The following is a 44935-nucleotide window of genomic DNA, read 5'->3' as shown; positions in this document are numbered from 1 at the left end:
CCCCCCCCCCCCCCCCCCCCCCCCCCCCCCCCTCTCCCCCCCCCCCCCCCCCCCCCCCCCCCCCCCCCCCCCCCCCCCCCCCCCCCCCCCCCTTTTCTTATGCCCAGATCCGGTCGTAGCGCGGGCCGAGCCCGGTCAGCAGCTCATATTGCGAGAGCCCGCTCAGCGCCGCCGTCTCGGGCAGCGCATAGGACATCGTCACCCAGTCGCCTTCCCTGAGCGAAGGCAGCGCGCTCACGTCCAGCGCCGTCAGGTCCATCGAGACGCGCCCGATCAGCGGCAGCGTCACTCCGCCCGCTGATGCCAGGCCCTTGCTCGAGAAGCAGCGCAGATAGCCATCGGCATAGCCCAGGTTGAGCGTCGCCACCTCGGTGTCGCGCTCGGCGATCCAGGTGGCGTTGTAGCCCACGCTCTGGCCCGCCCGCACCAGCCGCCGCTGGAGGATCTGCGCCTCGGGCGTCGCGACCTGACGGATCGCGTCATGCCCGCTGCGCTGCCGGCCGCCATACAGCGCGATGCCCGGCCGGGTCAGGTCGAAGGCATAGTCGCTGCCCAGCGCGATGCCCGCCGAATTGGCTAGGCTCATCCGCTTTGCCGGGGTCCGCCCCCTGAGCGCACCGAACGCCGCGAGCTGCTTTGCGTTGAGCGGTACATCCTCGTCGGCCGAGACGAGATGGCTGAGCAGAGTCTCGATCACCAGCCCGTCGAGCAGGCCCGCACCAACCTCTTCTGGCGAGACACCGAGCCGGTTCATGCCGGTATCGACCATCACGTCGCACGGCCGCCCGGTCGGCCTCCAGCGCCGGACCTGCTCGGGTGTGGCCAGCACCGGCCGGGCATAGGTCGCATCGAGCGGATCCTCGGCGCGCAGCCCATGCAGCACCGACACGCTCAGCCCCAGATCGGCGAGCGCCTCCGCCTCGGCCCAGGTGGCGACGAAGAAGTCGCGGCATCCCGCCGCCGCCAGCCGCTCGGCCACCGCGCGCGATCCCAGCCCATAGCCATTGGCCTTGATCGCGGCGCCGCAAGCGGCATTGCCGCTCAGCTTCGCCATGTGCCGCCAGTTGGAAACGAGCGCGGCGCTGTCCAGCCGCAGGCGCAGGGGTGCAGTCATGTTTCCAGCGGTTAGGCCCTGCGCCCCACCCCCGCAATGGCCGTTGCGGAGGGAGGCTATGCCCTCAGTGCCTTGCGTGCCCGTGCTTCCGCGGCTGCACCGTCTCGGTCAGCCCCAGGGCGGTGACCAGCAGCGCCATCGCCACCACCGCCATCGTGTACCAGAGCCCGGCATAGGGATCGCCGGTGCGCGCAACGATATACTGGCTGATGAAAGGCAGGAAGCCACCGAAATAGCCGGTGCCGAGATGATAGGGGATCGACATCGACGAATAGCGGATGCGGCTCGGGAACATCTCGCTGAGCAGCGCCGCCACCGGGCCATAGGTCGCGCCGGCCAGCGCCATCAGCCCCAGCATCGCCAGCACGATCACCGCGATGTTGCCGATCGAAGGCCTGACCCGCTCGAGCCGGTAGCCCGCCTCGGCCAGCGCCGCGTCGAGCCCCGCCGGGTTGGCATCCGCCACCGGCACGCTGTCCACCGTCACCACCACCGCATCGGCGCGCTGGGTCTTGTAGGGCACCCCCTTCTTCGAAAGATGATCGAGCACCTGCGCGCACGGATCGATCTGCTTCGCGGCGAAGGGATCATATTTGCAATTGGGCCCGCGCACGATCACCGGCGCGTGCCGGGCCGATTCCGCCAATCCCGGATTGGCCGCATTGCCGATCACCCAGAACAGCGGGAAGAGCAGCACCAAAGTCAGCGCATAGCCGATCACGATCGGCTTCTTGCGCCCGATCCGGTCGGAGAGATGCCCGAACAGGATGAAGAACCCGCAGCCGACCAGTGCCGATCCGCCGCAGATCAGCTGCGCCGTGGTCGGGTCCATCCGCATCGGCCCGGTGAGGAACGACAGCACCGAGAACATCGAAGTGTACCAGATCACCGTCAGCCCGGCCGCGATGCCGAACAGCGCGACGAACAGGCGCGGCAGGTTTCCCGGATAGGTGAAGCTCTCGAGGAACGGGTTGCTCGCCGTCTCGCCGGCCTCCTTCATCGCCTTGAACACCGGGCTCTCGGAAAGCTTGAGGCGCATGTAGAGCGACACCGCGAGCAGCAGGATCGAGAAGAGGAAGGGCAGTCGCCAGCCCCAGGCCTCCCAGGTCGCGGCGGGCATCGGCGTCTTGAACGCGAGCACCACCGCCAGGCTCAGGATGAAGCCGCCGACCACGCTTGCCTGGATGAAGCTGGTATGGAAGCCGGCCCGCCCGCCCGGCGAATGCTCGGCGACATAGATCGCCGCGCCGCCATATTCGCCGCCCAGCGCCAGCCCCTGCGCCACCCGCATGATCAGGATCAGCACCGGCGCCGCCACGCCGATCTCGGCATAGCCCGGCACCAGCCCGATGCCGGCGGTCGCCAGGCCCATCACGGTGATGGTGACGAGGAAGGTGTATTTCCGCCCCATCCTGTCGCCGAGATAGCCGAACAGCACCGCGCCCAGCGGCCGGAAACCGAAGCCGACAGCGAATGCCGCCCAGGCGAGCAGGCTCGCCAGCACGTCGTTGCCCGCGGGAAAGAAGGTATGCTGCAGGATGCCGGTGGCGGTCAGCGTGCCCCAGATGAAGAAGTCATACCATTCGAAGATGGTGCCCAGCGACGATGCGCCGATCACCAGCCGGATGTCCTTGCCGCTCGGCTCCGCTGCGCCCTCTGCCATATGCCCCTCACCTGCCTTTCGGCGAAGCTTAGCGGCTCGGGGACTTATTGCCAGACCAGCATCGCCACCGCCGCCGCACCCATCACGATCGTCGCCGCCCAGCCGAAGACGAGCAGCGGGCCATGGATGCGGAACTCGCCCATAACGCTGCGCCGGGTGGCGATCACCATCATCACCGCCATGATCGGAACGGCCGCGAAGCCGTTGACCACCGCGCTCCAGAACAGCGCCTGCATTGGTGGGATGCCGGACCAGTCGAGGAAGACGCCGAGCAGGATCGACAGCGCGATTACGCCGTAGAAGCCGGGCGCGTCCTTGACCTTGTGCTCCAGCCCGCAGCGCCAGCCGCGCGCATTGCTCACCGCGAAGCCGGCCGATCCGGCGAGCACCGGCACCGCGAGCAGCCCGGTGCCGATGATTCCCACCGCGAACAACGCGAAGGCGAAATTGCCGGCGACCGGCTTCAATGCCTGGGCGGCGTCGGTCGCCGTGTTGATCTGGGAGATTCCCTGCACATGCAGCGTCGCGGCGGTCGCTGTGATGATCGCCAGCGCGATCAGGTTGGAAAAGGCCATGCCGACGAATGTATCGACCCGCATCCGCCTGATCTCGTCCGGCGCCTGCTCCGGCGCATCGACCAGTGGGCGGGCGCCGTCATGGTCCTCGACTTCCTCCACTTCCTGCGCCGCCTGCCAGAAGAAGAGATAGGGGCTGATCGTCGTGCCGAAGAGCGCCACGATCGTCGCGATGGCATCGGGTCCGTCGATGCGCGGCACCACCAGGCCGCGTGCCGCCGCGGTCCAGTCGACCTGCACCGCGAGCACCACCGCGACATAGGCGAACAGCGACAGGGTCAGCCATTTCAGCACCCGCGCATAGCGGTGATAGGGCACGAACGCCTGCAGGAGCAGGCTGGCCAGCGCGAAGAAGACCGTGAACCAATGGTTGCCCCAGCCGGCCACCATCTGCGCGGCATCGCCCATCGCGGCGATATCGGCGCCGATGTTGATCGTGTTGGCGATGAACAGGATGGTGACGAGCAGGCTCAGCAGCCAGTTCGGCAGGAATCCGCGCATGTTCGCGGCCAGCCCCTGCCCCGTCACCCGCCCGATATGCGCGCTCACCAGCTGCACCGCCGACATCAGCGGATAGGTGAGCACCATCGTCCACATCAGCCCATAGCCGAACTGCGCGCCGGCCTGGGAATAGGTGGCGATGCCGCTGGGATCGTCGTCCGCCGCGCCGGTGATCAGGCCGGGCCCAAGCTGTTTTGCGACCGAGGTTTTCGCTTGTCGGCTGTCGGTCATGCAGGCTCCGGCACGGGATTGGACGCTCAACGCTAGCAGATGCCTGACGATCCCGAACTTATCCAGATCGATCCGCCACCGCACCGATCCGGACCCAATGCCGGTTGCGCCGGCCCAGGCGAGAAGGAAGCTTCCCGCCGCGCGTCATCGGGACGCGTTGCAAAGAGGGGGAACTCCGATGGCCGATAATCCAAGCTTTCCGGTCAGCACCTGCGCGATCAGCTGGTTCGACGGCAACCACGCGCTGCACATCCGCGTCTATTCGAGCGACAACTACACGATCACCGAGCGCTGCAACGACGGCAATGGCTGGGTCACCGGCGCCAGCTTCCCGGGCCAGCAGGCATCGGCCATCACCTGGGCGGACTCGGCCGGGCAGCACATCCGCCTCTATGTGACGGGCAACGACACCACGACCGAATATTGCGCCGACCCCGGCACCTCGGGCTGGACCAAGGGCAGCTATACCCAGCCCTGATCCGCGTGCCCGCGGCCGGGCCTCAATCGAGGTTCGGCCGCAGGTAGCGCGTCGCCAGGTCGAGATCGATGCCGCGCCGCACAGCATAGTCCTGCACCTGGTCCTGGCCGATCCGCGCCACGCCGAAATATTCGGCCTGGGGATGCCCGAAATAGAAGCCGGAAACCGCCGCGGTCGGCAGCATCGCGAAGCTCTCGGTCAGCGAGATGCCGGTGCGGTGATGCGCATCGAGCATCTTGAACAGGATCGGCTTGAGGCTGTGCTCGGGGCAGGCCGGATAGCCCGGCGCCGGGCGGATGCCGCGATATTCTTCCTTGATCAGCGCGGCATTGTCGAGCTGCTCGCCCTCGGCATAGCCCCATAGCGACGTGCGGGTGAACTGGTGCAGTCGCTCCGCGAACGCCTCGGCCAGGCGGTCGGCCAGCGCCTTGAGCAGGATGTCCGAATAATCGTCGATCGCGTTCTTGAAGCGCGCGAGATGCGGCTCGATGCCGTGGATCGAGACCGCGAAGCCGCCGATCCAGTCGCCCTGGGTGTCGATGAAGTCGGCCAGGCACATGTTCGCCCGGCCCTCGCGCTTGGCGATCTGCTGGCGCAGCATCGGCAGGGTAACATGCTCCTCGTCGCCGATATGGACGATGATGTCGTCGCCCTTGCGGCGGCACGGCCACAGCCCGGCGACGCCGCGCGCGGTCAGCCACTTCTCGGCGATGATCGTGTCGAGCATCTTCTGGGCGTCGGCGAACAGGCTGGACGCGCTCTCGCCGACAATCTCGTCGGTCAGGATCGCCGGATAATTGCCCGCCAGCTCCCAGGCGCGGAAGAACGGCGTCCAGTCGATATACTCGCGCAGATCCTTCAGGTCCCAGTCGTCGAACGTGTGAACGCCCGGCATGCGCGGTTTGCCCGGCTTGAGGGTCATGTCCGCCTCGAAGGCGTTGTCGCGCGCCTTCTCCAGCGGCAGCAGCTCGCTCTGCCCGCGCCCGGCGCGTGCTGCACGCACCTGCTCATATTCGGCCGCGACCTTGGCGACATAGTCGTCGCGCTGCGTCTCCGAGACGAGCGCCGTCGCCACGCCGACCGCACGCGACGCGTCGAGCACATGCACCACCGGGCCCGTATACGCCGGCTCGATGCGCAGCGCGGTATGGACGCGGCTGGTGGTCGCGCCGCCGATCAGCAGCGGCATCGTCATCTGCGCGCGCTGCATCTCCTCGGCGACGGTCACCATCTCGTCCAGCGAAGGCGTGATCAGGCCGCTGAGGCCGATCATGTCCGCGTCATTCTCGTTCGCGGCCTTGAGGATGTCCGACCAGGGCACCATCACGCCCATGTCGATCACTTCGAAGCCGTTGCACTGCAGGACGACGCCGACGATGTTCTTGCCGATATCATGCACGTCGCCCTTAACGGTCGCCATGATCACCCGGCCCTTGGCCTTGGAGCCGGCTTCCTTCTCCGCCTCGATGAACGGCATCAGGTGCGCGACCGCCTTCTTCATCACGCGGGCGGACTTCACCACCTGCGGCAGGAACATCTTGCCCGATCCGAACAGGTCGCCGACCACGTTCATGCCGTCCATCAGCGGGCCTTCGATCACCTGGATCGGGCGGCCGCCGCTGCCCATCAGCGCGGCGCGGCATTCCTCGGTATCCTCGACGACATGCGCGTCGATGCCCTTGACCAGCGCATGCTCGAGCCGCTTCTCGACCGGCCAGCCGCGCCATTCCGCCGCCTGCTTCTCGGCCGTCGCATCGGTGCCGCGGAACTTCTCGGCGAGCGCGACGAGGCGGTCGCCCGCCTCGGGGTCGCGGTTGAGGATCACGTCCTCGCAGGCGGTGCGCAGTTCCGGCTCGATCTGGTCATAGACGTCGAGCTGGCCGGCATTGACGATCGCCATGTCCATGCCCGCGGGGATCGCGTGGTAGAGGAACACCGAGTGCATCGCCTTGCGCACCGGCTCGTTGCCGCGGAACGAGAAGCTCAGGTTCGAGAGGCCGCCCGAGATATGGCAATGCGGGCAGCGCGCCTTGATCTCGCGGCACGCCTCGATGAAATCGACGCCGTAGTTGTTATGCTCCTCGATGCCCGTCGCCACCGCGAACACATTGGGATCGAAGATGATGTCCTCGGGCGGGAAGCCGATGCCGACCAGCAGCTTGTAGGCGCGCTCGCAGATCTCGACCTTGCGCGCCTGGGTGTCGGCCTGGCCGGTCTCGTCGAACGCCATGACGACCACGGCCGCGCCATATTGCATGCACTTGCGGGCATGCTCGAGGAACTGCGCCTCGCCTTCCTTCATGCTGATCGAGTTGACGATCGGCTTGCCCGACACGCACTTGAGGCCCGCCTCGATCACGTCCCACTTGGAGCTGTCGACCATCACCGGGATGCGCGCGATGTCGGGCTCGGCGGCGATCAGCTTGAGGAAGGTGGTCATCGCCTCGAACGCGTCGAGCAGGCCCTCGTCCATGTTGACGTCGAGCACCTGCGCGCCGGCTTCCACCTGCTGCAGCGCGACTTCCACGGCGGCGGCATAGTCGCCGGCCATGATCAGCTTCTTGAACCGCGCCGATCCGGTGACGTTGGTGCGCTCGCCGATATTGACGAAGTTGGTGGAGGAGGCGGTGGTCATTCTGTTCTTCCAATCGTCATCCCGGCGAAAGCCGGGATCTCGTGCCGCATGCGCACGCTATAAAACTGCGAGGCCCCGGCAATCGGGCCCCCATCAAAGTAGTACTTTGATGGGACCCTTCACCGGGGTGACGGCTAGGCCGCCGCCATCGTGAACGGCTCGAGCCCGGCCAGCCGGGTGCGCACCGCGACCTGGGGGATCGGCCGCGCCGGCAGCCCGGCCACGGCATCGGCGATCGCCTTGATATGTGCCGGCGTCGAGCCGCAGCAGCCGCCCAGCACATTGACCTGCCCCGCATCGGCCCATTCCTTGACCAGCCCGGCGGTGGTCACCGGCGCCTCGTCATAGGCGCCGAGCTCGTTGGGCAGGCCGGCATTGGGATAGACCATGATCAGCGTGTCGCAGATGCCCGACAGCGTCTTCACATGCGGGCGCAGCTGCTCGGCGCCGAACGAGCAGTTGAGCCCGATCGTCAGCGGCTTCGCATGCCGCACCGCATGCCAGAACGCCTCGACGGTGTGGCCCGACAGGTTGCGCCCCGAAAGATCGGTCAGCGTCATCGACAGCATGATCGGCAGGTCGCGGCCCAGGTCATTGCCCGCTTCGATCGCCGCCATCACCCCGGCCTTGGCGTTGAGCGTGTCGAACACCGTCTCGATCAGGATGAAGTCGACGCCGCCTTCGACCAGCGCGTCGATCTGCTCGCGGTACACGTCCTTGAGGTAATCGAAGTCGATCTCGCGATAGCCGGGATCGTTGACGTCCGGGCTCAGCGACAGCGTCTTGTTGGTCGGCCCCAGCGCGCCGGCGACGAAGCGCGGACGGCCATCCTTCGCCTCGAATTCGTCGGCGATGCTGCGCGCGAGCTTGGCGCTCTCGACATTGATCTCGCGCACCAGATGCTCGGCACCGTAATCGGCCTGGCTGATCCGGTTGGCCGAGAAGGTGTTGGTCTCGGCAATGTCCGCCCCCGCCTCGAAATAGGCGCGGTGGATGCTCGCCGGCACCTCGGGCTTGGTCAGCGCGAGAATGTCGTTGTTGCCCTTCTGGTCATGGCTCAGCCCGAGATCGCCGGCATAGGCGGCCTCGTCGAGCTTCCAGTTCTGGATCTCGGTGCCGAACGCCCCGTCGGTGATCAGGATGCGCTTGGCGGCCTCGGCCAGCAGTTTCTCGCGTGCAGTCATCGTCCAAATTCCTCGTCACCCTGAACTTGTTTCAGGGTCCAACTCTCCACCCGCGAATCCATCGCCCGTTGCGCGTTGGATGCTGAAACAAGTTCAGCATGACGGGTGGTTATATGCGGCTCAGGCCGCCACAATCTCGGCGCCGACCTTCGGCCGCACGCCCAGCAGATGGCAGATCGCGTAGCTCAGCTCCGCACGGTTCAGCGTGTAGAAGTGGAACTGGCGCACCCCGCCGGCATAGAGCTTGCGGCACAGCTCCGCCGCCAGCGTCGCCGAGACGAGCTGGCGCGCCGCCGGATGCTCGTCGAGCCCCTCGAACAGCCGCTCCATCCAGCCGGGCACTTCGGTGCCGCACATCGCCGCCATGCGCACCACGCTGGCGAAGCTCATCACCGGCATGATCCCCGGCACGATCTCCGCGTCGATGCCGGCCTTGGCCGCATCGTCGCGGAAGCGGAAGAAGGTGTCGGGCTCGAAGAAGAACTGGGTGATCGCGCGGTTGGCGCCGGCGTCGATCTTGCGCTTCAAATTCTCGATGTCCGCGGTCGGATTGGGCGAATCCGGATGGCATTCGGGATAGGCCGCGACCGAGATCTCGAACGGATGCAGCTTGCGCAGCCCCGCCACCAGGTCCGCCGCATTCTCATAGCCGCCCGGATGGGTCTGGTACTTCTCGCCCGCCCGCGGCGGATCGCCGCGCAGCGCCACGATGTGGCGCACGCCCGCCGCCCAATATTCCTGGGCGACCTGGTCGATCTCTTCCTTCGTCGCTTCCACGCAGGTGAGGTGCGCCGCTGCCGGGATGCCGGTCTCGCGCGCGATCCGCGCCACCGTGTTGTGGGTGCGCTCGCGGGTCGTGCCGCCGGCGCCATAGGTCACGCTGACGAAACGCGGCCCAAGCGGGCTCAGCGTCTCGATCGACTCCCACAAAGTCTCCTCCATCTTCTCCGTCTTGGGCGGGAAGAATTCGAAGCTCACGTCGATATCGCCCGCCACATCCGCGAAGAGCGGCGCCGCCAGCGGGTCCAGGATAGTCATGCGGCCCTCACCTTTTCATTCACCTGCCCGGTCTTGCGACCGAGCCACAATTTCACCGTCAGCTCGCCGCCCACCAGCGTTTCCACCTGGATCGGAGCGAGCCCATGCGCCTCGAACCAGCCGAGCACCTGCTCGTCCGAGAAGCCGAGGCGCGTATGCGCGTCCTTGCTGCGCAGTTCCTCGCGCTCATGCGGCGCGAAATCGGCGATCAGCAGCCGGCCGCCGGGGGCCAGCACGCGCGCCGCCTCGCCGATCGCCGCACCGGGCTGCTGCGCGAAGTGGAGCACATGATGCAATATAGCGAGATCGGCGCCGCCATCCTGGATCGGCAGCGCATAGAGATCGGCCTGGCGCAGCTCGGCATTGGCCAGTCCCTGCTCGGAAAGCTTGGCGCGGGCAAGCCGCAGCATCTCGGAGGAACGGTCGATACCCAGCGCCCGCTCGGCACGCGGCGCGAACAACTCGAGCATCCGCCCGGTCCCGGTGCCGATATCGACCAGATAGCCGATCTCGCCGTCCCCCAGCGCCCGGGCCATCGCGGCCTCGACTTCGCTCTCCGCGACATGGAGCGAGCGGATCGCGTCCCATTCGCCGGCATTGCTCTCGAACCATTCGGCCGCCGCGCTCGCCCGGTCGGCGCGCACCGCCGCGAGGCGCGCCTCGTCGGCGACCATCCAGTGATCGGCTTCGCTCCACTGGTCGAGCGCCGCGAGCACCGGCGCCACCTTGGCATCGGCGCCCAGGCCGACGAACACCCAGCTGCCTTCCTTGCGCCGCTCGAGCAGCCCGGCGTCGCACAGGATCTTCACGTGCCGGCTGACGCGCGGCTGGCTCTGCCCGAGTACCTGCGCCAGCTCGCCCACGCTCAGCTCCATCGAGCGGACGAGCGCAAGGATGCGCAGCCGCGTCGAATCGGCAAGGGCACGGAAGATGGCGAGGGCCTGCTGCATGGCAGTTAGACATATAAAGATATCTTTATATGGGGTCAACGCATCGCATGCGCCTTGCACGCGAGTCCAGCCCCCGTTAGCCCTTGGCGCGAGCAATTTTCCGGCAAAAGGGTCCCCGTCATGCGCAAGATCTTCCTCCCGCTCGCGGCGGTCGCGCTGCTCGGCCTCTCGGCATGCGGCAAGAGCGCGAAGAACGAGGCCGCCGAGGCCAATGAATCGGTCGCCGGCGACAGCAATACGATGGGCGAAGCCGTGGGCGACGTGAACGCCGCCGAAAACGCTGCCTTCGGCGCTGCCGAGAGCAACTACGACCAGGCCGTCCCGGTCGGCAATGCCGCGGGCGCTGCCGGTTCGGGCGACGAAGGCTCGGGCGACGAATAAGCCATGCGTCTCGCCCCGCTCCTCCTGCTCCTCGCACTTGCGGCCTGCGGCGGCGACGGCTCCGATGACGGCCATGGCGGGTTGAGCGCCAGCCAGTCGCGCGACCTCGATGCGGCGGCGGCCGCGACCGACATCAACGCCAGCACCGGAAACCAGCAATGACAACCCTTCGCGACCTCGGCGCCAGCGGGATCCAGACGCCTTCGCTGATCCTCGGCGGCAACGTCTTCGGCTGGACTGCGGACAAGGCGACGAGCTTCGCGATCCTCGACTGCTTCGCCGAGGCCGGCGGCACGCTGGTCGACACCGCCGATGTCTATTCCGCCTGGGTCCCCGGCCATCAGGGCGGCGAGTCCGAGGCGATCATCGGCGAGTGGCTGAAGGGCTCGGGCAAGCAGGGCAAGGTCAAGGTCGCCACCAAGGTCGGCATGCTCGATGGCGAGGGCGGCACCAAGCTCGCCCCGGCGCGCATCGCCGCGGCCTGCGACGCCAGCCTCAAGCGGCTCGGCGTCGAGACGATCGATCTCTATTTCGCGCACCAGGACGATGAGGACGTGCCGCAGGAGGAAGTCCTCGCCGCGTTCGACAAGCTGATCCAGGCCGGCAAGGTCCAGGCGATCGCCGCGTCGAACTTCCACGCGATGCGCCTCAAGTCCGCGCTCGACATCGCCACGCGCGAGGGGTTGCCGCACTACCGCGCGCTGCAGAACGAATATCACCTGCTCAGCCGCCACAAATACGAAGGCGAGCTGCAGGACCTGTGCGTCGAGTATAATATCGGCTGCGTGCCCTATTACGGGCTCGCCTCGGGTTATCTCACCGGCAAGTACCGTTCCGAAGCCGATCTCGGCAAATCGGTGCGTGGCGGCCGGATGACCGCGTTCATGGAGGGCAAGGGCCCGGCCATGCTCGCCGCGCTGGACGAAATCTCCGCCGAGACCGGCGCCACCCTCGCCCAGATCGCCCTGGCCTGGCTCGCCGCCCAGCCCGGCGTCACCGCCCCGATCGCCAGCGCCACCTCGGTCGCCCAGGCCGAGGAGCTGGTCGGCAGCTGGAACGTCACGCTCGGCAAGGCGCAGCTCGACAGGCTCACCGCCGCCGGCGCCTGACCACCCGGACAATTCGTCCCATGGGAACCGGGCGCGGGAGCCCCTAGCTCCGCGCCATGTTCGCGCGCGTCGCTTCCGCCGGTGCCCTGATCGCCACCGCCCTCCTCGCCGGATGCTCGGGCGACCAGCATGACGCGCGGCTGCGAAAGGCCGGGCCCAACCCGTCGCTCGAGGCGCTGCTCAAGGTAGCCGATGCCGAGATCGGCGCGCGCAAGTTCGGGCGGTGCGCGGCATGCCACCGGATCAACCCGGGCGCGCCCGACCTTGGCGGCCCCAATCTCTACGGCGTCTATGGCCGGCCGATGGGGCGAAACAGCCAGCGCTTCGGCTATTCGGCGGCGCTGCGCGATACCGGCGGCACATGGGACGCGCAGACGCTCGACGCCTGGATCGCCAATCCCGCCGGGCGCGTCCCCGGCACGACCATGCAATTCTCGGGCGTCTCCGATCCGCTCGATCGCGCGGACATCATCGCCTATCTGCAGAGCCGGGCGGAGCCAGCCCGCTAGCGCCGCCGCGGGCCCCGCATCGCGACGCTCCGCTTTCATCGCTTATTACTGTCCCGCCCGTCGCCACGGGAGCAGCGTCCCGCTCAAATCTTCTGTGGCGAGAGTAAGCATGTATCAGGTGGGATTTGTTCGGACCGCCTCGGTCTCCCTCGCGGCCCTGGCCTGCGTGGTGGCGGTCGATGCCGCCGCGCAGGAAGACACCTATATGCAGGGCCGCGTCACCGACGAGAACGGCCAGGGCATCCCCAATGCCGAGGTCTCGGCCTATTACACGTCCGACGGCGGCGGCACCAACAACCAGAGCAACAAGGCAACCACCACCGACGACAAGGGCTATTACCGCGTTGCCGTCACCCAGCCAAAGGGCAAGTGGTCCGGCTATGCCTATGCCGTCTATCGGGGCTGGCGGTTCGAGCTGCTGCCCGAAACCAGCGAGGAGTTCAGCAGCGCCACCGGCGCGACCCGCAACTTCCAGCTCCGCTTCGTCGAGCTGCGGGGAAACCCGGATCGGCTGAGCGACTATGGCCTGGGCGGCGTGATCAACGTCATTGCCCAGACCTATGAAACACTGGACCTGTCCAAGGTCGTCGTCACGGCGAAACCCGTGGGCGGCGGCACCCCGATCACGCGCACTGCGCGTTACACGGGCGGCGAGGGCCATGTCATAAGCGGCCTGCGGCCCGACAAATACGAAATCAGCGCGACCTATAACGGCCGGGCGCTGCTGGTGAGCGCGGAGGTCACGCCGCGGCAATGGGCAAGCAGCTACACAAGCGAGTTCCAGGCAGACCACGGCCTTCCCCGCATACGGCTTCTGGTGAAGGAGGCTGGCGGCGGCTCCAACAATCCGGGGCCAGGATCGGACCCGAACCCGACGCCGGCCCCGCCACCCGAGGCCACGCTTGCCGGCTTCACCCTCGCCAGCGCGCAGCCGCAGACGCTCGGCAGATGGCTGCTGCGCAAGGCCGGCGTCTACTATAGCCCGGAAGACGACGGGAAGACCCCGAACGTCATCGTCGCCATCGCCGCGAAGAACGCTTCGCCCCTGCCGCAGACCGCCAGCGGTTCGTTCCAGCTCAGCCTGAACGGCGCGAGCAGCCATGAGGCGACGGGGCTGAGCTACGACATCCTGTCCGCCGGCGCCCCACGCCCGCCTTCCACCGGCAATCCCAAGGCCGATTTCGCGCGGACGACCATGCCCGGCTCCTCCCTTCCCCCGCAGGTCAAGACGGGCGAGGAAGTGGTCGTCTACGCGTCCTTCCGCCTGCCCGCGGCGGACCGGGCCAAGCTAAAATCGGTCAAGGTCACCACGATCGACAGGATCCGGGGCCCGCTCTTCCCGGCAAGCCAGGCGAACGCCGTCGTCGACCTGCCGGCGCCGCCGGGCGCGACCCCAACGCCAACGCAGACCCCTCCGCCGGCCGATACCCCGCCGCCCGATACCAGCGGCGATCCCATCAAGTTCAACGACCAGGGGTTCTTCAGCCTGGGCCGCTGGACCGTGCGGGTCAGCGAACTGCAGTACAAGACGCCCACCAGCATGACGGTGAGCATCACCGCGAAGAACAAGACGGTGATGTCGCTTCCGCCGCAGTCCGTCTTCGAGTTCGCCCTCAACAGCGGCGCCGGCGCCGCGACCAGGACCGTCGCGAAGCAGATCGTCTATGCGCCGAGTTCTCCGGTCGCGGCGCTCAAGGAAGTCGTCGTCACGCCTTCGTTCGACCTGCCGCGCGCCCAGCAGGAAATGGTCAGCTCGATCACGATCAAGGAACTGGCCCAGCCCAAGCAGGGCCTGCTGCTCAAGGCGCAGGCCGCGACCAGTGTCGATATCCCCGTGCAGCCGCGGCGAAAGGCGCCGGCACCGGCATCGACGGGAAAGACGGGCACCGCGACCACGAAGGACACACCGGCACCTGCTCCGGCCCCAACGCCGACGCCGGCTCCGGCACCGACGCCCGCCCCGGCCGCGACGTCGGCAAGCGTCACCGGCGATTTCCGCAACACCGGCTATTTCCTCACCCGGCTCGACGCCGTCCGCCGCCAGCGCTCGGGCGCAGTCGAAGTGACGCTGACGATGCGCAACGACCAGACGATCCGGCGCAGCATCTGGAACAACTATAACAGCTGGACCCTCATCGGCTCGGACGGCCAGTCCTACAAGCATGACGGCAATGGCTATGGCCGCGACGGCACGGACCGGATGACGACCAGCGTCTATCTGGAGAAGGACGGCACCGCCCCGCTGACCTATGTCTATCCGATGCCGTTCGACGTGAAGCCCGTGCGCCTGGTCGTGCGCGACTATTACGGCAAGCCGCTCACCGAATTCGACCTGTCCTCGGCGCTGGGCAAACCCTGAGGGTCGCGCGAAGGCGGCAGCCGGCGCGCCACCGGCTGCCGCAACCCTCCGGCCTCAGTCCTTGAAGCCATATTCCCAGGCATAGGGCACGCCGGTATCGCCCAGCGCCGCCTTCACCAGCTTCGGGAAGGCCTTCTCGATCCGCACGTCATTGCCCAGGATCAGCACGCAGCGCTGGCCCTTCTCCAGGCAGACCAAAGTGTTCGCGGTCACCTCGTTATGCCCGCCCTTCAGCCAGCCCGCGCCCTGCGGCCCGGTAAAGGCGATCACGCCCAGCGCCGCCTTCGCGCGCGTTCCCTCGCCCGGCTTGGCCGGGTTGTTCAGCGTCGGGAACTGCGTCCGGCTCGGGATCTTCTGGGTGCCGCGCACATATTCGGCGCGCCACTTCGGTGACAGGCCCTGGCCGCGCACCATCGCCGCCGCCAGGATCGCCAGGTCGTGGATCGTCGTGTCCATCGATCCCGCCGCGCGCACCCGGCTGCGGTCGTCATGCGGCTCGGTCTTGCCGTTCTCGTCCCAGCCGTCCGCCAAATTGGTGCCGAAGCTGTCCTGCCAGATCAGGCTGGTCCGCGTCATGCCCAGCGGCTGGAAGAAGCGGCGCTGCAGCTCGGCCTCCACGCTCAGCCCCAGCCCCTTCTCCACCCCGAACTGGAGCAGCGAGATGCCCTCGCCCGAATAGCCGTAATTGCTGCCCGGATCGAAGTGGAAGCGCAGCTTGCCATCGGGCTCGAGCACCGCGAAATTGGCGAAACCGGTGGCGTGGTTGAGCACGTGGCGCGGCGTCACCTTCCGCCAGCGCGCATCGCCGGCCAGGTCGCCCCAATGCCCATAGGCATCGAGATTGCCGTAGTCGGGGATCGGCCTGGGCAGCATCGCCGCGATCGGCGCGTCGAGATCGAGCTTCTTCTCTTCCGCCAGCTGGGTGACCAGATAGCCGAACACCGCCTTGGTCAGCGACGCGCCGTACATGATCGTGTCGGGCGTCAGCGGATCGCCCTTGGCGTTGCGATCGCCCCAGGTCTTCACCGAGACGACCTTGCCCTTGTCGATCAGCGCGACCGCGACGCCCTTCGCCCCGGTCTCGGCCATCGCCGCCTTCACCGCGGCATCCATGTCCGGCCCCCTGGCCGCGGCCGGCGCGGCGGCTCCCAATGCCAGCAGCCCCATCAATCCGAAACGCACCACTCGACGCATGAAACGCTCTCCCCTCTTTCGGGCGGCATCCTGCATGTTCACGGTGCTGCAGCAACAAAAACCGACGCTTGCCCGCGATTGCTTGCAAACGGCACTGGACGCTCCGTTCCCCGGAGCGAAAGCGCCACCAAGAACCTTGCGGATTGTTGCCATTTGGCAACGCAGCATGGCCAACCGCCCCCGCGTCATCAAACTGTCGCGCTCCCGTAACGGTACCGTCCCCAACCCTGCCTAGCCGCCCGGTCGAGGGCGGCCAGCCGGTCGCCGGGATGGGAAAGATCACATGACCGAATTTTCGCGCCGCCGGCTGCGCCATGGCCACGCTTATGCCGTTCTGATGGCCTCGGCCGCGCTGGTTTCGCTCGCGCCCGCCGCGCATGCCCAGACCGCCGACAGCACCGTCGCCGTCGCCGATGAGGACACCGGCAGCGACGCCACCATCGTCGTGATCGGCAGCGGCCAGACCCGCTCGGTCTCCACCCTGCTCCCCTCGAACCTCGACACGCTGCCGCCGGGCACCAGCGTGCAGAAGGCGCTCAACTTCCTGCCGGGTGTCAGCGCCCAGTCGATCGACGCGCTCGGCACCAACGAGCAGTCGCTCACCCTGCAGGTCCGCGGCTTCAACACCACGCATCTCGGCTACACGCTCGACGGCATGCCGCTCGGCGACGGTGCCTATAACAACTACAACGGCCTCACGATCAGCCGCGCGCTGATCTCGGAGAATCTCGGCCGCGCCGATCTCGCCACCGGCATCGCCGGCCTGGCCATCCCCTCGACCAGCAATCTGGGCGGCGCGCTGACCTATTTCAGCAGCGATCCGAAGAAGGAAATGGGCGTCTCGGCCAGCATCACCGCCGGCAGCGAGAAGAGCCGTCGCGGCTTCGTCCGCATCGACACCGGCGAGCATGGCGGCTTCTCGGCCTATGTCTCGGCGCAATATGTCGAGCAGGACCTGTTCGTGAACCAGGGCGCCTATAACTGGTCGAACGGCAAGCAGCTCAACGCCAAGCTCCAGTACCAGGCCGACGGCATCAGGATCACGGCCTTCGCCGACGTGTCGCGCACCAACCAGGCCGACGATCCCTATCTGTCGAAGGACATGCTGAACCGGCTCGGCTGGGACTGGGCCGGCTATGCGCCCGACTGGAACCGCTATCTCGGCGTCGCCGCCTGCACGGTGACCACCACGCCGATCAAGTGCGCCGCCGCCCCCTCGCCGCAGAAGAACGCGGACGTCACCTTCACCAACGGCCAGATCCTGCGCAACGACAATTTGTTCTACCTGGCCGGCGACTTCGACCTGACCGGCAACCTCAGCGTCCGCACCCAGGTCTATCATCACAATGACAAGGGCGCGGGCAACAACTGGATCGCGGGCCTGTCGAACCAGGGCACCACATCGACCGCGGACGACCTGCCCGTCCAGATCCGCGACACGCGCTACACGATCGATCGCACCGGCGTGGTCGGCAGCCTGACCTGGAAGCTGGGCTTCAACGAGCTCCAGGCCGGCCTGTGGGTCGAGCAGAACACCAGCAGCGCCGCGCGCTATATCTGGACCAACGTCACCGGCGTGTTCAGCCTCGCCCAGTTCCTCGGCGGCGTGCCCAACACCGCCCAGTGGGTGCAGGAGACCCGCTGGAAGACCCACCAGTTCTTCGTGCAGGACACGGTGCGCCTGTTCGACGACGCGCTGACCGTCGATTTCGGCTTCAAGAGCACCTATTCGCGCTCGAACGCCTATGCGATCCGCGGCATCGCCGTCACCGCGCCGCCCGCCTCGAGCCAGTTCGCCACTGGCTCGCTGGTCGCCAAGGACAATTTCCTTCCCGAGGTCGGCGTCCACTGGAACGTCGCGCCCGGCCATGAGCTGTTCGCCAGCTATGCCGAAAACATGGCCATGTACCAGGGCGGCTTCAAACTCGGGCCGCAGTCGGTCTCGCAGACCGTGTGGAACCAGCAGGGCCAGTATCTCACGCCCGAAACCTCGAAGAGCGTCGAGGGCGGCTATCGCTATGTCGGCGGCCCGCTCCAGGTCGCGCTCAGCGGCTATTACGTCAAGTTCGAGAACCGCCTGCTGCAGTACAACCCCTGCCCGACCAACCAGCAGCAGAACCCGGGCTGCGGCAACAGCTTCCACAATGCCGGCGGCGTCACCAGCAAGGGTGTCGAGCTCGGCGTGCTGTGGAAGGCGACGCCCTGGCTGAGCTGGTACAATTCGGCGTCGTACAACAAGTCGACCTATGACGAGAATCTCAACTGGTGCACCACCACCTGCGTGGTGAAGATGACTGCCGGCAAGCAGCAGGTGGACACGCCCAAGGAGATGCTTGCCAGCGTGCTCACCCTCCACACCGGCGGCTTCTCCGCCTCGGTCCAGGGCAAGTATACCGGCCGCCGCTACTATACCTACACCAACGACCAAAGCTTCGGCGGCTACACCACCGTCGATCTCGGCATGGGCTATGATTTCGGCGATCTCGCCGGGCTCAAGAGCCTCAAGCTTTCCCTGAACGTCACCAACCTGACCGACAAGCGCTACGCGTCGAACTTCGACAGCAGCGTCTTCGCGCCGGACGACGCGGCGGGCAGCATCGTGGTGTTCCACTCCTCGGCCCCGCGCCAGGTGTTCGGCACGCTCAGCACGTCCTTCTGATCGCCGGTCCACGCAAACGGAAAGGCCGGGGTTCGCGCCCCGGCCTTTCGCATTTTCCACGGCTCCGCCGCACCCGGCCTCAGGGATTGAACGCGTCGTTCATCCAGGTCTCGGTGCAGCTCTTCGGGCGCCGGTTGACGGTCAGTTCCTTGACCACATCATCGGTTCCCGCTCCGCGCCGTCCGATCAGGATCGTCGCGATCTTCGCATTCCCGCCCTGAAGCACCGGATCGAAGCCGAACGAGAAGATGAAGGGTCGCGGCGTGGCTTCGCGAGACAGCACCAGCGCCGCCGCCGCCCGGCCATTGGCCGGGAGTGGGAAGAAGTTCGGCCGCAGCGGCAGCATCAGCGTATCGCTGCCCTGTCGCGGCGCGAAGCAGCCGATATTGGAGAAGTTCTGGTTGAGCAGAGTCAGCGCTTCGTCGCGCGGGCGCTCGAAGCTGATCTCGGACTGCGGCATCAGCGCCTGCGCCGCATCGTCGGCCAGGACGATCCTGATCTTGTCGGCGAAGCGCACCGTCAGGTCGGGATTGAGCGGCGTCCCCGGGGGCGCCTGGATGATCCCGCCGAAGCTGGTCATCGCGGCATGCATCGCCAGAAGGGGCGCCTGCGTCGTGGGTGGCGGCGGCGGCACCTCATCGGTGACGACGACCCCCAGCTTGGCCAGATTGGCGCGCCCCTCGGTACCGAAACAGGTGAGCTTGCCGGGATGATCGCGCACCGCTTCATGGCTGGACCTGGCCGCGACCGCCCAGAGGAACGCATCGATATCGACTTCGGACAGGTCGAGCGCCTTCAGCGCCGGGCGGGCGGTCGAGCAGGCCCCGTCGAAGCCCGCGGCCGAAGTGGCATTGTTCAGGCCGTCGAACACGCCCGTCGCCAGCGCCTGGCGCACCGTGCGCAAATTGCCCCCCGCGGCTTCGGCCGGGATCGGCGTCGCGTTGAGCACCTCATTGGCGCGGATCGGATTGGTCTGGGTGAAGGTCGTCGAATAATATTGCCCCTTGCGGAACAGCGACGCCTGATAGTTGAGCGAGATCGTCATGCCGCCCGTGAGCGTCGCGGGGAGCGTCCTGGGCAGCGGCGGGAACCCCAGATAGACGAACACCCGGTTCGCCCGGGTGCCCTGGCCGGGATCGGCCTCGAAGCTGGCCGGCGCTTCCGTCTCGACATCGGTCGTCAGCAGCTTCGCCGTCTCGGTCTTCCCCAGCGGGGTCGCCGCGCCGACGATCGGGCCGAGCCCCGCCGAGATCGTGGTGGCGAACAGGTTGATCCCCGCCCAGAGCTGGTCGAGCCGCTGGCTGTTGGGCTCCAGCTTGTAGACCGACTTGAACGCGACCGTGAGCCGGTCCTCGTAGATCGTGTTGGTCGGGTCGAACGGTACCAGCAGCGAAGCCGCGTCCAGCACATCGTCATCGCCCTGTTGGCTGCCGGCGATCTTCAGCTTGCAGTTCTTCTCCTCGGGATTCTCGACCGCGATCAGGCGCAGCTCGCGCGACGTCCGCTCGCTTCCCCGCGCGCGCAGGCCCACCCGCGCGGTGAGGCTCCAGACGCCCTTCTTGTCGAAGATCTGCTGGTAGAGCCCGCCCTCGTCGCTTCGCCATTTCGCGAACTCTTCTCCCGACTTGAACGCCGCGCGCGGGCAGATCGCCGCGTCGGCGATGGCGGTCTGCTCGAAACGCAGCCGATAATAGCCGGCATCGATCTTGTTGGCCGAATCGCGCTGCGGATCCACGCCCTGCGCGCGCTGCTCGACGATCCGCCCCTTCAGCCCGTTCCGGAAACCGGACACGGCTTCGGCGCCCTGCGCCAGAACAGGCAGCGGCGCGCACGCCGCCACCAGAGTGAAAACCGTCAGATGCGAACGAAATATCATGCTACCCCCCAGCTCATGATTACCCGAACAAAGGAAATAGTAACCATGAACAGCGGAAGCGCAAGTTACTCCGCGCCGACATCCGCAAACTGATAATTGTCCTCTTCAATAAATCCGCCGCCTATTGGCCGCGAAGAACTCCGGCGCGTCCGCCGGCCTCTTCCTACAGGATCGCCTTCTCCTCGGCCTCCTGCCACCAGGCGTCGTGCAGACCGTCGGCATAGCGGACCGGCGCCGCCTCCAGCTCTGCCAGCGGCACATCGTCGAGGCACAGGACCTGCACCGAGACGAAATCGCCGCCGATCGCCTCGACATGCCCGTCGCCGAACGGCGCGATCCCGCAATAGACGCAGAAGCGGTGATGCCCGCTCTTCGTGCCGAACTGATATTCGCCCAGCGCATCGCGGCCAGAGAGCAGCCGGAACTGGTCGGGCTTGAGCACCACGCCCCAGTTGCGGCGCTTGCGGCAATAGCTGCAATTGCACTTTCCGGTGCCCGCCGCGAGGTCGATATCCGCTTCGAACGTCACCGCGCGGCAATGGCAGCTGCCCTGATAGGTCTTCGTCGTCATGTCCCGAACTCCCGTTTGTCTGTGTCGGGACTCGACCTACTGTCACGCTGCTGCCAGCATGGTGTCAGCAGCGTGGCAGTAGATTTGCGGTGCCGGCCCGCTCCCCCACCCGGCCTCCCAACGGCAGTATTCTATGGGAGTGTTAGGTCGGTCATGCCCCCAGCATGACGTGAACAGCGCGGGGCGCTGTTCACCTAACACTGGGTGGGGGAGCGGGCTGGTGCCGCCAAGGAACAAGCAAATGCGGAAAGCGGATCGCCTCTTCCAGATCGTCCAGATCCTTCGGCGTTCCCCGCGCCCGGTGACCGCCGACGCGATCGCCGCCGAGCTCGAGACCTCGAAGCGCTCGGTCTATCGCGACATCGCCGCGCTGATCGGCCAGCGCGTGCCGATCCGCGGCGAGGCGGGGATCGGCTATGTCCTCGAAAGCGGCTTCGACCTGCCGCCGCTGATGCTCACCGCCGACGAGATCGACGCGGTCGCGCTCGGTGCCACCTGGGTCGCCGGCCATGCCGATGAGAGCCTCGCCCGCGCCGCCAGCGACCTGCTCGCCAAGATCGCCGCGGTGCTGCCCGAGGAGATGCGCCCGTTCCTCGGCAATCCCGCCGCCCGCGCGGTACCCGCCTTCGATCGCCCGGTCGACGGCATCGACGCCACCCAGCTGCGCGCCTGGATCCGCGCCGGCCGCAAGCTGCGCCTGGACTATGCCGACGAGCAGGGCCGGGCGACCAGCCGCACGGTCTGGCCGCTGATGATCGGCTATGCCGACGCCACCCGCATGGTCCTCGCCTGGTGCGAGCTGCGCGCCGATTTCCGCACCTTCCGGCTCGACCGGATCCTGGCGGCGGAGTTCCTCGACGCATCGATCCCCGGCAGCGCCGCCCAGCTCCGCGCCCGCTGGCTCAAGGAAATGCGGGAGAGGGGCTGAGGCCGGCCAGGCGCCATTGCCTCCCCCGGCGCCCGCCCCCTATGGTCCGCGGCATCGGGGGAAACATGAAGCGCACCTGGTCCGGCCGGATTGGCCGACACTGTAAATCGATCGCCCTGGCCGTGCAGGTCGTCGGGATGGCGTTCGTCTATCAGCAGATCTGGGAGTGGCGGCCCGACTATTTCCGCGTCGAGAGCAAGCTCAACGACTTGCCGCTCGATCTCTATCTCGCCGCGCATTCCTACAGCGTCACCTCGGGCCGCCCGCTGCCGCAATTCACCGATCCCGATGTCGATGCCGCCGTCGCCCGGATCCGCGGCGCCTATCGCGATCTCCAGGCGCGCACCGCCGTGATCGACGGCGAACGCCGGGCGCTCGACGCGCGGCGCAAGGCGGAGCAGCAGGACAATGTGCCGTTCCAGGCCAGCATGTGGCGCCAGGCCGAGGCCTATCGCAAGTCCAGGACCGCGCCGTTCGACAGCCAGCTCGCCGCGATCGCCAGGCAGCAGCAGGACATTCTCGACGCCCATCACGCCAGGACCAACGAGGAGCTTCCGGCGGGCCCCGATGCCATCAGGCATGCGGACCTGGCAATCAAGGCGGCGGAGCTCAGGGTCAAGGCGATCCAGGCGGACATCGATGCCAGCGATCACATCCTCAAGAACCTCAACGCGTTCCAGCGCCAGCCCGCGCAGCAGGCCTATCTGGCCCGGCTCAGGGAGACCGCCGCGCTCGAGAAGCGCCTGTCGGACCACCAGCTCTCGATCTACGATCTCAACGGCAGGCTGTACGATGCGTTCGCCGCCTATCTCACCGCGGCGAAGGCGAAGCTCGGCTATCTCGACTTTCTCTATTTCAGCCTGGGCGGGGCGACCACCGCGAACTTCGGGGACATCGCGCCCAATCACAGCATAGTGCGCGCCCTGTACTCGGCGCAGATCGTCATCAGCATGGTCCTCGTCGCCTGGTGGATCAACGATTTCATCAGCGGGAAGCCCCGCCGCCGGCGTTCGCGCAGGAAACCCGCGGCCTCGTCCGCCGAGCCGGCCTGAGATCACGCCTCGAACGTAACCACCACGCTCTCCGCCGAAACCTCGGCCGGGCCGTGAAACACCGCCTCGATATTGTTGCCGTCGGGATCGATCAGGAAGGCGCCGTAATAGCCGGGATGATAGGGCCGCTCGCCCGGTGCGCCATTGTCGGTGCCGCCCGCCGCCAGCCCCTCCGCATGGAAGCGATCGACCATAGCCCGGTCCCTGGCCTGGAAGGCGATATGGTGCCTGCCGGTGAGCTTGCCCGCCGCCGCTTCGCTGTCGGCGGTCGAGATGAACAGCTCGTCCGCCCAGAAAAACTCCTCGCCCTCGCCCGCGATCGGCACGCCGATCACCTCGAACACCTTCCCGTAGAAACGCCGGCTGGCGCCCAGGTCGCGCACGACCAGCTGGATATGATCGATCAACCGCCCGCGATGCAGCTGCATGGTTTCCATGGGGATGCTCCTCTCTCGGCAGGGGCAACCGGCAGCGGCCGCACACGGTTCCCTGCGCTTGCATGCAAATCCGCGATAGGCTAACACTGAACCACATGGTTCAGTTTTCAGCCACCGCCCGCCTCGACGCTTCCTTCGCCGCTTTGTCGGACGCCACGCGCCGCGGCGTGCTCGAGCAACTCGCACGCGCGGAAGCGTCGATCACCGATCTTGCCGAACGCTTCCACATGACCCTCACCGGCATGAAGAAGCATATCCACGTCCTCGAGCGCGCCGGGCTGGTCGTCACCGAGAAGATCGGCCGGGTGCGCACCTGCCGGCTCGGCGCGCAGGGCCTCGCCGACGAGGCGGCCTGGATCGCCGGCTATCACCAGCTCTGGAACGCGCGCTTCGATGCGCTCGACCAGGTCATCGCGGAACTCAAAGCCCAGGAGAATTTGGATGAGCCTGAACGCCACTGAACTCGGCGCCACCAAGGTGACGCGCACCTCGGACACCGAAGTCGAGGCCACCCGCCTGTTCGACGCCCCGCCGCACCTCGTCTGGCGCGCCTGGACCACGCCCGAGCTGTTCCAGCGCTGGTGGGTACCCGCCTCGCTCGGCGCGCCGATGCATGTCCGCCAGCTCGATGTCCGCGTCGGCGGCGGCTACCGCATCGAGTTCGACGGCGAGGGCGGCCAGGTCTGGGCGTTCTTCGGCAAGTATCTCGAAGTGGTCCCCAACCAGCGCATCGTCTGGACCAACGAGGAGAGCGAGGACGGCCCGATCTCCACCGTCACCTTCGAGGAGCGGGACGGCAAGACCCTGCTCACCTTCCACGAACGCCACCCCTCCAAGGAAGCGCTCGACGCCAATATCGGCGGCAGCGAAGGCCTGCCCGAACAGTTCGCCCAGCTGGCGGAACTGCTGGGGGAGATGGGCTGAGGGCGCCGCGCATACCGCACTGATCCCCGGCGAAAGCCGGGGGCCAGTGTTTCTCTGCATCAATGGTAAGCCATCTTGGATGAAAACGTTATCCTCGAGGCCTTGCAACCAGTTGCAACTTAGTCGCCGCTCTCAGAAGCAACTTCCGCTTCGTCTTCCGGGTCCTCAAGCTCCCCATCAGGTTCGTGCGTCGCAACGCCCATGAATTCGTCAATCTCAGGGATGTAGTTTGCCGGTTGGTACGGTTCTTCTTTAGGCCAGTATCCGAAGTTTCCTAGCCTCACGATCCGATCCTGAGAGCGCCAGAGCATCGTACTGAGAACCATCTGCGGGTCTTTACCGAACACTTCCACACCAGCAAGCTTCAGCCGGTCATACAGCTCCTGTCGGCTTAGCGGCTTACCCGCCCTTTCAATGAGGCTCAGAGCCTCGTTGACGACCTTTTCACGAGAGGGGTTCTTCGGTCGCCGCTTGGGGAGAGGCACGTCGCTACGAATTTCGTATTGCCGTGTTGGCACCGATACGGGCGCTTGCGGAGGTCCCTGCACATTGTTTGTCCGCCGCCATACAGATAGAAACCGCTCGGTGACATCGAGGTCATCCCGAATGCTTTCAGCCTCGCGATGCAACTGATCCATCTGCTCTTCAATATCTCTCAGGCGCTTCACAAGGGCATCGCGAAGTGCGATCGGTTGCTCAAAATGTAGATCGTTCACTGCAGCCTCCACGTGTAGCTCGCACAGAATACAGTATTCCATACGAACAACAATACGAGTTTGATTTTTGTATATAGGTGCAGTATCATGGCGAAGCCGGGCGCAGTGGCATCATTACGCACGGTGACGCCCGCGAGCCGTGAGGCTCGCAGGTCGTCGGTCCGAAACTGTGTGTCTGCACAGCGGGGGTGCTCTGACCCCGCAGGAAGGTAACTCGGGATGCTCGCGCATTCCCTCGGGAAGACGGATTGGTTGCCGCCAATTCGCTACCCACTGCTCATAATAGGGCAGTGATACCGGTCGCTGGGATGCCTTGCCGGGCACCTCAGCGACCTTCTTATAGCGCGTTATGCGTCATATGTCTAATTTGACCCTAGTGAGAAGGTCTTAATTTAATGGCCAAGCCCAAGCCCCCGAGCCGTCCGTCGGCTCCGAAGAAGCAGACCACCCCCGCCGTTTCGACCCTTGCGTCGAATGTGCTGGCTGGTCGAGTGGTTCCGAATAAGAAGCAGATCGCGACGCTTGCCGGCGCTGCGCTCAGCAATGACGAAACAAAGGGCCAAAGCCGCCGCTAACGCGGCCCCGGTATCGTCATCGGAGGGGTGTGGCGCAAGCTATATCCCTCCCAATCCCCGCCTCCTAATCCCCCGCAAAGCCGAACGGCGTAACCCCGCTCTCGCGCTCGCTCGCCAGCGCCGCGCGACCCGCCGGGGCCGCGCTGCGCTGCGCACAATCCGGCCGGGTACAGGCCCGGCAGCCCAGCCCCACCGGCACCGCCTCGCCCGCCAGGTCGACGCCCCGCGCCGCGGACAGCACCCGCGCCTCAGCCGCCGCCAGCCCGATGCCGATGGAGAAGCGCGCCTTCACCCCGCGCGCGCCCTGCGGGGTCCGCGCCTGGGCGAGGGTGAACCAGCGCGCGCCGTCCTCGGTCTCGACCAGCTGGCGCAGCGTCTCGTCCGCCCGGCCGAACGCCTCGGTCAAATTCCATAGCGGGCACAGGCCGGGACCTTCCACCAGCGCCGATCCACTCGCGCCGGCAAAGCGCTTGGAGACCTGCCCTGCCCGGTCGATCCGCATCAGGAAGAAGGGCAGCCCGCGCGCGCCCACCCGCTGCAAGGTGGTCAGCCGGTGCGCCACCTGCTCGAAGCTCGCCCCGAAGCGTCGCTGCAGCACTTCCATGTCATAGCCGCTCTGCTCGCACGCCCGCAGGAACCGGCCATAGGGCATCACCAGCGCCGCCGCGAAATAGCCGACCAGATGCCGCGTGTAGAGCCGCTCGCCCGCGCGATCGAGCCCGGCACCGCGCACCAGCGCCTCGATCTCGCCCCGCGCTTCCTGCGAGAGCCGCTCGGCCAGCGCGAAGGTCCGCCCCGGCACATCGAGCAGCTCGGAGAGCTGCACCTGCCGCGCATGCAGGTCGAGCCGCTTGAGCAGCCCCGGCATCACATCCGCCGGCAGGATGCGCACGGAGAGCTGGTGCTTCACCCGCAGCCGCTCGGCCATCGCGCCATAGGGATCGCCGGCGGTCTGGCGCAACTCGTCGGCCAGCGCCTCGGCCACCGCGTCGAGATCGGCGAAATGGTTGCGCCAGCGCTCGACCTCGCGGCGCACCTGCCGCCCGGGATCGCCCGCCCCCGCATCCGCCGCCGGCCCACCGCCGCCCAGCCGGTCATAGGCACGCGCGAACGCCTCCGCCCCGCCCGGCGCGCCCGCCAGCCATTCCTCCATCTGCTGCCGGTCGATCTCGAGATCGGCGAACAGCGGATCCGCCAGCCGCCGCCGCAGCGCTTCCATCCCCCCGCCCGGCTCGGCCGCCGCCAGCTTGCGCGGATCGAAGTCGTACACTTCGGCCAGCCGCAGCATCAGCGTGGCGGAAACCGGCCGCTGGTTGCGCTCGACCAGGTTGAGGTAGCTGGCCGACACCCCCAGCGCCTCGGCCATCGCCGCCTGGGTCAGCAGCAGCTGCCGCCGCAGCCGGCGCACGGCATGTCCCGCGAAGAGCTTCTGTTCGGCCATCCAATTCCGCCTTCAAAAACTCCCCTCCCTGGAAGGGAGGGGTCGGGGTGGGTGGAATGCTCGCGATAGGGTGCAGTCACACCAGACTCATCCGTATCGCCAGGCCCCCAACCGTCCCTAGCCCCTCCCTTCCAGGGAGGAGAATAGATGCTGTCCTACACCAAATGTTCCCGATACGTTCACTCCGAACGAGTCGATCCCAATTGTAAATAATTTACAACCTTTCAAGGCAAAGGAAAGCCGCCTCAACACCCAGACCCTCACAAATGCGCACACCGACTGCAAAGGGACTCAAGAAATATCCATACAGACTGGGCAACCTAGTCAAGGAACACACAATGCCGACGCGCTTCGAAGACCTGATCCCCGCCCCCACCGGCCGGTTCGACGGCATCGTGCGTCCGTACACGCCGGAGGATGTCGAGCGGCTGCGCGGCTCGCTCCCCATCGAGCACACGCTCGCCCGCCGCGGCGCATTGAAGCTGTGGGAGCTGCTGCAGACCGAGGATTACATCAACGCCCTGGGCGCGCTCAGCGGCAACCAGGCGATGCAGATGGTCCGCGCCGGACTCAAGGCGATCTACCTGTCGGGCTGGCAGGTCGCGGCCGATGCCAACACCGCCGGCCAGATGTATCCCGACCAGTCGCTCTATCCCGCCAATGCCGGCCCGGAGCTGGCAAAGCGGATCAACGCCACGCTCCAGCGCGCCGATCAGATCGAGCATATGGAAGGCGGCGCCAAGCGCGACTGGTTCATGCCGATCGTCGCCGATGCCGAGGCCGGCTTCGGCGGCCCGCTCAACTGCTTCGAGATCATGAAGGCCTATATCGCCGCCGGCGCCGCGGGCGTGCATTATGAGGACCAGCTCGCCTCGGAGAAGAAGTGCGGCCATCTCGGCGGCAAGGTGCTGATCCCCACCCAGGCGCATATCCGCAACCTCGATGCGGCGCGGCTTGCGGCGGACGTCGCCGGCGTGCCGACGGTGATCTGCGCCCGCACCGATGCCGAGAGCGCGCGCCTGATCACTTCGGATGTCGACGAGCGCGACCGCGAGTTCCTCACCGGCGAGCGGACCCCGGAAGGGTTCTTCCGCCTCAGGGAAGGCACCGGCGTCGATCACTGCATCAAGCGCGGCCTGGCGTTCGCCGAGCATGCCGACCTGCTGTGGTGGGAAACCTCGAAGCCGAACCTGGACGATGCCCGCCGCTTCGCCGAGGCGATCAAGAAGGAGTTCCCCAACAAGATGCTGGCGTACAATTGCTCGCCCAGCTTCAACTGGGAGAAGAATCTCGACAAGGACGACATCGCCCGCTTCCAGCGCGAGATCGGCGCGATGGGCTACAAGTTCCAGTTCGTCACCCTGGCGGGCTTCCACCAGCTCAACTACGGCATGTTCGAGCTGGCCCGGGGCTACAAGGATCGCGGCATGGCGGCCTATTCGGAGCTGCAGCAGGCCGAGTTCGCCGCCGAGGCAAACGGCTACACCGCGACCCGCCACCAGCGCGAAGTCGGCACCGGCTATTTCGATGCGATCGCCACCACGCTGGCGGGCGGATCGAGCAGCACCACGGCGCTGGCCGAGAGCACCGAAGCCGCCCAGTTCGTCACCACCGAAGCCGCCTGAAACCTGAGAAAGGAGTGATTGCCATGACCGAACCCCAGCGCAGCCGCGCCGTCTTCTCGACCGAGGATTTCCGCCTCATCCGCGACGCGGTGGCGACCCATCTCGAGAAGGTGAAGGACGCTCCCGAGAGCGTGAAATACGCCAACCTCTATCACCGCCTGGGCCGCGTGGCCTGAGGACGCCGACTTTCCCTCTTCCCCCGCGCCATCCCTGCTTCGGCGGGGATGGCGGAAGGGATGAGGAACGACTTTCCTGGGGAGGAAAGGATGTCCGCCGGGGGGTCAGCCCTCGGCGGACATTTCCGCGCTTCGGCCGGCAAGCACGGCCACCCGGGCCTCATGCTCGGCCTTGCCGAAGGGGAAGAAGCGATAGAGGCCCGCCGCCGCCAGGGCGAGCACGGCGTAGAGGACGGAGAAGAGGATGGTCAGCCGATCCACTGCCGCCGGGGCGACCTGCCCCACCTTGGCCACCGCCGGGAAGTCGACCAGGTCGAGCAGCATGCCGGTCGCCCAGATGCCCAGGCCGCTGCAGCATTTCTGCACGAAAAAGGCGCCGGCGAAGAACACGCCCTCGTTGCGCCGCCCGGTCTCGATCTCGGAGTGCTCGACGACATCGGCCATCATCGAGGAACCCAGGATCGTCGCCGAGATGCTGCACGTCACATTGAGGACGTAGATGACGAACAGCGAAGGCAGCATCCACGTCGTGCCGGGCTCGGGAAACAGCCCGGCGAGGCGCAGGACATAGGGCAGCGCCACCCAGAAGGCGGCCGCCGCCATCAGCCACATCGCCGCCCTGGGCTTGCCCAGCCGGCGCGAGACCCGGGGCGCGACGAGAAAGGCGAAATAGGCACCGACCAGCAGCGAGAAGGCGATGATCGTGAAGTCCTGGTTCTGGAAGCGCCAGACATGGGCGTAGATATAGCTCGACAGCGCGAAGCTGACGCCCTGCGCGCAATAATAGCAGAGCCCCGCCGCCATCAGGATCAAGAAGGCGCGGTTCCGCACCGTCCGGCCCAGCTCGCCGAAATGCGCACCGAGCGACTGGCGCGTGCCCTCGGCACGGGGCAGCCGCTTGATCTCGCCGTGCGTGCCCCAGGCCGAAACCAGGATCGCGAACACCATCAGCCCGGCACTCACCAGCGAGAAGGCCGGGTAGTTCTCCCGGACCAGCTGGCCGTTGGGATGGCCCGGCGAGGGCCCGAGCAGCCAGGAATAGGCAAGGATCATCATCACCAGCCCGCCGGCCCAGCCGAACAGGAAGCGATAGGACATGATCCGGGTCCGCTCCTCGTAATCGGCGGAAAGTTCCGGGGTCAGCGCCTGGCTCGGCACTTCGTACGCCGAGACCGCGGTGCGGACGAGCACCGACATGGCGAATACCCAGAGCAGCATGTTGCCATGCGAGAGCGAGGGCGGGTTCCACAGCAGGATCCAGCCCACCGCGATCGGGATGGCGGAGGCATACATCCAGGGATGGCGCCGCCCCCAGCGGCTCCGCGTCCGGTCCGACAGGAAACCGATCGCCGGATCGGCCACCGCATCGAGCAGCAGCGCGCACATGATCGCGAAGCCCACCTCGGTCGCCGGCAGGCCGAGCACCTGGTTGAAGAAGAACAGCAGGAAGGTCGAGAAGCAGAAATCCTTCACGCCGTAAGCCACCGTGCCGAAGCCATAGGCGAGCATGATGGGGGTGCGGATTCGCCGTGTCGGGGGCACTGCCGCCTGGTTGGTGTCCATGCCCTTGCGTTCCCTCTCGACCCGTTTGCCGCGCAGCATAGGTGCCGCACCCGGAGGGTCAACCGGAACAGATTGGAACATCGGGTATGGCTTGCCCAAGCCCGCGCTCGCGGTATAGCGTCCCGCTTCGAACCTGAGGAACGTGAAGCAATGGCGCTCGACCCCGAAGTCTTCGATACGCTGATCGACACTATCCGCCGCTTCGTCAGCGAGCGCCTCCGCCCGCTGGAGGGCGAGGTCGAGGCCGCCGACGCCATCCCGGCGGAGGTCATCGACGAGATGAAGGCCCTCGGCCTGTTCGGCCTGTCGATCTCTGAGGACTATGGCGGCCTGGGCCTGACGATGCTCGAGGAGTGCAGGGTTGCCATCGAGCTCGGCCGCACCACCCCGGCGTTCCGCTCGAGCTTCGGCACCAATGTCGGCATCGGCTCGCAGGGCCTCGTCATGGCCGGCACCCCGGAACAGAAAGCGCAGTGGCTGCCCAGGATCGCCAGCGGCGAGATCGTCACCAGCTTCGCCCTGACCGAGCCCGATGTCGGATCGGACAGCGGCGCGGTGAAGACCCGGGCGGTTAAGGATGGCGATGTCTACCGCCTCACCGGCACCAAGCGCTTCATCACCAATGCCGACAAGGCCGAGCTCTTCACCGTCATGGCCCGCACCGGCGACGAGCCGGGGGGCCGCGGCGTCTCCGCTTTCCTGGTGCCGCGCGACCTGCCCGGGGTGAGCATCGGCGAGCCCGAGAAGAAGATGGGCCAGAAGGGCGCAAGGGTGGCCGATGTCGTGTACGACGACACCCCCGTCCCCGCCGCCAACCGGCTCGGCGCCGAGGGCGAGGGCTTCAGGATCGCCATGCAGGTGCTGGACCGCGGCCGGCTCCATATCTCGGCGGTGTGCGTCGGCGTGGCGGAGCGGCTGATTGCCGACTGCGTGGCCTATGCGAGCGAGCGCAAGCAGTTCGGCAAGCCGATCGCCGAGCACCAGCTGATCCAGGCGATGCTCGCGGATTCCAAGACCGAGGCCCTGGCCGCCAAGGCGCTGGTGCTGGAGACCGCCGCCGCCAAGGACGCCGGCCAGAACACCACGATGGAAGCCGCCGCCGCCAAATATTTCGCCAGCGAGATGGTCGGCCGGGTGGCCGACCGCGCCGTGCAGATCTTCGGCGGCGCCGGTTACATCGCAGACTATGGCATCGAACGGCTGTACCGCGATGTCCGCCTGTTCCGGATCTATGAGGGCACCAGCCAGATCCAGCAGCTGATCATTGCCCGCGAGACGCTGAAGCGGGGTGGGTAGAAGAGAATAGCCGTCATCCCGGCGAACGCCGGGGTCTCAGGCGGAAGCGCGGCGAAAGAGCCGCACAGGATTCCGGCTTTCGCCGGGATGACGAATTTGGAGAGGACAGAATGGACACAAGCACGCTCTTCCGCCTCGACGGCCGGATCGCACTCGTCACCGGCGGCTCGCGAGGCATCGGCCGGATGATCGCCGAGGGCTATGTCGCCCAGGGCGCCAAGGTCTATGTCTCGTCGCGCAAGGCCGAGGCCTGTGAGGAAACCGCCGCCGCGCTCGGCCCGAACTGCATCGCCCTGCCGATGGACGTGTCGACCGTGGAAGGCTGCAAGGCCCTCGCCGCTGCGCTTGCCGAGCGCGAGGAGCGGCTCGACATCCTGGTCAACAATGCCGGCGCCGCCTGGGGCGAGCCCTTCGACACCTTCCCGGAAAAGGGCTGGGACAAGGTGATGGACCTCAATGTGAAGTCTCCCTTCTTCCTCACCCAGGCCCTGTTCGACCTGCTCAAGGCCGGCGGCTCGGCGGAGCGCCCGGCCAAGGTGATCAACATCACCTCGATCGACGGCCAGCGGCTCAATCCCTGGGAGACCTACAGCTATCACGCCTCCAAGTCGGCGCTGATCTACCTGACCAAGCGCATGGCCGCCCGGCTGATCCGCGACCATATCAACGTCACCTCGATCGCCCCCGGCGCCTTTGCCAGCGACATGAACAAGGCGGCGCGCGACCATGGCGGCGAAGTCGCCAAGGCGATCCCGGCCAGGCGCATCGGCTATGACGAGGACATGGCCGGCGCCGCGATCTTCCTGGCCAGCCGCGCCGGCGACTATGTCGTGGGCGACACGATCACGGTCGATGGCGGACTGGTCAACGCTTCGCTGGGGATTAGCATCGACGGCTGACGCCGCTTGCAATGTAGGATCTGGCCTGCTGGGCTGGAGCAGCCGGCGCCATCGCCGGCCGCTCCTTGATGCCGTTGGGAAAATAGGATCACGCGCTCGCAAGATTGTTGCGAGATGCGCGGCGTTGGCGGGAATTGCATCAATTTGAGGCGCCCCAAACCCCGCGCTTGGCCTGTACTTCGTGTACTTTCGCGAGTCGCCGCCCGAGCGATGTTGGAGAGGCCTAACGCCGATAATAGGCGCGACGCACCGGCTCGGGCATGGCGTCGGCCATCGACTGGCGCAGCGTGTCGAGGCAATAGCCCGTCTCGTTGCGGATCAGCTGCGGCGTGACGGTATCGCCATGCGCCCGGCAAAAGGCCCGCACCGCGGTCTCCACCCGGGCACGCAGCACGTCGCGGCCCGCCGGGGTGTCGAGGGCAAGGTCGGCATAGGCCAGCCGGGCCGACGGCTCGGGCCGCTGCATGGGCTCCCGCGCCGCGCAGGTGCCAGCCAGGACAAGGGACAGGAACAGGATCGAACGCATCGTCATTCTCCCTTCAGTGCGCCGGGCAAGCCGGCTCCGTGGCGCGAAAGCCGCGCTTTGGTTCGGTGGTGCTGGGTCAGCGCGAGGCTAGAGGACGCCCTTCATCTGCTCCGCCTGCTTCATCATTTTCCAGGCCTCGGTCCGCAGCGTCTCTGCGGCATTGCGGTACCCCTGGCGGATATCGAGCGAGAGGCCGGGGTCCTGCGCCTTTTCACGATATTCCTTTGCCGCCGCGCGCAACTGGCCCGCCGCCTCCATCAACTGCGCCACCTTGGCCTTCACATCCGGCCCGGTTTTCCAGGACAGCTTGATCGGCGCACTCGCTTCCGGCTTGCTTGCCTCCAGCGACGCCTTGACCATGCTGCGCGCCTTGGCCCCGCTCAGGTAAACCTCCTCCATGCCGGGCACAGGAGGCTTTGCCGGCGCAGGCTTGCGATCAAGAGGCGCCTGCTCCCGGACATCGGCAGGTGGCGTGACGAGCGGAGCACGCTCCTGCCTGGCGACAGTCGGCGCGACGAGCGAAGCCCGCTCCGGCCCGACAGCGCGCGGCGCACGCAGCGGTCGGCGCTCCTGCGTGACGGGCGCCGCCGCCCGGAATCGGAGCGCGCCCGGCGCCGGGTTCGGCTGCGTCTCGAGCCTGGCCAATGCCGCCCGCAGGTCACCGCCCATGCGGGGCACCTGCACGTAGGGCTTCTCGACCAGCTGCATCGCCGCCAGCGGCGCGATGCCCAGCGGGATGCTGCCGATCAGCGCGGTGCAGAGCAGCCCGCTCGCCGGCTTGCGCGGCGCCGCGTCGAGCACAAGCCGGATCCGCCGGCCAAGCGCGCTGCGTGTCACCGCCATGCCGCACGCCGAATGCGCGCCGCAGCAGCCGGCCACCGCCAGCAGCGTCTGCGCATAATCGGCCCGCGCCACCCGCGTCACCGCGTCCTCGTCCGCCGCCAGCTCGGTCTGGCGGGCAAGCTCGGTAACCAGCAGCCAGGCGACCGGATTGAACCAGAACAGCGCCAGCGCGACCCGCGCGGCGAGCATCACCGGCCAGTCAAAGCGGCGCACATGCGCCATCTCATGAGCGACCACCGCGGCGGCGCGGTCGGGCGAACGCTCGGTATCGGGCCCGATCAGGATCGTCGCCGGCGCCACGCCCAGGCTCAGCGGCGAGGGCACGCGCGGCGAGACGAGCAGTCGCACGGGCCGCCTCAAGGGTTCGGCGGCCCGTGCGATCGCCTCCATCCACACGGGATCGGAGACGGGCACCGCATGGCGGGTCCAACGGTGCAGCGTGAACAGGCCGAGCGCGAGACGAAGCAGGATGAGCGTGCCACCCATCATGTAGGCAAGGGCGATCCAGTCGATCTCGGGCGCGGGCGCTGCCGTCGCCACGGGCAAGACGACGGCAGCCGCCGCCTCCGGCAGTGCCGGCAACAGCGCGCTCGCGGGCAACACCGCGATCTCGAGCGCGGGCACGGTGAGGATCAGCAGCGGCAGCAACAGCAGCGCCACAACCCCGGCACGCAGCATCGCGACCCGCTGCGCCGCCGGCCGCCCGCGCAGCGCATGGCTCGCGAACAATGCAACGGCACAGGCCAGCGAGGATTTCCAGCCAAGCTCGATCAGCAGGTCGAAGCTCATTTCGCTTCTCCCCGTGCTTCGTCGATCGCGCGCTGGAGCTCGTCGATCTCGTCCCGGGTCAGCCGGGTCTCCATGCCGAGCAGCGCCGTGGCGGCGCGTGCCGCGGAACCCTGGAAGAAGGTCTGCACCAGCCGCTGCAGCGCCGTCTCCGCCACCGCATCGGCCTGTGGCACCGGGGCATAGACATAGGCCTGGTTGCGCGTGCTGTGGCCGATCAGCCCCTTGGCCTCGAGCCGGCCGAGCAGGGTACGCACCGCGGAGTCGCTGGGCGGATCGGCCATCGCCCCGCGCACGGCGGCGGCGGTGCCCTCACCCAGGCTGCACAATGCCTCGAATACCTCGCGCTCACGGCGCGGCAGCGATTCGATCACGACTCGACCTCCCTCAACCTGTTACATTTGTAGCATGCTACAAATGTAACAGGCAAGAGGTGTTTTATCGTGCTATATCAGCGGGCAATCCCGCCCGCAGCCAGCACCGCCAGCGTCACCAGTTCGCTGGCCGTGGCAGTCATCGGCGCGATCTGCACCGGCTTCTCCATGCCGATCAGCATCGGGCCGATGGTCGAATCGCCACCCAGCTCGCGAAGCAGCTTGGCCGAGATGTTGGCCGACTGCAGGCCGGGCATGATCAGCACATTGGCCGGACCCGAGATCCGCGCGAAGGGATAGTTGGCGAGCTGGCGCTCGTTGAGCGCGACGTCCGGTGACATCTCGCCCTCATATTCGAACTCGACCGCGCGCCCGTCGAGAATCTTGATCGCGCCGCGGACATTGTCGAGCCACTGGCCTTCGGGATTGCCGAAATTGGAGTAGCTGAGGAAGGCGACACGCGGCTCATGGCCCATGCGACGGGCAACCGTCGCAGCGCCCTCCGCGATGTCGGCCAGTTCCTCGGCACTGGGCCGCTCGTTCACCGTGGTGTCGGCGATGAACACGGTGTGCGACTGGCCGACCAGCACGTGCATGCCGAACGGCGTCTGGCCCGGGCGGTGATCGATCACGCGCTTCACCTGGCGCATCGATTCGGCCCAGGTGCGCGTCACGCCGGTGATCATCGCATCGGCATGGCCGAGCTGGAGCAACAGGCCGCCGAAGATGTTGCGGTCGCGATTGACCATCCGCTCCGCGTCGCGGCGGAGATAGCCGCGGCGCTGCAGGCGGGCATAGAGGAACTCGACCATTTCCGGCACCAGCGGCGAGTTGACGCTGTTGTGGACCTCGAAGTCGTCGGGATTGACGCCAAGCACCCGCAGCCGATCATGCACGCTCTCGCGGCCGACCAGCACAGGCGTGCCATAGCCGCCATCCTTGAAGGCGATCGCCGCGCGCAGCACGACTTCCTCTTCGGCTTCGGCGAAGATGACGCGCTTCGGATTGGCCTTGGCGCCCTCATAGGCGAGGCTGAGCACCGACGTCGTCGGGTTCAGGCGCGCGCGCAGCGTCTGGCGATAGGCGTTCATGTCGGTGATCGGCTTGGTTGCCACGCCCGAGTCCATCGCCGCCTGGGCGACGGCGGCGGGCACCAGTTCCATCAGGCGCGGATCGAACGGCGCCGGGATGATATAGTCGGGGCCGAAGCTGTGCTGCGTGCCATAGGCCGCGGCGACTTCCTCGGGCACCTGCTGGCGGGCGAGCTCGGCGATGGCCTGCGCGGCGGCGACCTTCATCGCGTCGTTGATCGTCGTCGCGCGCACGTCGAGCGCGCCGCGGAAGATGAACGGGAAGCCGAGCACGTTGTTGACCTGGTTCGGATAGTCCGAACGTCCGGTGGCGATGATCACATCCGGACGGGCCCGCTTGGCTTCCGGCGGCGTGATCTCGGGATCGGGATTGGCCATCGCGAAGATGATCGGCTTGAGCGCCATGTGGTTGAGCAGCTCGGCGGGCAGCGCCCCCGCGGCCGAGAGGCCCAGGAAAACATCGGCGCCTTCCAGCGCATCGGCCAGGGTGCGGCGCTCGGTGGAGACGGCATGCGCCGACTGCCACTGGTTGATGCCTTCGCGGCCCTGGTAGATCACGCCGGTGCGATCGAGCATCAGCAGATTGTCGTGCGGCAGGCCCATCGCCTTGATCAGCTCGGCACAGGCGATCGCGGCCGCGCCGGCGCCGTTCACCACAACGCGGGTCGTCCTGATGTCGCGCCCGGTCAGGTGGAGCGCGTTGATCAGGCCGGCGGCGGCGATGATCGCGGTGCCGTGCTGGTCGTCATGGAACACGGGAATGTTCATGCGCTCGCGCAGGGTCTGCTCGATCACGAAGCACTCGGGGGACTTGATGTCCTCCAGGTTGATGCCGCCAAAGGTCGGCTCCATCAGCTCGACCGCGTCGATGAAGCGATCGACGTCCTCGGTCTTCAGCTCGATGTCGATCGAATCGACGTCGGCGAAGCGCTTGAAGAGCACGGCCTTGCCTTCCATCACCGGCTTGGAAGCCAGCGCGCCGAGATTGCCGAGGCCCAGGATCGCGGTGCCGTTGGAGATCACGGCGACCAGATTGCCCTTGGCGGTATAGTCATAGGCGGTCGCCGGATCCTCGGCGATCGCGCGCACCGGCACGGCGACGCCGGGCGAATAGGCCAGCGCGAGGTCGCGCTGCGTCGCCATCGGCGTGGATGCGATGATCTCGATCTTACCCGGACGTCCTTCCGAATGGTACAGCAGCGCCTCGCGCTCGGAAAACTGGACGTTCGATTCCTCAGACATTTCTCTCTCCCGGATTACCCCTCCTTTAGGGGGGCGTTTCCGAGGTCGCAATGCGCGGAATCCGCCAAATGACGCTGGGTTTGCCGCGTTCCTGGTCTGATAATTTCGCGCAACCGTGCGGAAAACCGCACATCTCGCTTTTCCCCAGAAAAGCGACGAGCAGGTGTTGATCGGCGGGGGCGTTCGGCTAGTCCGGAACGGACATGTCCTCCACCGCTCCCACTCCGATGATGGCGCAATATCTGGCGCTCAAGGCCGAGGCCGAGGATTGCCTGCTCTTCTACCGGATGGGCGACTTCTTCGAGCTGTTCTTCGAGGACGCCAAGATCGCCAGCGCGGTGCTCGACATCGCACTGACCGCGCGCGGCGAGCATGACGGCGAGCGCATCCCGATGTGCGGCGTGCCGGTGCATGCGATGGAGGGCTATCTCGCCCGCCTGATCAAGGCCGGCCACCGCGTCGCCATCGCCAACCAGACCGAGACGCCGGAGGAAGCGCGCAAGCGCATGGGCTCCAAGGCGCTGGTCAACCGTGCCATCGTCCGCGTCGTCACCGCCGGCACGCTGACCGAGGAATCGCTGCTCGACAGCCGCACCGCAAACTGGTGCGCGGCGATCGGAGAAGCGGGCGGCAGCGTCGCAATCGCCTGCGCCGACATCTCCACCGGCCGCTTCGAGATCATCGAGACGACGACCGACCGCGCCGGCGCCGAGATCGCCCGCCTCTCTCCCGCCGAAACCGTGGTCGGCGACGGATCGTCCTTCGACGAACTCGCCACCGTCACCCGCCCGCGCATCGACTTCGACAGTGCCGCCGGCGAGGACCGGCTCAAGCGGCTGTTCGGCGTGGCGACGCTCGACGGCTTCGGGCAATTCTCCCGTGCCGCGCTGGCCGCGGCGGGCGGCCTCACGGCTTATCTCGAGCATAACGCCAAGGGCTCGCTGCCCTTTCTGCGCCCGCCCCGCGTCACCCGCACCGAAGCGGCGATGGCGATCGACGCCGCGACGCGCGAGAGCCTGGAACTCACCGTCAGCTCGGCGGGCACCCGCAAGGGCAGCCTGCTCGACAGCGTGGACCGTACCGTCACCGGCGCCGGCGCGCGCCTGCTTGGCAGCGACATCGCCGCGCCGCTGATGGACCGCCCTGGCGTCGAGGCCCGCCTCGATCTCGTCACCCATTTCCATGACGACGCCCTGCTACGCGACATGGTCCGCGGCGCATTGCGGGCCATGCCCGACATCGGCCGCGCGCTCGGCCGTCTCGCCGCAGGGCGCGGCTCCCCGCGCGACCTTGGCCAGCTGCGCGACGGCCTGGACGGCGCCTGGCGCCTTGCCGAACGGCTCGAGGCGACCGGCATTCCGCCACTGCTCGCCGACCTGATCCCGCAGATGCGCGGCCACGGTGCGCTGATCGACCTGCTCAGCCGCGCGCTCGTCCCGGAGCCGCCGGTCGATGCCGCGAATGGCGGGTACATCGCCGAGGGCTATGACGCCGCGCTCGACGACCTGCGCGATGCCGGCGCCGGCGGCCGCCGCGCCATCGCCGCGCTCGAAGCCGAGTATCGCACCCGAACCGGCATCGGCTCGCTCAAGATCCGCCATAACGGCGTGCTCGGCTATCATATCGAAGTGCCGGCCAAGAATGCCGATCCGCTGATGGCGCAGGACAGCGGCTTCACCCATCGCCAGACGCTGGCCGGCGTGGTCCGCTTCAACGCGCCCGAGCTCCACGACGTCGCGGTCAAGGTTACCCAGGCCGGCGCCCATGCGCTCGCCGCCGAAGCCGCGCATCTCGAGGACCTCACCAACCGGGCGCTCGGCGACCGCGAGACCATTGCCCGCACTGCCGACGCGCTCGCCCGGATCGATGTCTCCGCCGGCCTCGCCGAACGCGCCGCCGAAGGCGGCTGGGCCCGCCCGCATCTCGTCGAGCATGCCTGTTTCGAGATCGAGGGTGGACGCCATCCGGTGGTCGAGGACGCCGTGGCGAAGAGCGGCGGGCGCTTCGTCGCCAATGACTGCAACCTGTCCGAGAGCAGCCGGCTCTGGCTGGTCACCGGCCCGAACATGGGCGGCAAGTCGACCTTCCTGCGCCAGAACGCGCTGATCGCGGTGCTGGCCCAGGCCGGCAGCTACGTCCCCGCCGCCCGCGCGACGCTCGGCATGGTCGACCGGCTGTTCAGCCGCGTCGGCGCTTCCGACAACCTCGCCCGGGGCCGCTCTACCTTCATGGTCGAGATGGTCGAGACCGCCGCGATCCTCGCCCAGGCGACGCCGCGCAGCTTCGTCATCCTCGACGAGGTCGGCCGCGGCACCTCGACCTATGACGGCCTCGCCATCGCCTGGTCGGTGGTCGAGGCGATCCATGAGGACAATCGCTGCCGCTGCCTGTTCGCCACGCACTATCACGAGCTGACCCGGCTGGCCGAGCGCTGCGACGCGCTCACCCTCCACCATGTCCGCGCGCGCGAGTGGAAGGGCGATCTCGTCCTCCTCCACGAAGTCGCCGAGGGCCCGGCCGATCGCAGCTACGGCCTGGCCGTCGCGCGCCTCGCCGGCCTGCCCCCGATCACGATCAAGCGCGCCAAGGCAGTGCTCGACAAGCTCGAGGCCGGTCGCGCCCAGACCGGCGGGCTCGCGGCGGGGCTGGACGACCTGCCGCTATTCGCCGCCACCGCGGTGGAAGAGGAAGAAGCGGTCGATGTACTGCGCACCGAGCTCGGCGCGCTCGACATCGACAGCCTGTCCCCCCGCGAGGCGCTGGAGATGCTCTACCGGCTCAAGGGCCTGGCGGCGGAAGGCGCATGAACGCGCTCGACCTTACCGACCAGTTCCTCGCCATCCTGCTGCGCGAAGTGGGTGGCACGCGGCGGCGCTGGCGCAACGTCATCGGCCCGGTGAAGCGCTACAGCGCCGAGACCCATCCCCACTGCAACTGGTCGATCACCCCCGGCGGCGAGGCGGACGAGAATGACGCGATCGAGCGCATCGCCGATCGCCTGCGCGACAAGCACCCGATCATCGATTGATCCGAATCGGAAGTACACGAAGTACAGGCCAAGAACCGCCTTCCGGCGCCATCCCCATCGACAATTGTGATCGCTCTCAACCGCGCTTCGCGCTAGGTTCCTCCAAAACCGAACAGAGAGGACCGCCCGGAATGAAGAAGCTCGCGCTCGCCTTGCTCGCTTGCATGACAACGTTGCCAGCGTCAGCCCAGACCTTCCTGCGCGCCGATGGCCAGCGCATCGTCGACGAGAGCGGCAACCCGGTGCTGCTGCGTGGCATGGGGCTGGGCGGCTGGATGCTGCAGGAAGGCTATATGCTCCAGCTCGGCCAGCTGGGCTCGGGCCAGCAATATCGCATCCGCGCCGCGATCGCCGAGCTGATCGGCGAGGAGAAGACGGCGGAATTCTACAAGGCCTGGATCGACAACCACACGCGCAAGGCGGACATCGACATGATGGCGCGCTGGGGCATGAACTCGGTCCGCCTGCCGCTCCACTACAACCTGCTCACGCTGCCGATCGAGAAGGAACCCGTCGCAGGCAAGGACAGCTGGCTGGAGGACGGCTTCAAGCGCATCGACACGCTGCTCGCCTGGACCAGGGCGAACGGCATGTACCTGATCCTCGACCTCCACGCCGCGCCCGGCGGCCAGGGCAACGACCTGCCGATCGCCGACCGTGACCCCGACAAGCCTTCGCTGTGGCAGAGCGCCGAGAACCGCCGCAAGACGATCGCGCTGTGGCGCGAGCTCGCCCGGCGCTATGCCGACGAGCCCGGCATCGGCGCCTATGACGTGCTCAACGAGCCCAATTGGGACTTCACCGCGCCCGGCGGCGACCATGGCTGCAAGGAGACGAGCAACGCCCCGCTCAAGCAGCTCTATACCGATATCGCCGCCGCGATCCGCCAGGTCGACAAGCGCCACATGATCATCATCGAGGGCAATTGCTGGGGCAACAATTACCAGGGCCTGCTGCCCTTCGCCGACAAGAACACCGCGCTCAGCTTCCACAAATACTGGAACACCAACGACGAAGCCTCGATCGCCGGCGTGCTCAAGCTGCGCGAGACCTACGACATGCCGCTCTGGCTGGGGGAATCGGGCGAGAATTCCAATGTCTGGTTCCGCGATGCGATCAGCCTGGTCGAGAAGCACGATATCGGCTGGGCCTTCTGGCCGCTCAAGAAGATCGGCTTCAACAACCCGCTGGAGATCGTGCCCAATCCCGGCTGGGCGAAGCTGGTCGCCTATTGGACCGCCAAGGGCCCGCGCCCGACCGCCGAGGAGGCCTATGCCACGCTGATGCAGCTCGCCCGGCACGACATCCGGCACGAGAACAATGTCTTCCATCCCGACGTGGTCGACGCGATGCTGCGCCAGCCGCACGATCCCAGCCCCCGGTCCTTCGCACCGCTCGGGGTAGCCGCCGAAGGCGCCGAGATCGGCGCCACCGATTATGATCTCGGCCCGGACAGCGTCGCCTATCACGACAGCGACAACGCCAATTACCATGTCTCCACCGGCAAGGCGCGCACGCTGTGGAACAACGGGCGGACCTGGCGCAACGACGGGGTCGACATCGCCCGTGGCGAGGGCGAGAGCCTGTATGTCAGCGACTTCGTGCCCGGCGAATGGATGCGCTACACGCTGGTGGCCGAGGGCGGCGGCAGCTTCGCGGTGGAGATCGAAGTGAAATCCGACACCGGCGGCCCGCTCACGATCACGCTCAACGGCGGCGCCCCGGTTACGCTTGCGGTGCCCGGCAAGCCCGGCTGGCAGAAATTGCGCCTCCCCGCCCCGGTCTCGCTGCTCGACGGCAACAACAAGCTGGTGCTTGGCTCCGCGGGGTTCGCCGGCAATGTGCGGCTGCTCCGTCTCCTTCCCGCCCGCTGACCCCGTCCGGGTATCGAAACGGCTCGCTCCGGAGCGGTGCAAAGACCCCATCGCGCCGTTGGCCGCCGCAATCGCTTGCGATACAAGGGCCGCACTTTGTTCAACGAGGTACCTGTGCGGAAACTGTCTCAAGCAATCGGCGCGGCTGCGCTGCTCCTCGCCACCCCGGCCTTCGCGCAGGACCGCGCCGATTCCGACGGCCAGTCGACGATCATCGTCCGCGGCAAGGTGCTCGATGCCAAGGAGCAGGCACGGGCGCTGGTCGGCCGGATGTCGGTGCCGGTGGAGGGACAGCTCGCGCGCTACGGCGACGAGGTCTGCCCCTTCGTCTCGGGCTTTACCGATGTCTATGCCCAGAAGGTCGCCGCGCGCATTCGCAAGGTGGCGACGGAGGCGGGCGCGAAGCCCGGCGACGCCAGGTGCCGGCCCAATCTGGTGGTGGTGATCGTGGATGACGGCCGCGAATTCACTCGCGAGCTCTACCGCCTCTATCCCACCCAGTTCACCGACATGGACCCCACCAAGCGCAAGCGCCTGCTCGCCTCCACAGCGGCAGCGCGCAGCTGGACCGTCACGCGCATCCATAACGAGGATGGCCAGATGATCGGCGAATCCCGTTCGAGCGACAGCGACACCAGCGGGAACGGCGCGCGGATCACCATCGGCAACGGCAAGCCGGTGCTGCGCATCCCCCAGGCATCGATCATCAACCAGTCCACCCAGCAGCAGATCGAGCTCGCCTATGTCGTGATCGAGACGCGCGCGACGCTCGGCAAAAACCTGATGCAGGTGGCCGATTATGCCGCGATGCGCGGCCTGATGCAGAGCCGCCCCGAAAAGCTGGCGACCGACGACGACACCATCCTGCGCCTGTTCGAGCCCGGTGCGCTGCCCGGCCCGACGACCCTGACCGCCAGCGATCGTGCCTATCTTTCCGGCCTCTATTATGGCCGCGGCAACCGCAGCGCGGCGTCGCAGATGGGGCAGATCACCTCCGGCGTCGCCAAGAGCACCGGCGAACCGGCAAACCCCTAGTCGGGCGCGGCGGGGAGCCGGCGGCTATTTCGGCGCGATGATTTGCGTTCGCGCCGGCGCCGTCTAGCAAGGGCAGATGGAAAGCCTTTCGCGGATCGTTGCCGATATCGCCGCCGAGATGGCCGCAGCGCCCGATCGCGGCACCCCGGCCCAGTATATCCCGCCCCTCGCCGCCGTGGATCCGGCGCATTTCGGCATCGCGATCACCCTTGCGGACGGCAGCGAATATGCCGCCGGCGACGCGGATCTGCCCTTCTCGATCCAGTCGGTCTCCAAGGTGTTCGCGCTCACCCAGGCGCTGGGCGCGGTGGGGGACCAGCTCTGGCAGCGCGTCGGCCGCGAGCCTTCGGGAAGCGCGTTCAACTCGATCGTCCAGCTCGAGACCGAGCACGGCATCCCGCGCAATCCCTTCGTCAACGCCGGCGCGATCGTGGTCGACGATGTCCTGCTCGGCCGCGGCGCCCCGCGTGAAGTCATCGGCGAGATGCTGCGCTTCGTGCGCGGACTGGCGGGCGACGAGGCGATCCATGTCGACGAAACCGTCGCCCGGGCGGAGCAGGACACTGGCTTCCGCAACTTCGCGCTTGCCCAGTATATGCGCGCCTTCGGCAATCTCCACCGCCCGGCCGAGGAAGTGCTCGGCGTCTATTTCCACCAATGCGCCATCGCGATGAGCTGCCGCCAGCTCGCCCGCGCAGGCCGCTTCCTGATGGCGGGCGGGGTCCAGCCCGATACCGGGCTCAGCATCGTCTCGACGCGCCGCGCCCGCCGCATCAACGCGCTGATGCTCACCTGCGGCCATTATGACGGATCGGGCGAATTCGCCTTCCGCGTCGGCCTGCCGGGCAAGTCGGGCGTGGGCGGCGGGATCCTCGCGGTCGCTCCTGGCATCGCTTCGATCGCGGTCTGGTCGCCGGGGCTCAACGAGCGCGGCAATTCGCAGCTCGGCACGCTGGCGCTCGAGCGGCTGGTCCATCACACCGGCTGGTCGATCTTCGATCCGCGCTAGGGGCAGATCGCGTTCCTGAGGCCTTCGATCGCAGTGATCCTGCCGGCGTCGGCCTGCCACCAGACGCGGGCGATCTCGATGCAGGGGAAGCCCTCCCGCCGCCAGTCGGCACCGTGCGAGGGCGGGCTGACCGTGAAACCCTGTGCGGCAAGCTCGCGGATCAGCGCTGCTTCGTCACTGCCCCTCGGGAAGCGTGCACGCAGCCGCGCCGTCAGCGCCGGGCTCGCTTTGGCATATTCGCCGGGCAAGTCGCGCAGCAGCGCCGGGGCCTGTGCCTCGCCGGCTCCCGAGCCCGGGAACAGCAGGTTGCCGATGACGACGCCGATCAGGCCCAGCACCAGGCCACCGCCCGCAATGCGGATCCAGCGCCATGCCGGGCTGCCGCGATCGATCATCTCGCCTTCCCCAAAATGAAAGAGGTGGGCGGGGGGGGGGCCCCCGCCCCCCCCCCCCCCCCCCCGGGTCGCC

At 67.3% G+C, this 44935-nt stretch carries 41 protein-coding genes; 22 read left to right on the top strand and 19 right to left on the bottom strand.

Going from position 1 to position 44935, the window contains the following annotated elements; translation table 11 throughout:
* Positions 1 to 97 precede the first annotated feature (97 nt).
* The 3 genes from AAHM44_RS17115 to AAHM44_RS17105 form a co-directional block, all read right to left on the bottom strand.
* Positions 98 to 1114, bottom strand: coding sequence for an alanine racemase (locus AAHM44_RS17115; RefSeq protein ID WP_342250737.1), 1017 nt, complete (start codon positions 1112 to 1114; stop codon positions 98 to 100).
* Between the two features lie 64 nt (positions 1115 to 1178).
* On the bottom strand, positions 1179 to 2777 hold the full coding sequence (locus AAHM44_RS17110; protein ID WP_342250736.1) for an MFS transporter: 1599 nt from the start codon (positions 2775 to 2777) through the stop codon (positions 1179 to 1181).
* 44 nt (positions 2778 to 2821) lie between these two features.
* Complete coding sequence (locus AAHM44_RS17105; RefSeq protein WP_342250735.1) at positions 2822 to 4084, bottom strand: NRAMP family divalent metal transporter; 1263 nt, start codon at positions 4082 to 4084, stop codon at positions 2822 to 2824.
* Between the two features lie 178 nt (positions 4085 to 4262).
* Here AAHM44_RS17105 and AAHM44_RS17100 point away from each other — a divergent pair, with 178 nt between their 5' ends.
* Positions 4263 to 4562, top strand: a complete 300-nt coding sequence (locus tag AAHM44_RS17100; RefSeq protein ID WP_269572915.1) for a hypothetical protein — start codon at positions 4263 to 4265, stop codon at positions 4560 to 4562.
* 22 nt (positions 4563 to 4584) lie between these two features.
* On the opposite strand, the gene metH is transcribed toward AAHM44_RS17100, so the two are convergent.
* The 4 genes from metH to AAHM44_RS17080 all read right to left on the bottom strand — a co-directional run bounded on the left by metH (position 4585) and on the right by AAHM44_RS17080 (position 10369).
* A complete protein-coding gene (metH, locus tag AAHM44_RS17095) occupies positions 4585 to 7197 on the bottom strand; it encodes a methionine synthase (protein WP_342250734.1) in 2613 nt (870 codons plus the stop codon).
* 134 nt (positions 7198 to 7331) lie between these two features.
* Complete coding sequence (locus tag AAHM44_RS17090) at positions 7332 to 8381, bottom strand: homocysteine S-methyltransferase family protein (protein ID WP_269572917.1); 1050 nt, start codon at positions 8379 to 8381, stop codon at positions 7332 to 7334.
* A gap of 120 nt (positions 8382 to 8501) precedes the next feature.
* A complete protein-coding gene (metF, locus tag AAHM44_RS17085) occupies positions 8502 to 9419 on the bottom strand; it encodes a methylenetetrahydrofolate reductase (RefSeq protein ID WP_269572918.1) in 918 nt (305 codons plus the stop codon).
* The gene (locus AAHM44_RS17080; protein ID WP_184164612.1) at positions 9416 to 10369 is read right to left on the bottom strand and encodes an ArsR/SmtB family transcription factor; all 954 of its coding nucleotides are present in this window, start codon (positions 10367 to 10369) and stop codon (positions 9416 to 9418) included. The genes metF and AAHM44_RS17080 overlap by 4 nt, the downstream gene beginning before the upstream one ends.
* A 120-nt stretch (positions 10370 to 10489) precedes the next feature.
* Between AAHM44_RS17080 and AAHM44_RS17075 the strand changes: the two genes are divergently transcribed.
* The 5 genes from AAHM44_RS17075 to AAHM44_RS17055 all read left to right on the top strand — a co-directional run bounded on the left by AAHM44_RS17075 (position 10490) and on the right by AAHM44_RS17055 (position 14727).
* Positions 10490 to 10750, top strand: a complete 261-nt coding sequence (locus AAHM44_RS17075) for a hypothetical protein (RefSeq protein WP_269572919.1) — start codon at positions 10490 to 10492, stop codon at positions 10748 to 10750.
* A 3-nt stretch (positions 10751 to 10753) separates the two neighbouring features.
* Positions 10754 to 10912 carry a hypothetical protein gene (locus tag AAHM44_RS17070; protein ID WP_269572920.1) on the top strand — a complete coding sequence of 53 codons (159 nt, stop codon included), beginning with the start codon at positions 10754 to 10756 and terminating at the stop codon, positions 10910 to 10912.
* The gene (locus tag AAHM44_RS17065) at positions 10909 to 11859 is read left to right on the top strand and encodes an aldo/keto reductase (protein ID WP_269572921.1); all 951 of its coding nucleotides are present in this window, start codon (positions 10909 to 10911) and stop codon (positions 11857 to 11859) included. Before AAHM44_RS17070 ends, AAHM44_RS17065 begins: the two co-directional genes overlap by 4 nt.
* 56 nt (positions 11860 to 11915) lie before the next feature.
* Positions 11916 to 12368 (top strand): c-type cytochrome, encoded by a 453-nt coding sequence (locus tag AAHM44_RS17060; RefSeq protein ID WP_342250733.1) that lies wholly within the window; start codon positions 11916 to 11918, stop codon positions 12366 to 12368.
* Positions 12369 to 12486: 118 nt separating this feature from the next.
* Entirely contained in the window at positions 12487 to 14727 is a 2241-nt protein-coding gene (locus tag AAHM44_RS17055; protein WP_342250732.1) for a carboxypeptidase-like regulatory domain-containing protein, read from the top strand.
* Between the two features lie 54 nt (positions 14728 to 14781).
* On the opposite strand, the gene AAHM44_RS17050 is transcribed toward AAHM44_RS17055, so the two are convergent.
* Positions 14782 to 15921, bottom strand: coding sequence for a serine hydrolase domain-containing protein (locus AAHM44_RS17050; RefSeq protein ID WP_269572924.1), 1140 nt, complete (start codon positions 15919 to 15921; stop codon positions 14782 to 14784).
* Between the two features lie 34 nt (positions 15922 to 15955).
* Here AAHM44_RS17050 and AAHM44_RS17045 point away from each other — a divergent pair, with 34 nt between their 5' ends.
* Complete coding sequence (locus tag AAHM44_RS17045) at positions 15956 to 16156, top strand: hypothetical protein (protein WP_342250731.1); 201 nt, start codon at positions 15956 to 15958, stop codon at positions 16154 to 16156.
* Between the two features lie 48 nt (positions 16157 to 16204).
* Complete coding sequence (locus AAHM44_RS17040; protein ID WP_342250730.1) at positions 16205 to 18580, top strand: TonB-dependent receptor; 2376 nt, start codon at positions 16205 to 16207, stop codon at positions 18578 to 18580.
* Between the two features lie 79 nt (positions 18581 to 18659).
* Here AAHM44_RS17040 and AAHM44_RS17035 read toward each other — a convergent pair whose 3' ends face one another.
* Both AAHM44_RS17035 and AAHM44_RS17030 read right to left on the bottom strand, forming a co-directional pair.
* Entirely contained in the window at positions 18660 to 20456 is a 1797-nt protein-coding gene (locus tag AAHM44_RS17035; protein ID WP_269572926.1) for a hypothetical protein, read from the bottom strand.
* 163 nt (positions 20457 to 20619) lie between these two features.
* Entirely contained in the window at positions 20620 to 21027 is a 408-nt protein-coding gene (locus tag AAHM44_RS17030; protein WP_269572927.1) for a GFA family protein, read from the bottom strand.
* Positions 21028 to 21268: 241 nt separating this feature from the next.
* Between AAHM44_RS17030 and AAHM44_RS17025 the strand changes: the two genes are divergently transcribed.
* Together AAHM44_RS17025 and AAHM44_RS17020 are read left to right on the top strand one after the other, a co-directional pair.
* Positions 21269 to 21955, top strand: a complete 687-nt coding sequence (locus AAHM44_RS17025; RefSeq protein WP_269572928.1) for a helix-turn-helix transcriptional regulator — start codon at positions 21269 to 21271, stop codon at positions 21953 to 21955.
* A gap of 65 nt (positions 21956 to 22020) precedes the next feature.
* Positions 22021 to 23007, top strand: coding sequence for a potassium channel family protein (locus AAHM44_RS17020; RefSeq protein WP_342250729.1), 987 nt, complete (start codon positions 22021 to 22023; stop codon positions 23005 to 23007).
* A gap of 2 nt (positions 23008 to 23009) precedes the next feature.
* On the opposite strand, the gene AAHM44_RS17015 is transcribed toward AAHM44_RS17020, so the two are convergent.
* Entirely contained in the window at positions 23010 to 23444 is a 435-nt protein-coding gene (locus tag AAHM44_RS17015; RefSeq protein ID WP_342250728.1) for a VOC family protein, read from the bottom strand.
* 95 nt (positions 23445 to 23539) lie between these two features.
* Between AAHM44_RS17015 and AAHM44_RS17010 the strand changes: the two genes are divergently transcribed.
* Positions 23540 to 23905, top strand: coding sequence for an ArsR/SmtB family transcription factor (locus AAHM44_RS17010; RefSeq protein WP_269572930.1), 366 nt, complete (start codon positions 23540 to 23542; stop codon positions 23903 to 23905).
* Positions 23886 to 24368: an SRPBCC family protein gene (locus AAHM44_RS17005; protein WP_342250727.1), complete on the top strand. Its 483-nt coding sequence runs from the start codon at positions 23886 to 23888 to the stop codon at positions 24366 to 24368. Before AAHM44_RS17010 ends, AAHM44_RS17005 begins: the two co-directional genes overlap by 20 nt.
* Positions 24369 to 24487: 119 nt before the next feature.
* On the opposite strand, the gene AAHM44_RS17000 is transcribed toward AAHM44_RS17005, so the two are convergent.
* Positions 24488 to 25084 carry a hypothetical protein gene (locus AAHM44_RS17000; protein ID WP_342250726.1) on the bottom strand — a complete coding sequence of 199 codons (597 nt, stop codon included), beginning with the start codon at positions 25082 to 25084 and terminating at the stop codon, positions 24488 to 24490.
* 395 nt (positions 25085 to 25479) lie between these two features.
* Between AAHM44_RS17000 and AAHM44_RS16995 the strand changes: the two genes are divergently transcribed.
* Complete coding sequence (locus tag AAHM44_RS16995; RefSeq protein ID WP_342250725.1) at positions 25480 to 25659, top strand: hypothetical protein; 180 nt, start codon at positions 25480 to 25482, stop codon at positions 25657 to 25659.
* A gap of 64 nt (positions 25660 to 25723) precedes the next feature.
* Here the strand turns inward: AAHM44_RS16995 and AAHM44_RS16990 are convergent, their stop codons facing one another.
* On the bottom strand, positions 25724 to 27100 hold the full coding sequence (locus AAHM44_RS16990) for a helix-turn-helix domain-containing protein (protein ID WP_342250724.1): 1377 nt from the start codon (positions 27098 to 27100) through the stop codon (positions 25724 to 25726).
* A 338-nt stretch (positions 27101 to 27438) separates the two neighbouring features.
* Between AAHM44_RS16990 and aceA the strand changes: the two genes are divergently transcribed.
* Together aceA and AAHM44_RS16980 are read left to right on the top strand one after the other, a co-directional pair.
* Positions 27439 to 28725, top strand: a complete 1287-nt coding sequence (aceA, locus tag AAHM44_RS16985; protein ID WP_342250723.1) for an isocitrate lyase — start codon at positions 27439 to 27441, stop codon at positions 28723 to 28725.
* Between the two features lie 23 nt (positions 28726 to 28748).
* Positions 28749 to 28901 carry a hypothetical protein gene (locus AAHM44_RS16980; protein WP_180147184.1) on the top strand — a complete coding sequence of 51 codons (153 nt, stop codon included), beginning with the start codon at positions 28749 to 28751 and terminating at the stop codon, positions 28899 to 28901.
* Between the two features lie 105 nt (positions 28902 to 29006).
* Here the strand turns inward: AAHM44_RS16980 and AAHM44_RS16975 are convergent, their stop codons facing one another.
* Positions 29007 to 30464, bottom strand: a complete 1458-nt coding sequence (locus AAHM44_RS16975; RefSeq protein WP_342250722.1) for an MFS transporter — start codon at positions 30462 to 30464, stop codon at positions 29007 to 29009.
* A 150-nt stretch (positions 30465 to 30614) separates the two neighbouring features.
* Between AAHM44_RS16975 and AAHM44_RS16970 the strand changes: the two genes are divergently transcribed.
* Both AAHM44_RS16970 and AAHM44_RS16965 read left to right on the top strand, forming a co-directional pair.
* Positions 30615 to 31760: an acyl-CoA dehydrogenase family protein gene (locus tag AAHM44_RS16970; protein ID WP_342250721.1), complete on the top strand. Its 1146-nt coding sequence runs from the start codon at positions 30615 to 30617 to the stop codon at positions 31758 to 31760.
* Positions 31761 to 31870: 110 nt separating this feature from the next.
* Positions 31871 to 32659 (top strand): SDR family oxidoreductase, encoded by a 789-nt coding sequence (locus AAHM44_RS16965; RefSeq protein ID WP_269572939.1) that lies wholly within the window; start codon positions 31871 to 31873, stop codon positions 32657 to 32659.
* A gap of 223 nt (positions 32660 to 32882) precedes the next feature.
* Here the strand turns inward: AAHM44_RS16965 and AAHM44_RS16960 are convergent, their stop codons facing one another.
* From AAHM44_RS16960 to AAHM44_RS16945, 4 genes are all read right to left on the bottom strand, one after another.
* Complete coding sequence (locus AAHM44_RS16960; RefSeq protein WP_342250720.1) at positions 32883 to 33185, bottom strand: UrcA family protein; 303 nt, start codon at positions 33183 to 33185, stop codon at positions 32883 to 32885.
* An 87-nt stretch (positions 33186 to 33272) separates the two neighbouring features.
* Complete coding sequence (locus AAHM44_RS16955) at positions 33273 to 34817, bottom strand: M56 family metallopeptidase (RefSeq protein WP_342250719.1); 1545 nt, start codon at positions 34815 to 34817, stop codon at positions 33273 to 33275.
* Positions 34814 to 35188, bottom strand: a complete 375-nt coding sequence (locus AAHM44_RS16950; protein WP_269572942.1) for a BlaI/MecI/CopY family transcriptional regulator — start codon at positions 35186 to 35188, stop codon at positions 34814 to 34816. Before AAHM44_RS16950 ends, AAHM44_RS16955 begins: the two co-directional genes overlap by 4 nt.
* Before the next feature lie 77 nt (positions 35189 to 35265).
* On the bottom strand, positions 35266 to 37521 hold the full coding sequence (locus AAHM44_RS16945) for an NADP-dependent malic enzyme (protein WP_184164537.1): 2256 nt from the start codon (positions 37519 to 37521) through the stop codon (positions 35266 to 35268).
* A 227-nt stretch (positions 37522 to 37748) separates the two neighbouring features.
* On the opposite strand from AAHM44_RS16945, the gene mutS reads away from it, so the two are divergent.
* The 5 genes from mutS to AAHM44_RS16920 all read left to right on the top strand — a co-directional run bounded on the left by mutS (position 37749) and on the right by AAHM44_RS16920 (position 44467).
* Complete coding sequence (gene mutS, locus AAHM44_RS16940) at positions 37749 to 40328, top strand: DNA mismatch repair protein MutS (protein WP_342250738.1); 2580 nt, start codon at positions 37749 to 37751, stop codon at positions 40326 to 40328.
* Positions 40325 to 40549 (top strand): hypothetical protein, encoded by a 225-nt coding sequence (locus AAHM44_RS16935; protein ID WP_184164533.1) that lies wholly within the window; start codon positions 40325 to 40327, stop codon positions 40547 to 40549. Before mutS ends, AAHM44_RS16935 begins: the two co-directional genes overlap by 4 nt.
* Positions 40550 to 40680: 131 nt before the next feature.
* Positions 40681 to 42423, top strand: coding sequence for a cellulase family glycosylhydrolase (locus AAHM44_RS16930; protein WP_342250718.1), 1743 nt, complete (start codon positions 40681 to 40683; stop codon positions 42421 to 42423).
* A gap of 114 nt (positions 42424 to 42537) precedes the next feature.
* Entirely contained in the window at positions 42538 to 43458 is a 921-nt protein-coding gene (locus AAHM44_RS16925) for a hypothetical protein (protein ID WP_269572944.1), read from the top strand.
* Between the two features lie 76 nt (positions 43459 to 43534).
* Positions 43535 to 44467 carry a glutaminase gene (locus AAHM44_RS16920; protein ID WP_269572945.1) on the top strand — a complete coding sequence of 311 codons (933 nt, stop codon included), beginning with the start codon at positions 43535 to 43537 and terminating at the stop codon, positions 44465 to 44467.
* Here the strand turns inward: AAHM44_RS16920 and AAHM44_RS16915 are convergent.
* Entirely contained in the window at positions 44464 to 44862 is a 399-nt protein-coding gene (locus AAHM44_RS16915; protein ID WP_342250717.1) for a hypothetical protein, read from the bottom strand. The genes AAHM44_RS16920 and AAHM44_RS16915 overlap by 4 nt on opposite strands.
* Positions 44863 to 44935 lie beyond the last annotated feature (73 nt).

The organism is Sphingomonas sp. OTU376, from assembly GCF_038440415.1.
Taxonomy (GTDB): Bacteria; Pseudomonadota; Alphaproteobacteria; order Sphingomonadales; family Sphingomonadaceae; genus Sphingomonas; species Sphingomonas kyeonggiensis_A.
The sequence above is the reverse complement of the archived record's forward strand: the minus strand, read 5'-3'. Positions and strand labels throughout refer to the sequence as shown.

Coding starts and splice junctions, on each gene's coding strand:
- AAHM44_RS17115 (WP_342250737.1), bottom strand. CDS start 1,114: ATGACTGCACCCCTGCGCCTGCGGCTGGACAGCGCCGCGCTCGTTTCC.
- AAHM44_RS17110 (WP_342250736.1), bottom strand. CDS start 2,777: ATGGCAGAGGGCGCAGCGGAGCCGAGCGGCAAGGACATCCGGCTGGTG.
- AAHM44_RS17105 (WP_342250735.1), bottom strand. CDS start 4,084: ATGACCGACAGCCGACAAGCGAAAACCTCGGTCGCAAAACAGCTTGGG.
- AAHM44_RS17100 (WP_269572915.1), top strand. CDS start 4,263: ATGGCCGATAATCCAAGCTTTCCGGTCAGCACCTGCGCGATCAGCTGG.
- metH (WP_342250734.1), bottom strand. CDS start 7,197: ATGACCACCGCCTCCTCCACCAACTTCGTCAATATCGGCGAGCGCACC.
- AAHM44_RS17090 (WP_269572917.1), bottom strand. CDS start 8,381: ATGACTGCACGCGAGAAACTGCTGGCCGAGGCCGCCAAGCGCATCCTG.
- metF (WP_269572918.1), bottom strand. CDS start 9,419: ATGACTATCCTGGACCCGCTGGCGGCGCCGCTCTTCGCGGATGTGGCG.
- AAHM44_RS17080 (WP_184164612.1), bottom strand. CDS start 10,369: ATGCAGCAGGCCCTCGCCATCTTCCGTGCCCTTGCCGATTCGACGCGG.
- AAHM44_RS17075 (WP_269572919.1), top strand. CDS start 10,490: ATGCGCAAGATCTTCCTCCCGCTCGCGGCGGTCGCGCTGCTCGGCCTC.
- AAHM44_RS17070 (WP_269572920.1), top strand. CDS start 10,754: ATGCGTCTCGCCCCGCTCCTCCTGCTCCTCGCACTTGCGGCCTGCGGC.
- AAHM44_RS17065 (WP_269572921.1), top strand. CDS start 10,909: ATGACAACCCTTCGCGACCTCGGCGCCAGCGGGATCCAGACGCCTTCG.
- AAHM44_RS17060 (WP_342250733.1), top strand. CDS start 11,916: ATGTTCGCGCGCGTCGCTTCCGCCGGTGCCCTGATCGCCACCGCCCTC.
- AAHM44_RS17050 (WP_269572924.1), bottom strand. CDS start 15,921: ATGCGTCGAGTGGTGCGTTTCGGATTGATGGGGCTGCTGGCATTGGGA.
- AAHM44_RS17045 (WP_342250731.1), top strand. CDS start 15,956: ATGTTCACGGTGCTGCAGCAACAAAAACCGACGCTTGCCCGCGATTGC.
- AAHM44_RS17040 (WP_342250730.1), top strand. CDS start 16,205: ATGACCGAATTTTCGCGCCGCCGGCTGCGCCATGGCCACGCTTATGCC.
- AAHM44_RS17035 (WP_269572926.1), bottom strand. CDS start 20,456: ATGATATTTCGTTCGCATCTGACGGTTTTCACTCTGGTGGCGGCGTGC.
- AAHM44_RS17030 (WP_269572927.1), bottom strand. CDS start 21,027: ATGACGACGAAGACCTATCAGGGCAGCTGCCATTGCCGCGCGGTGACG.
- AAHM44_RS17025 (WP_269572928.1), top strand. CDS start 21,269: ATGCGGAAAGCGGATCGCCTCTTCCAGATCGTCCAGATCCTTCGGCGT.
- AAHM44_RS17020 (WP_342250729.1), top strand. CDS start 22,021: ATGAAGCGCACCTGGTCCGGCCGGATTGGCCGACACTGTAAATCGATC.
- AAHM44_RS17015 (WP_342250728.1), bottom strand. CDS start 23,444: ATGGAAACCATGCAGCTGCATCGCGGGCGGTTGATCGATCATATCCAG.
- AAHM44_RS17010 (WP_269572930.1), top strand. CDS start 23,540: ATGGTTCAGTTTTCAGCCACCGCCCGCCTCGACGCTTCCTTCGCCGCT.
- AAHM44_RS17005 (WP_342250727.1), top strand. CDS start 23,886: ATGAGCCTGAACGCCACTGAACTCGGCGCCACCAAGGTGACGCGCACC.
- AAHM44_RS16995 (WP_342250725.1), top strand. CDS start 25,480: ATGGCCAAGCCCAAGCCCCCGAGCCGTCCGTCGGCTCCGAAGAAGCAG.
- AAHM44_RS16990 (WP_342250724.1), bottom strand. CDS start 27,100: ATGGCCGAACAGAAGCTCTTCGCGGGACATGCCGTGCGCCGGCTGCGG.
- aceA (WP_342250723.1), top strand. CDS start 27,439: ATGCCGACGCGCTTCGAAGACCTGATCCCCGCCCCCACCGGCCGGTTC.
- AAHM44_RS16980 (WP_180147184.1), top strand. CDS start 28,749: ATGACCGAACCCCAGCGCAGCCGCGCCGTCTTCTCGACCGAGGATTTC.
- AAHM44_RS16975 (WP_342250722.1), bottom strand. CDS start 30,464: ATGGACACCAACCAGGCGGCAGTGCCCCCGACACGGCGAATCCGCACC.
- AAHM44_RS16970 (WP_342250721.1), top strand. CDS start 30,615: ATGGCGCTCGACCCCGAAGTCTTCGATACGCTGATCGACACTATCCGC.
- AAHM44_RS16965 (WP_269572939.1), top strand. CDS start 31,871: ATGGACACAAGCACGCTCTTCCGCCTCGACGGCCGGATCGCACTCGTC.
- AAHM44_RS16960 (WP_342250720.1), bottom strand. CDS start 33,185: ATGCGTTCGATCCTGTTCCTGTCCCTTGTCCTGGCTGGCACCTGCGCG.
- AAHM44_RS16955 (WP_342250719.1), bottom strand. CDS start 34,817: ATGAGCTTCGACCTGCTGATCGAGCTTGGCTGGAAATCCTCGCTGGCC.
- AAHM44_RS16945 (WP_184164537.1), bottom strand. CDS start 37,521: ATGTCTGAGGAATCGAACGTCCAGTTTTCCGAGCGCGAGGCGCTGCTG.
- mutS (WP_342250738.1), top strand. CDS start 37,749: ATGATGGCGCAATATCTGGCGCTCAAGGCCGAGGCCGAGGATTGCCTG.
- AAHM44_RS16935 (WP_184164533.1), top strand. CDS start 40,325: ATGAACGCGCTCGACCTTACCGACCAGTTCCTCGCCATCCTGCTGCGC.
- AAHM44_RS16930 (WP_342250718.1), top strand. CDS start 40,681: ATGAAGAAGCTCGCGCTCGCCTTGCTCGCTTGCATGACAACGTTGCCA.
- AAHM44_RS16920 (WP_269572945.1), top strand. CDS start 43,535: ATGGAAAGCCTTTCGCGGATCGTTGCCGATATCGCCGCCGAGATGGCC.
- AAHM44_RS16915 (WP_342250717.1), bottom strand. CDS start 44,862: ATGATCGATCGCGGCAGCCCGGCATGGCGCTGGATCCGCATTGCGGGC.